Consider the following 56,197-nt stretch of genomic DNA (forward strand, 5'->3'; position numbering starts at 1 on the left):
GTGTCCTGGCGTGTTCTGCTCGAGGACGCCGGCGCGGTCCAATCGATGTCCCGCAAGGGCAACTGCTACGACAACGCGGTCATGGAGAACTTCTTCGGCCACCTCAAGGAAGAACTCTTCCACCATGCCCGGTTCCCCGGCACCGACGCCCTGGCAACGGCCCTGAACGAGTACATCCGCTGGTACAACACCGAAAGAATCTCAACAAAACTCAAAGGCCTGAGCCCGGTCCAATACCGCGCCCAGACCCTCGCAGCTTAGGCTGTAACCAACCAGTCCAACAATCGGGGACCAGTTCAGCCGCACCGTGGGACATGCTCATTCCGGGCGGCGAAGACTGGACATTGTGGCCTTATGTCCAGCCGTCGGAACCACCAGAGGGCATGTCCAGAGAGGGGCCTGGGCCACCGGAGGGTATGTCCAACCGCCGGATCCTCCACAGAGCATGTCCAGAGGCAGAGGCAGAGGCAGCGGCAGCGGAAGGGACGCGCCGGAGAGGCCAGCCGGCCGGGACGACGTGGGTCAGGCGCGCCGGAGCGAGATGTTGTTGCAGGCCTCGCAGACGTCCTCCGGGATGACTCCCCGCCGCTGCAGGAAGCCGAAGATGGCGCAGCCGAGGCAGAACCCGGCGAAGGCCTCCAGCGACGCCGCGGCGATCAGCACGGCCAGCAGGACCCAGGCCGCAGGCGCGAGGCCGGCGGCCAGCAGGACCGCGGCGGCCGTGGACATGGCGGCGCCAATGCCCTGGGCAAAGCGCTTGGGCGGGCCGGGGACAAGCCGGGTCCGCCCGAGCCACGGAGTCAGGACCTTGACGGAGAGCAGGGCCAGGGGCGAGATCCGCGGGCCGAACAGTACACGCAGCCAGAATCCCGCCGCGATGGCGGCCAGGCCCCAGCCGAAGCCGGTCAGCAGGGTCACCGCAGAGAGCGCCACCACCAGGGCGGCCGTGATGCGGGCGGAGTACTCGTTCACCGGGTTCGGGAACGCGAACACGCGGCGCCAGTCGATTCCGCGCTCCGACGCCACCGGCGTCGACGAAACCGCGGGCGTCTGTCCATCCATCAGTTTGCTCATCCGCCAAGGCTACGAGCCGGCGCGCACTGGAGGTAATGAATGTTGCGCCGTATGACTGCGGGCGTTTTCAGGCGGGCGCCGCGGAGGTGGTACGTCCGGCGGCAGCAGTCAGGCGGGGGCTGCGGCCACGTGGCCGCCGACCATCTGGAGGAATTCGCCTTCGGACAGGACTTCGATCCGCTGCCCGCGGTCGTGCAGTTCCAGGACGCGGCGGGCCTTGCCCGTGAGCCGGCCGGAGCGCAGGTCCGCGGCGACGAAGCCGTCGCCGACCACCAGGACGGTGGTGCGGGCCGTCACCCGGCTTTCGGGCCGGGCGCCGAGCTCGGCGGAGCGGATCTTCGCCTCGGGCCGGGGAATCGCCAGCTCACCGGTGAACACGACCGTCTGGCCGAACAGCGGGTGGTCGGGGCTGGCGGCAGCGTTGGGCTCCGGGTTGGCGCCTTCCTCCGGCCATCCGGCAGCGAACGGCCGCCGCAGCGGCACGCCTGCAGGTCGGCCGCCGGCGAGCGCCTCCAGCGCGGCCGCGGTGGCTTTGGACAACGGGTCGCGGCGCGGATCGAAGGCGGCCTGGCGGGACACCGGCAGGCCCAGGGCGAGATGGAGCTCAGCGATGCTCGCTGCCCCGTTCCGGGCGGCGATGTCGATCAGGATGCCGGCACAGGCACGTGCGTCCTCGGCCGCATCGTGGTGGTTGACCAACGGCACGCCGGCCTCCTCGGCGGCATATGGCAGCGAATTGGACACCAGCGAGTAGCAGCGCCGGGACAGCATCACCGTACACACGTAGTCATAGGCCGGCCCGGGCAGACCGGACACCTCCAGACCCGAGCGGATCACACCGAGATCGAACGCCGCGTTATGGGCTGCCAGCACGTCCCCGCCAATGAACGCCCCGATCTCGGGGAACAGTTCCCCAAAGCGCGGCAGCCCGGCCACCTGGTCCGGACGAATACCGTGGATCCGGACGTTGTGGGGGTCGAAGGTGTCGTGGTTTTCGGGCGGCCGCATCAGCCACGAGGCCTCCTCGACGACGACGCCGCCGCGGACCCTGCTCAGGCCAACGGCGCACGGTGACCCGCGGAAGCCGTTCGCGGTCTCAAAGTCGATCGCCGTAAAGTCCAAACCCACGGCTCAACTTTACCGCCCGGTAGCGGCCGCCGGCTGTCAAGTACCCTTAACGGGTGAACCCAATAGCAATGAGCGCCCTCGCCGTGCCCGCCTTCGGCGGCGCCGGACCCGTACAGCCGCAGCTGGCCTCCTTCCTGCCCGACTGGCTCAATCCGCAGGTTTTCCTGGCGAATCCGGCCTTCGCGCCGTGGGTGGTCCTGCTGATCTGCGGCATCATTTTTGCCGAGACCGGCCTGCTGATCGGCTTCTTCCTGCCGGGCGACTCCATGCTGTTCACGGCCGGGCTCCTCGTGGCTACCGGCACCATCCAGGTCAACATCTGGGTCCTGACGGCGCTCATCATCATCGCCGCCATCATCGGCAACCAGGTGGGCTACCTGATCGGCTCCAAGGCCGGCCCTGCCCTGTTCAACAAGCCCGATTCGAAGCTGTTCAAGCGGGAAAACGTGGAAAACGCGCACGCCTTCTTCGAAAAGCACGGCGGCAAGGCCCTCATCCTGGCCCGCTTCGTCCCGATCATCCGCACGTTCGTCCCGGTGATCGTGGGCGTCGCGCAGATGAGCAAGCGCAAATTCTTCACCTACAACGTGATCGGCGCGGTCCTGTGGGGCGGCGGCGTCACCCTCCTGGGCTACCTGCTCGGGGACAAAGTGCCGTGGGTCCGGGACAACCTGGACATCATCTTCATCGCGATCGTGCTGGTCTCCGTGATCCCGATCGCCATCGAGGTCATCCGCGGCGCGGTCGCCAAGCGGCAGTCCGAGAAGTACGGCACCGACATCGTGGACGAATTCATCGAAGAGCACGAGCCCGAAGAGGAGCGCCGGACGCCCTGACCGCCCGGGGCGGCTCACGCCCCGCCCCGCCTACGCGCCGGCCAGCGCCTCGACGATGGCCGGCAGGAGCGCCCGGAACGCGTGGCCGCGGTGGCTGATGGCGTTCTTCTCCTCGGCACTGAGTTCCGCGCAGCTGCGGTCCAGGCCGCTGGGCTGCAGGACGGGGTCGTAGCCGAAACCGCCCGCCCCGCGGGGTTCGCGCAGGAGCATCCCTTCCAGCTGGCCGTATTCCACGACTTCGCGGCCGCCGTCGGGTCCTGCCCCGGGTACTGCCAGTGCCGCGGCGCAGACGAACGCGGCCCCGCGGTACTCGTCCGGCACATCGGCCAGCTGGGCCAGCAGCAGCCGCAGGTTCGCGGCGTCGTCGCCGTGCCGGCCGGACCAGCGCGCCGAGAAGATGCCGGGCGCGCCGCCGAGCACGTCGACGGCAAGGCCGGAGTCATCGGCAATCGCCACGAGCCCGGTGGCTTCCGCCACGGCCCGCGCCTTCAGGAGCGAATTTTCGGCGAACGTCACGCCGGTCTCGGCGACGTCGGGGGCGCCGGCAGCGCCGGCATCCACCACCTGTGTGTCGACGTCGAGCCCGGGCACCTGCCCGCGCAGCAGTTCGCGCAGTTCGCGCAGCTTGCCCTTGTTGTGCGTGGCCAGGACGAGCCGGGGAGCCGGGGCACCGGCCGGGCCCGTGCCCGGGAGCCCGGTCACGGTGCCTCGGCCAGGGTGTCGCGCTGGATCGCGGCCAGCTGCCCGGTGCCCAGCAGTGCCAGGTCCAGCAGCTGGTTCAGCTCGTCACGGTCGAACGGTGCGCCCTCCGCCGTGCCCTGGACCTCGACGAACTTCCCGGAGCCGGTCACCACAACGTTCATGTCCGTCTCGGCGCGGACGTCCTCGACGTAGGGCAGGTCGAGCATCGGCACGCCGTCGATGATGCCGACCGACACCGCGGCGATGGTGTCGATGAGCGGCTCGGCGTTCTTAGCGATCATCTTCTTTTCGCGGGCAAAGCGGATGGCGTCCGCGAGCGCGACGTAGGCGCCGGTGATCGCCGCGGTGCGGGTGCCGCCGTCGGCCTGCAGGACATCGCAGTCCAGCACGATCGTGATTTCGCCGAGGGCCTTGGTGTCGATGATCGAGCGCAGCGAACGGCCAATCAGCCGGGAGATCTCGTGGGTGCGGCCGCCGATCTTCCCCTTGACCGATTCGCGGTCCGAGCGGGTGTTCGTCGCCCGCGGGAGCATGGCGTACTCGGCGGTGACCCAGCCGCGCCCCTCACCCTTGAGCCAGCGCGGCACGCCTTCCGTCAGGGAAGCGGTGCACAGGACACGGGTGTTGCCGAACTCGATCAGGGCCGAGCCTTCGGCCTGCTTGGACCAGCCGCGGGTGATGCTGATCGGCCGCAGCTGGTCGGCGGTGCGGCCGTCGGCGCGGATGACGGGGACAGAGGGAGCTTGGGAAGTCATGCCTTTAGCTTATCGACATGCGGGCCTCTCCCCCCGTCCCCCTCAGACGGTGTAGTGCACGCCCGCGACGGCGACGGCCACGTCCTTGCCGAAGACGTCCTTGGCCTCGGCCATGACCTTGGTCTGGGAGGTCCAGACGGGGATGTGGGTCAGCAGCAGCCGCCGCGCCCCGGCAGCGACGGCGGCCTCCCCCGCCCGTTTGCCGGTCAGGTGGACGTCCTTGATGTCGTCGTCGCGGCCTTCCTCGAAGGCCGCCTCGCAGAGGAACAGGTCCGCGTCGCGGGCCGCGTCTTCCAGCCCGGTGCAGGCGTCGGTGTCCCCCGAGTAGCTCAGGACGCGCGTGACGGGGGTGCCGTCCTTGTCCGGTTCGGTCACCTCGACGCGGAGGGCGTAGGCCTCTTCCACAGGGTGGTTGACCGCGTAGGGGGTCACCGTGAAGGGACCCACGCTCACGGGCTTGTGCTCGGCCCAGTTGCTGAAGTCGAATTCCTCGTGCATGCCCGGGTCCAGGTCCAGGCCGTACGCGGTGGCCATCCGGTCGGCGGTGGCGGCGGGTCCCCATACCGGAATCCGGCCCCGGCCCCAGCCGCCCGGCTTCCAGCGCACGGCGACATGCAGCCCGCACAGGTCCATGCAGTGGTCCGGGTGCAGGTGGGTCAGGAAGATCGCGTCGATGTCCTCGAGGTCCGTGTAGCGCTGGATGGCGCCGAGCGCCCCGCTGCCGAGGTCCAGGACAATCTTCCAGTTCCGTTCGCCGTCAGTGGCGGTCAGCAGATAGCACGACGCCGGCGAGCCGGGCCCGGGGAAGGACCCCGTGCAGCCCACGATGGTCAGCTTCACAGCAGTGATCCTCCGCCCGCGGGACCGCCCACAAAGTTCGAGATCCGCGGCCGGCCCGTGCCCGCCCGGGCGGCGGCGATCATCTCCGGGGTGATCCTGGCCAGGCTTCCGGTGGGGTATTGCGCGGCGACGTGGTCCACATGGCGCACGCTGAGAACCTCGGGGCCCAGGAAACGCCGGGCGAGGTGCTCAAACTGTGCGGCGTCGCCGGTGGCAATGAAATTGTGTTCGGGGGCGGCGGCGTCCGTGCGCTCCAGCCCCCGGGACGCCAGGGCACGATAGACGTCCTTGGCCGTTTCCTCGGCACTGGAAACCAGGGTGACGTCCTCGCCCATGACGTAGGAGATCACACCGGTCAGCAGCGGGTAGTGGGTGCAGCCGAGCACCACGGTGTCCACGCCCGCGGCCTTCAGCGGTGCCAGGTAGTCCCGGGCGACGGCCAGCAGTTCCGGCCCTGTGGTGATCCCGGCCTCCACATAGGGCACGAACGCCGGGCACGCCACGGACGTGATCGCCAGGTCCGGGGCGGCCGCGAAGGTGTCCTCATAGGCGCGCGAGCCCACCGTGGCCGACGTCCCGATCACGCCCACCCGGCCGGTCCGGGTGGCCGCGACGGCACGCCGGACCGCCGGCTGGATCACTTCGATCACGGGGATCCCGTACCGGGCCGTGTAGCGTTCCCGGGCGTCGCGCAGCACGGCCGCCGAGGCCGAGTTGCAGGCGATGGTCAGCAGCTTCACGCCGGAGTCCACGAGCTCGTCCATGACGCCGAGGGCGTTCGCGCGGACCTCGGCGATGGGCAGGGGGCCGTAGGGGCCGTTGGCGGTGTCACCGACGTACAGGATGGATTCGTTGGGCAGCTGGTCAATGATCGACCGGGCCACCGTGAGGCCGCCGACGCCGGAGTCGAAGACGCCGATGGGCCGTGTCCCCAGCTCTGTTGCCTCTTCGGCGCCCGCGGGGCCGGTTGCTGCGTTGTCCGCCAACTCCGCAGCAGCAGCGGCGGCCGGGTCCATACTTGATGCTGAAGTCATGATTATTCGAGGATAGGGCTTCACCACAGGTGCGGCCATCTGATTGTGTCGAGTAACTCGTGTGGGTTAGGTCACACCGGCGGGCGGATGCCGTTTCAGTCAGCGGCGCCGGTCCGGCGCCCTGTTCCGCGGTTGAGGGCCAGGTGGCCGCCCAGGAATCCGGCTGCTGCCAGGATGGCGTTGCCAGCGAGGCCAAGTTTCACTCCCAGGGCGTGGCGGCCGCGTGTCCTGGCGATCAGGGAACCCAGGAAAAGGAAGACGGCGGTGTCGGTGCCCAGTGCGTGCACCGCGCCGATCCGGCGCTCCGGCCCCGTCATGTCCGCCCAGTCGCTGGTGCCCGCGATAGCGGTCGGCACGGCCGCTGCCAGCCCGGCGCCGACCAGGATCGTGGCACTGCGGCGCGCTTGGGGTCCTCCGGCCAGATCGAGGATGCCCGCACTGGTCCAGCACCCGAGCGTCAGGTCGGTGAACATCGGATGTACCGGGTGGCCCAGGGCGCCGGTGTGGAAGGGGCTGCGCCGCGCCCAGCCGATGACCGGCCCGTAGACCCGCTCCTGGGCCACGGCCACACGTTCCGACCAGGGGCTTTCGCCGACGGCCCGGACCAGGCGCTGCGGCAGCGGCACCCCGTTCATGTCAGCGCCGGGCATCCAGCGAATGCACCATGGCCTGGACCAGCGACTCCTGCAGCCAGGTGGTGAAGTTGTACACGAGGGCCAGGTAGCTTTCCACGTCCTCGGCCTGGGACCAATCCTGCATGAGGTGGACGTTGTCGGCGTCGGCGTCGTCGCGGATGTCGAGGCGCTCGGCGAGCACCAGCCGCACGTCATTGAGGGCGGCGGCCCAGTGCCGGGCGTCGGCCGGGGTCAGGACGAGATCCTCCCGGTCCAGGCTGAGGGCGGCAGCTTTCAACGCGCCGATCTTGCTTTCGCGCAGCGACCGCTCGGTGTAGCGGCGGAACTCGAGGGAGGCGGCATCGTCGTTCTTCATCACGTTGGGCAGCAGCCGCCGCAGGGCCCGGTCCGAGGGTTCGCGGGCGTCGGCGTCCAGTCCCACCAGGGCGGCCAGGGGGTCCTCGTTGGCCCGCTCTGCCGGTTCGAGCATGGAGATGACGTCGTCGAAAAGGCTGCGCAGCAGGTCCCGTTCGGCCGGTTCCAGGAAACCGCGGATGCCCTTGAGCCCGTACTTGAATGCCTTAGCCACGTTTGCCCTTGCCTTTGCCGGATCCGCCCGCGTTGCCGCCGGTGGCTTTTTCCACGGTCGCCCAGAGGCCGTAGCCGTGCATGGCGACGGCGTGCTGCTCCACCTGCTCCTTGCTGCCGTGCGCCACGATCGAGCGGCCCTTCTTGTGGACCTCCATCATGAGCTTGTTGGCCTTGGTCTCCGAGTAGCCGAAATAGCTGCGGAACACGTAGCTGACGTAGCTCATCAGGTTCACGGGATCGTTCCAGATGACGAGGTTCCAGGGGATGTCCGGGGCGGTCAGGACGTCGATGGACGCCGCTGTGCCGGTCTGGGTGCTCTCCCGCGTGTCGGGGCCGAGCGCAACGCTGAGGGTCATCTGTCCATTCTATGGGGAGGTGGGCCCGCGCCGGCGAGGGTCCCGCGGCGAAGCGGAGCGAGACGTGGGAGCCGGTGGGTGGGCCCACGCCGGCGAGGGCCCCGCGGCGAAGCGAAGCGAGACGTGGGAGCCGGTGGGTGGGCCCCGCGGCGAAGCGAAGCGAGACGTGGGAGCCGGTGGGTGGGCCCACGCCGGCGAGGGCCCCGCGGCGAAGCGGAGCGAGACGTGGGAGCCGGTGGGGACTAGAGTGAATTTGTGAGTTCATCAGCTGGCTGGGACCGTCCCCGCACGTCCCTGTACACCGATCACTACGAGCTGACGATGCTGCAGGGTGCCCTGCAGTCCGGTGCGGCTCACCGGAAATCCGTCTTCGAGGCCTTTGCCCGGCGGCTCCCGGACGGCCGTCGCTACGGGATCGTCGCCGGCACCGGACGGCTGCTGGAAGGACTCGCGAACTTCCGTTTCGGCGAACCGGAGCTCGACTACCTGCGCCGCACGAAGGTCGTCAACGACCAGACCCTGGACTACCTGGCCGGCTACAACTTCTCCGGCGACATCTGGGGGTACCCGGAGGGTGAGGCGTACTTCCCCAACTCCCCCGTCCTGATCGTGGAGTCCACGTTCGCCGAGGCCTGCATCCTGGAGACGTACCTGCTCTCGGTGCTCAACCACGACTGCGCGATTGCCTCGGCCGCGTCCCGGATGATCTCCGCGGCCGGCAACCGCCCGTGCATCGAGATGGGCTCGCGGCGGACGCATGAGGAATCAGCGGTTGCCGCCGCCCGGGCCGCGGTCATCGCCGGGTTCGACAGCACCTCCAACCTGGAGGCCGGCCTGCGCTACGGGCTCAAGACGGTGGGCACGGCCGCGCACTCCTTCACCCTCCTCCACGACACGGAGCGGGAGGCCTTTGAGGCGCAGATCGCCGCCTTCGGGCCGGACACCTCGCTCCTGGTGGACACGTACGACGTCGAAACGGCCGTCCGCACGGCCGTCGGCCTTGCCGGGGATAAACTCGGCGCGGTCCGGCTCGACTCCGGGGACCTCGTGGCCCAGGCCCAATGGGTCCGGCAGCTGCTCGACGATCTCGGCAATGACCACACCAAGATCGTGGTGACCTCCGACCTCGACGAATTCGCCATCGCGGCGCTGCAGTCCGCCCCCGTGGACTCCTACGGCGTCGGTACCTCCCTGGTGACCGGCTCCGGCGCCCCGACGGCGAGCATGGTCTACAAGCTGGTCAGCCGCACCGACGACGCCGGCGAGTTCGTCTCGGTCGCCAAGGCCGCGAAGAACAAGGCCAGCAAGGGCGGCCGCAAGTATGCGCTGCGCAAGCTCAACGAGCGCGGGACCGCCACGGCGGAAATCGTCGGCGTCGGCCATCACCCGGAGGACGACGGCAACGACCGCCCGCTGCTGCAGCAGTTCGTCAAGAACGGCGAGCTCCTGCCCGGCTGGACCGGCCCCGAAGGGGTCCAGCGCGCCCGCCGGCGCCACGCGGAGACCATGAAGGAACTCCCCGCCGTCGTCAACCGGCTGCAGCGCGGCGAGGCCGCCATCCCCACCACGTACGAGGAGGACTGAATGTCCCGCGCCCTGATCATCGTTGATGTCCAGAACGATTTCTGCGAGGGAGGGGCCCTGCCGGTCACCGGCGGGGCGGACCTCGCCGGCGAGATCAGCGAGTATGTTGACGCGCACCACGGCCAGTTCGACCACATCGTGGCCACCCAGGACTGGCACGTCGATCCGGGGGCGCATTTCTCGGACGATCCCGACCACGTGGACAGCTGGCCGCGGCACTGCGTCGCGGGCACCCGCGGAGCCGAGCTGCACCCCGACCTCGATCCCGAGTACATCCAGGCGTACTTCCGCAAAGGCCAGTTCGCTGCCGCGTACTCCGGCTTTGAAGGCCTGCTGGCCCCGGAAGACGACGTCCCCACCGGCGCCCGGACACCCGGCGCCCTGCCCGGTACCCCCGCCCCCGGGGAGGACGCCGAGAGCGCTTTCGTCGGCGAGGACGCGATCGGTCTGGACGACTGGCTGCAAAGCCACGACGTCGAGGACATCGTGGTGGTCGGGATTGCCACGGACTACTGCGTCAAGGCGACGGCGCTGGACGCCGTGCAGGCCGGCTACTCCGTCACGGTGCTGCGGGGCTTGACGGTCGGCATCGCCGAAGACCTCGACGACGCCGTGGCCGAGATGGAGCTTGGCGGCGTCGATGTCCTCTGAGCCCGCCGCCGCCGCAGTAGACTCGAAACCAATGCCACCCAGCTGGCCATACAGCCTGACCCGTAGAACTCCGGAGTACACCATGAAGAAGACCCTGACCGTTTTGATTGCCGCCGGAGCGCTGCTCGGCGCCGCAGGCTGCTCGGCCTCGCCGCAGCTGACCAACGCGGAAACCTGCGCCCGGGTCAAGACGGTGGTCTCCGCCCAGTCCGCCACCTCAGACCAGGCCGGCATGGCCAGGGTCGCCAACCAGCTGCGGCCCATCAAGGCGGTGGCCTCGGATGACCTCAAGGGCCCGCTGCAGACCATCATTGAGTACTTCGACGAGTCTGCCAAGCCCAACCCGGACACCACCAAGCTCGAGGCCATGAAGGCCGACTACACCGCCGCCGGCCAGAGCTACGGCAAGATCTGCGGCAGCGGCCAATAGCCCCGCGCAGCACACCGCTACACAGCGCAGCGCACTAGTTCCTACGGAAAGGGACCAGGCCCCGGGCCTGGTCCCTTTCCGCATCCCGCGCTGTCCCAGCGCTGTTACGTAACTGCTATTTCCGCCCGATGAACCAGTCCTGCAGCTTCCGCAGGCGGGTCTGCAGCTGTTGCTCGTTGGCCTGGGCGACGGCGGGGCCGCCGCAGACGGTCCGGAGCTTGGTGTGGATGACGCCGTGCGGTGTGCCGGTCCGGGCGGACCACGCCGCCACGTTCTTCGCCAGCTCCGTGCGCAGGTCCATGAGCATCCGGTGGTCGGGCACCGCGGGGGCTGCCGTCTCGGGTGCGGCTCCGGACTGCGGGGCGCGCTTGTTCTTGCGGTTCAGCTGCTCGTGCTGGCGCTGGCGCAACAGCGTGCCGACCTGTTCGGCGTCCAGCAGCCCCGGGATGCCCAGGAAGTCGAGCTCGTCCTCCGAGCCCACCTCGCCGCCGGTGCCGAACTCGCCGCCGTCGAAGAGCACCCGGTCGAAGGACGCCTGCGAGTCGAGGGCCTCGAACTTGCCCTTCATCAGGGTGTCAGAGGCCTTCTCCTCGCGGTTCGCCTCGTCCATGAGCGAGTCCTCGGGGTTGAAAAGGCCGTCGGCGTCTTCCTTCTCCGGGCGGTCCAGGGCGTGGTCCCGCTCGGCTTCCATCGAGTTGGCCAGCGCCATCAGCTGCGGCACCGAGGGCAGGAACACCGACGCCGTCTCGCCGCGCTTGCGGGCACGCACGAAGCGGCCCACGGCCTGGGCGAAGAACAGCGGGGTGGAGGTGGAGGTCGCGTAGACGCCGACGGAAAGCCGCGGAACGTCCACGCCTTCGGACACCATCCGGACAGCCACCATCCAGCGTTTGTCGCCGGCCGAGAACTCCTCGATCTTGCTGGAGGCCTTGGCGTCGTCGGACAGGATCACGGTGGGAGATTCCCCGGTGATCTTCTTCAGCTGGCCGGCGTAGGCCCGTGCGTCCTCGTGGTCGGTCGCAATGACCAGGCCGCCGGCATCCGGAACGCTGCGCCGGACCTCGCTCAGGCGTTTGTCCGCCCCGGCCAGAACGGCCGGGATCCATTCGCCGGCAGGGTTCAGGGCTGTGCGCCAGGCCTGCGAGGTGATGTCCTTCGTCACGGCGGCCTCGCCCAGGGAGGCGGCCATCTCATCGCCCGCGCTCGTGCGCCAGCGCATCTGGCCGGAGTAGGCCATGAACATGACCGGGCGGACCACGTGGTCCCGCAGTGCCTTGCCGTACCCGTAGGTGTAGTCGGCCTTCGACCGCCGGATCCCGTCCCGGTCCTCGGCATACTCCACGAACGGGATCGGCGAGGTATCGGAGCGGAACGGGGTACCGGTCAGGGACAGCCGGCGGGCCGCGGGATCGAACGCCTCGCGAAGGCCGTCACCCCAGGACAGCGCCTCGCCGCCGTGGTGGATTTCATCCAGGATCACCAGGGTGCGGGCGGCCTCTGTCTTGGCCCGGTGCAGCATCGGCTTGCTGGCCACCTGCGCGTACGTCACGGCGACGCCGATGAAGCCGCGGCCGTGCTGGCCGTCGGCGTTCTTGAAATTGGGGTCGATCGCGATCCCCACCCGGGCGGCGGCGTCGGCCCACTGGCGCTTGAGGTGGTCGGTCGGCGCCACGATGGTCACGCGGTTCACCACGCCGGAATCGATGAGCATCGACGCCACCCGCAGGGCGAAGGTGGTCTTGCCGGCACCGGGGGTAGCCACGGCAAGGAAATCCTTGGGGTGGGTGCTGAAATAGTTGTCCAGCGCTTCCTGCTGCCAGGCGCGCAGTTTCGGGGCGGTGCCCCAGGCCGCCCGTTCCGGATAGGCGGGAGGAAGCGTGGGTCCGCCGAAGAGTGTCTCTGTCACTGGGTCGCCCCCCATCCGCGCATGGCTGCAGCCGACGGAGAAACCCAAGTAAGCACAAAAACACCAATCTTTTTCGGATGGGATGCCGGGCGGAACCCGGCCGGCCAGAAAATGACGGCGGCGCGCTAGAGCACCGCCGCAAACAGACACCGCCGCAAACAGACACCGCCGCAAACAGACACCGCCGCAAACAGACGCAGTCTACCGACGCCGGCTACCGGCGGAAACGGCTACGGAACCTCTGCGGGCCGCCCGTTGCCGTCACGTGCAGTTACTTGTCGCCGGAGCCCTTGCCGCCGTCGTCCCCGGGGCGCAGGCCCTCGTAGACTTCCTTGCACTCGGGGCAGACCGGGAACTTCTGCGGGTCCCGCCCGGGTGTCCAGACCTTACCGCACAGTGCGATCACGGGCTCGCCGGTCAGTGCGGATTCCATGATCTTTTCCTTGCGCACATAGTGCGCGAAGCGCTCCCGGTCGCCCGGTTCCACTTCCTGGCGCAGTTCCTCGCGCTCGATCGTGGCCGTAGACGTCCCTGCTCCGGAGAGCTCGCGCATCGGGTCGTTTTCGAGGGGATCGGTCATGCTTGTCATGTCACCCATCTTAGCCGTTGGAAGCGTGCCGCCGGACCCGCAGGGTGCCGGCGGGGGCGTTCAGAGGCCCTGCCAGGCGGGTTTGTGCTCATAGCTGTGACGGTAGTAGTCGGCCAGCCGGAGGGAGGACGCCGCCGCCTCATCGACGAGGATCGTGGCGTGCGGGTGCAACTGCAGGACCGAGGCCGCGCAGATGGCCGCGACGGGGCCTTCGGCGAGGTCCCGGACGGCCTGCGCCTTCTGCGCCCCGGTGGCGATGAGGATCACGTGCCGGGCCTCCAGGATGGTGCCCAGCCCCTGGGTCAGGACATGGCGGGGGACCTCGGAAAGGCTGCCGAAAAACCGTGCGTTGTCCCGGCGTGTCTGCTCGATCAGGGTCTTGATCCGGGTCCGGGACGCCAGGGATGAACCGGGCTCATTGAACCCGATGTGGCCGTCGGTTCCGACCCCGAGGAGCTGCAGGTCCACTCCCCCGGCGTCGCGGATGGCGTCCTCGAAGGCCCGGCAGGCCGCGGGAATGTCCGCGGCGGCGCCGTCGGGCACGTGGACGTTGGCCGGGCTGACGTTAACCCTGGCGGTGAATTCGCGGGCGATCACCTGGCGGTATGCTTCCGGATGGTCCGCCGGCAGTCCCACGTACTCGTCCAGGGCGAAGGCGCGCACCTGGCTGAAGTCCAGGCCGTCGCGCTCATGCCGCAGGGCAAGCTCGCTGTAGACGGGCAGCGGTGTGGAGCCCGTCGCCACCCCCAGGACGGCGTCCGGCTTGCGGCGGAGCAGCGCTTCCACTGCATCCGCCGCGAGCGACGCGATCTGCCTGCTGCCGGGGAGAATGACAACTTCCATGAACCCTGCCTATGCCGGGCGCCGATGCCGGCGCACTCCCAGCATGCACCTGTCAGCGGTTGACGGCCAGTTGTGCCAGCAGCTCCGGTGCCCGGCGGTCAAGCCATGCCCCGCCGGCGCGTATCCCGGCGACGAAGAGCGCGAGGCCCAGCACGGGCCCCAGCACCAGTGCGGTCCACCCCGGCACAGGGCTGCCGGTGATGAACTGCCCGGCAACGAGCGCCACTTCGGGCGCGACGAGGACCATGAGGACCGCCATGCCGCCGAGCTGCACGGCAAGGGTCTGGGCCACGTTGCCCGGCGGCTTCTTGAACGGGCTGTCGCCCGGCAGCGGGACGCTCACGGTGTAACGGGCCGAGACCACCGAGGCCAGGCCGAGGCCGCTGAACAGGACGCCGAGCGAGAGCCCGAGGACCCCGGGCAGCTTGTCCCAGGCACCCGTGACGAAGAAGGATCCGATGCTGAACAAGATCACGACGGGCAGGGCGAAGCTCAGGCACGCCAGGGCCCGGCCAAGCCGGTCGTCCGCGCCGCGCACGCCGGCGGACACGTGCAGGGCGAACGCGGTGCTGTCATAGGACACATCCGAGGAAATCGACCACGCCAGGAGGAACGCCGTGAGCGGACCGACAAACTGGAGGGGCCCGTAGAACCCGCTCTGGCTGCCCTGGAACAGGAACAGCACGGGCAGCAGCGGGACCACCACGAGTGCCCCGGCGTAACGCGGGTCGCGCAGCCAGTAGTACAGCGACCTCGCGGCGATGGCGGCCGCCGGGGTCGCCGGCAGCACCCCGAACAGCCCGGTGCCGCCGGAGCGCCGCTTGGCGCTTCCCGCGTAGGGCGGGGTCACCAGGGCACGCTGCAGCAGGACCTGCCAGGCCAGGGTGAGCCCGGCAAGCGTGGCCGTGGCGATGAGGAATTTCACGGCTCCTGGCCCGTAGTTGCCGGCGGCGAACTCGCCGCCGAGCGCGAAGGCCGCACCGGCCGGCGTCCAGGACAGCGTCCGGGCCAGGCCGGGCAGGTAACCGCCGGAGCCGGCGATCCCCTCGGCGACGGCCGCCACAATGGGCCCGGTGAGCACGAGCGGAATGAGGAACGCGACGGCGCTGATGTCCTTGAAGCGCCGTGAACTGGCAAGGCCCGCCGTCGCGGTGGTCACCACCTTGGACAGCACGATGCAGCTCAGGACGCCCAGGACGGCTCCCGCCAGGGCGCCGGCTGCGCCCGGCACGTTGCGGGACCAGGTGCCGACGGTGGCGAGTGCCACGAGGGAGGTGGCCACGCCGGGCAGCCCGATCAGCCCGCCCAGCGCCAGCCCGGCCAGCAGCTGCGGCATGGGCACCGCGAACGTGGTGAACCGGGCCGGGTCCAGGGTCATGTCCGCGGCGGAGATGGCCACGGGAATGACGGCCCAGCCCAGCAGCGCGGCCGCGCCGCCGAGGACCACGACCGTCTGGGCGAGCTCGATCTCCTGGCCGCGCAGGACCAAAAGCCCGGCGGCGAGGAGGACGACGATCCCCAGGGCGTACAGGGCGCCGATCCCGAGGCCCACCAGCTGCCAGGGACTGCGCCTGACGCTGTTGCGCAGCAGCGCCAGCTTGAGTCTCAGAAGGTGCGCAACCATTCCAGGCCTTCCGTGTGGTTCCGGCCGCCCACGAGCTGGACAAAGCGGTCCTCGAGGCTTGCCCCGGCCCGGACCTCGTCCACGGTGCCGGCCGCCAGGACCCGGCCGGCGGCGACGACGGCGACGTGGTCGCACATCCGCTGGACGAGGTCCATGACGTGGCTGGAGACGATCACCGTGCCGCCGGAGGACACGTAGCGGTCCAGGATGTCGCGGATGTTGGCCGCGGAGATGGGGTCCACCGATTCGAACGGCTCGTCCAGGACCAGGAGCCGCGGCGCGTGGATCAGGGCCGAGGCGAGGGCGATCTTTTTGGTCATGCCGGCGGAGTAGTCCACCACCAGCGTCCCGGCGTCGTTGCCCAGGTCCAGGGCCGCAAGCAGCTCCGTGACCCGGGAAGCCACCAGGTCCCGGTCCATCCCGCGCAGCAGGCCGGCGTAGGTGACAAGTTGTTCGCCGCTGAGGCGGTCGAACAACCGGACGCCGTCGGGCAGGATCCCCATCAGCTTCTTGGCCTCGAGCGGATGCTGCCAGACGTCGACGCCGTGAACCAGCGCTGTGCCGAAGTCGGGGCGCAGCAGGCCGGTCGCCATGGACAGGGTGGTGGTCTTGCCGGCGCCGTTGGGCCCGACCACGCCGTAGAAAGATCCGGCCGGGACGTCCAGGCTGATGCCATCGACGGCGATTTTCGCGCCGAAACGCTTGGCGAGGCCGCGCAGGGACAGGGCGGGAACCGGCGCCGCGGAGGGGCCCTGCGGGGCGCGGGCAACAGGAGGCTGGAAAGTCATGTCGCTAGACTAACCGCCGCCGGAGGCTAAAAGGATCGTCCGGAAGGCGGAGTTTTTGGCGTTCCCGCCGCCCCGTTTAGAACGTGTGCCGGGGGATGGCGCGCTCGTACTGCGGCGGCCACGCCAGGTCATGGCCGAGCTCGAACGCGGCGCGCAGCCACCAGTGCGGGTCCCGGAGGGCGGCCCGGGCGATGAACACCCCGTCTGCCTGGCCGGTGGCCACCGCGTGCTCGGCCTGCCCGGACGAGGTCAGGAGCCCCACGGTGCCGGTTTTGACCCCGGCCTCGCGCCGGATACGGGCGGAGAACCCGGTCTGGTAGCCGGGGCCGAGCGGGATCTGCTGGTGGGCGACAGCGCCGCCGCTGGACACATCCACCAGGTCCACCCCGTGTTCCGCGGCGGTCCGGGCCATCCGGACCGAGAGTTCCGCGTCGATCCCGCCGGGTGCCCAGTCGGAGGCTGAGATGCGCAGCAGCAGCGGCATGGAGTCGGGGATGACGGCGCGGACGGCGTCCACGACGGCGAGCGTCAGCCTGTTCCTGCCTGCCTCGTCGCCGCCCCAGCGGTCCGTCCGGTCGTTGACGAGCGGGCTCTGGAACTGGTGCAGGAGGTAGCCGTGGGCGCCGTGGATTTCGATGGTGTCGAAGCCGGCGTCGACGGCCCGCACGGCGGCGGCGGCAAAGTCGGCGATGACGCCGTCGATTTCCGCTTCGGTCATGGCCGACGGCGGGGCGTAGCCGTCGAAGGCGCCGGTGCCCGGCCCGACGGTGTCCCAGCCGCCGTCGGATGCCGGCACGCTGCCCTTCCTGCCGGAGAACGGCCAGTAGGAGGATGCTTTCCTGCCGGCGTGCGCCAGCTGGGTGCCGATCTTGGTCTCCGCGGTGCCGTGCCGGTGCACGAAGGCGGTGATGCGTGCCCAGGCCGCGGCCTGGGCGTCGTTGTAGATGCCGGCGTCCCGCGGGCTGATCCGGCCAGCCGCGTTCACGGAGTTGGCCTCGGTGAGGATCAGGGCCGCTCCCCCGGTGGCGAACGAGCCCAGGTGCATGAGGTGCCAGTCGGTGGGCACCCCTTCGCCGGTCTCGGGCTCGCAGCTGTACTGGCACATCGGCGACACCCAGCCGCGGTGCTGCAGCCGCAGGGACCTCAGCTCCAGCGGCGCGAAGAGTGCGGACCCCACTAGAAGAGCACCCGGGCCAGGCCCTGCCGGGCCTTGGCGACGCGCTCGTCGCCGGTGCCCACGACGTCGAAGAGTTCCAGCAGCCGGACACGGGCGGTTTCGCGTTCCGGGCCGAAGTTCCGGCCGATGAACGCCACGAGCCGGCCCAGGCCGTCCTCGACATGGCCGCCGGCGATGTCCAGGTCGGCGACACCGAACTGGGCGTCGAGGTTGTCGGGTTCGTCGGCTGCGAGCCGGCGGAGGGCGTCGGCGTCGGGTCCGGACACGGACTGCAGACGCATCATGAGCTCCACCTGCGCCAGCCCGGCCTTGGCGTCGGCATCGGTGGGCATCTCGGTCAGGGCCTGCCGGTACGCCGCGGCAGCGGCCTCGTAGTGCCCGGCCTCGATGGCGTCGAAGGCCGCCTGGTGCAGGGGCGGCAGGGGCGGGGCCTCGGGTTCCCCGCTGCCGGGCCCGCCGGCGCCGATCCGGCCGGTGACGCCGTTGGCCGCGGCAACTTTGAGGAGTTCATCGAATAGGTCGCGGATCTGCTGCTCGTCGGCGCCGCCTTGGAAGAGGGGGACGGGCTGGCCTTTGACGACGGCCACGGCGGTCGGCACGGCCTGGACCTGGAAGGCCTGGGCCAGTTGCGGGAAGACCTCGATGTCGGCGGCGCCGAGCACCATCCGTCCGTCGTAGTTCTCGACGATGCCCTCCAGGACGGTCACCAGCCGGCCCGACTCGGGCGAATACGAGGCCCACAGGGCGATCACCACGGGGACCTGGGCGGAGAGTTCCACCAGTTCCTGGAAATTTCCCTCGGTCACGTCCACGCGCAGCGGACGGCGGGGGTGGTCGCCGCCGTCCCCGGATCCCGGGGCGCCGGCGGCGCGGGCATCAGCCGGGGCAGGTGCGGCGGCCGGCGCGGGCCGCTGTTTCAGGGCGGAAAGATCGACGGCGCCGCGCAGGTTCAGCGGGCTGGCGGCAACTGGCGGGACCGGGCGGGAAGCTGGCGTTGTCATAGCTCCACTCTAGCCAGTCAGGCCGCGGCCGGCGCCACCCAAGAAGGGCGGCGCCGGCCGGGCGCGAAGCGGCGGCTACTTGAATGCCGCCCCGACCAGGCCGCGGGTGGCGGCCACGAGCTTCATCGGGTCCTTCGATCCCGCCGGCGGGACATAGACGGCCACCGACTCGGCGAAGTTCAGCACCATGCCCGTACTGGTCTCCTTGCCGCCGGCCAGGGCCGCGGCGTCGTCGCCGATCGTGAGCTTGTCGCCGTCGGCCTTGGGGGTGCCGTCGAAGGCGAAGTTCAGCCGGCCCAGGACCAGCGCACCGCCGTCGGCCGTGCGGAACACCACCGTGCTTTCGGGCGCCACCTTGTGGGTGAAGGCGAAGGTGCCGTTGACGCCGGAACTGACGACGTCGGCCTGGTACGCAAGCGTGTCCGCGATGTACGGGGACGACTGGCCCTCAACGAGCTTGTCTTTGAACGCGGAGTCGGACTTGGTCAGCCGGTCTCCCAGCCCTGCGAGCGCTTCCTCACCGCTGTAGAGCAGCCCGGACTTGTCCGACGGCGCCAGCGTTTCGGTGCCGGCCCGGCCGATCGCCGGGAACGTGGCGCCGGGCTGCAGCGGCGTGGTGCCGACGAGCTTGTAGTTCTCCCGCGGGGAAGCCTGCGTCAGGGTCAGCAGCTGCGGGACGACGTTCCCGTCGCCCTGCGTGACGGCCATGACGGAGCGGGGCCAGCTGCGCTTGTTGGTCACCACGGTGGTCAGCAGCTTCGTGGAGCGGACCGGCATGCGGGACTCATAGGAGCCGACCTGGGACCGGATCTTGTAGTTCTGCGTGCGCACTTCGAGCTCGGACTTCGCCACGCGGCCCTGCAGCTTGGCGGCGTCCTTGGCGGCATCGCCGGCGTCGACGGCACCGGCGACCTGTTCCAGGACGCGGCGGAACTGGGCATCCAGCAGCACCGGGGCATCGCCGGCCGGGTCTTGGGTGGCGTCGCCCGGAGCTGCGCTGGTGGAGGCCGGGGCACTTGGCGACGGCGCGGGAGTCTGGCTGGCCTGGGCCGCCACGGACGTGCCGGCGACGGCCGCCGCCGTCAGCACGGCCACCACAACACCGTTCCGGCGTGCGGTGCGGCCGTTACGGCTGGCGCGCCTGTTCTCGCTGGCGCCCCTGCCCTTCTCCGGAACGGTCGGCTGCTGCACCGTGGCCGGCGCAGCAGGTGCGGAGGCACCCCGGACGTCGGCATCCTGGCCTGCGGTTTTCTCGCCTGCGGTTTTCTCGCCTGCGGCGTCCTGGCCGCCGCGGCGCACCGCGGCCTTGGCCCGCGCACGGCGGACAAACGAGTCACCGTCGCCTCCGCCGGCCGGGGTGTCCGGCCGCTTGCCGGACTTGGGCTTGAGGACCAGCAGCGGCCCGCCGGCGATAATCAGCAGGCCGCCGAGCACCATGAGCGGAATGGCCCACGGCGTGGAGGTGTCGTTGGGGAAGGTCATCGTGATGGAGCTCGGTGCGGGCTTGGTGCCGTCCGCGGCCAGGAGCAGGGACCAGTCCCCGTCGGCCGGGGCGTTCCAGGAGTAGTTCATTTCACCGCTGGCGTTCTCAGTGCTGACCCAGAGGTCCGAACCGGCCGGCGACGGCGCGGTGGCCTCGCCGTCGGTATGTGTGACCTGCAGCGCCTTACCGTCGTCGGAGACGCCGGCAACAGTGTTGTGCGCCGTCTTGCCAACCCAGGCATCGACGTCGTCCGGACGCCCGGCGGCCAGCAGGAAACTGCCCTCCCCCTTGACGCTGATCGTCACGGTTCCGGGGTGGAGGGCCCTTAGCTTCTCGTCAAAGACGGTCAACGGCGCGGCCGTACCGGCCGGGGCCGTGGCTGTGATTGTCTCCGGAGGAGCCCAGAACGTCTTCTGGCCAATGCCGGCCAGCAGCGTCAGGAGGCCGAGCAGCACCAGGGCAACTGCAGTCTTGAAACGCAAAATACACCTATTCATCAGCGGACACGTAGCTTCAATAGTAACCATTTTGTTACCCGCGAGTCAGATCCGCGCCCCTGCCCGGCCCCGACAGCGGGTCCCGCGCGGACGCCCCGCCCTTGAGCTGACAAGCCTGCTGATAGTGTTTGCGGTGATCATCACACCCGCGCCGCCAAGGCGGTGCGGTACGAGAATTAGGGGCATTCAACGCAGTGACTGAACATACGGATTCGTCCCCCGCCGGACAGGAACACAGCCAGGAATCCGGAAGCCAGGAACGCGGCCCCCAGCAGCCGGCCACCACGCCCCGCGCCCACCGGGCCGCGGCCCTGACCGCGCTCGCGCGCCGGCTGCGGCAGCCCATCCCGGGCGCGCAGCCTCGGCTCCGTTTTGAAATGCCGCCGGAGCACGAGGACGATGTTGCCGCCGCGGAGGGCGGCCCCGACACCCGCTTCGGTGCTCCCGGCCCGCGGATGTCCTCCCAGCACCCCCTCTATGTCGGATTCATGGGCACGGTGGGCGTCGGCATCGCCCTGCTGGTCTACTGGATCGGTTCCAACACGACCCAGCTGATCCTGTGGATCGTGACCGCACTCTTCATTGCCCTCGGCCTGGAACCGGTGGTGCGCTGGCTCGAAGGCAAGAATGTCCCCCGGGCCGCCGGCATCTTCGTGTCCGTCGCCACCCTGACCGTGGGCGTGGCAAGCTTCTTCGCAACCCTGATCCCCACGATCGTCCAGCAGGTGACCCAGATCGTGCAGCAGGCGCCGCGCTGGATCCAGGAATTCATCGACTCCGACTTCTTCCGCACCGTCGACAGCCAGTTCGGCGTGCGGGACCGCATCACGCAGGAAGTCGAAAAATTCGTCAACAACCCCGAAGCCATGGGAGGCATCTTCGGCGGAGTCGTCGGCTTCGGCACCACCGTTGCCAACGGGCTCTTCGGGGCGCTGATCGTCCTGGTCCTCAGCCTCTACTTCCTCGCCGCCATGCCCTCGATGAAGAAATGGGGCTACCGGCTGGCCCCGCGCTCCCGCCGCGCCCGGGTCGCGGCCCTCTCGGAGGAAATCACCGGCTCGGTGGGCAACTACGTGATCGGCCAGGCCGTCGTCGCCCTGGTAAACGCCACCTTTGCATTCATCGTGATGACGATCGCCGGGGTTCCGTTTGCCGTGCTGCTGGCATTCGTCGTGGCGCTGCTGGCCTTCATCCCGCTGGTCGGCGGCGTGATTGCCGGACTGATCGTGACCCTGATTGCCCTGACCGCCGGATGGCAGACCGCACTGGCCTACGCCGTCTGCTACTTCGCCTACCTGCAGTTCGAGGCCTACTTCATCTCCCCGCGCATCATGCAGAAAGCCGTCGCCGTGCCCGGCGCCGTGGCCGTCATTTCGGTGATCGCCGGCGGCAGCCTGCTCGGCGTACTCGGCGCCCTGATCGCGATCCCCACCGCCGCGGCGATCATGCTGCTGGTGAAGGAAATCTTCATCGCCCGCCAGGACAAGCACTAGCAAGCATGAGGCTTTAGGTGTGGGCGGTGGCGACCGGCCCGTCCCATTCCTGCGGCAGCACGGTGCCGACGCCGGGCAGGGCGCCGGGCAGGACCTCCTCGACGATCTCGTTGAGCACCCGTCCGGCGTACTTCTCCCCCACCCAGAGGTGCTTGGCGCCGTCGACACCGATAACCTGCGCCTGCGGAACGGCCGCGAACCGCTCGGCCGCGGCGTCCGGCTGCAGGTAGTCATCATGCTCCGGGACCAGCACCTTCAGCGGCTTGCCGGCGCCGGCCCACTCAGCCAGGTGCTTGTCCGTGGCCCGGTGCAGCGGGGGTGAGAGCAGCACGGCCCCCTCGATCTCGGAGGCCACCGGTTCCGTGGCCCCGTACATGAGCGCCAGTTCGGTGCCGAAGGACCAGCCCACCAGCCAGCGGTTGGGCAGGCCGCGGTCCACGGCGAACTGCACGGCGGCCTCGACGTCGAGACGCTCGCCGATGCCTTCCTCGAACGCTCCCCCGCTGGTGCCCCGCGGCGAGGTCGTGCCCCGGGTGTTGAAGCGCAGCACGGCGATTCCCGCCAGCGCCGGCAGCCGGTAGGAGGCTTTGCGGTAAACGTGCGAGTCCATGAAGCCGCCGTGCGTCGGCAGCGGGTGCAGTGTGATGAGTGTTGCCCTGATTTCGCCGGATTCCGGCACGGCGAGTTCGCCTACCAGCCGGTGCCCGTCCGAGGTGCGGAGTTCGACGTTCTCCCGGCGGGCCGGCAGGACGGTGGAGGCTCGGATGGCGGTCGGTGCGGACGGCTGTGTGAAGACGTACGACGCGGGATCAAAAGTCATGCTGTCCACCTTAGCGAAGCCGGTCAGCGGTACCGGTACGTCCGCGAGGTCCAGCAGTTGGTGTGCCAGTGCCGGCGTTCGGCGAGGCCGGCCGCCGCCCCGTAGATGTGGTCCTCGGCCCAGACCACCAGGTGGGCGATCCCGGGCAGCACGGCGGTGGAGCAGCCCGGGCAGATGTACGTCTTTTCGGCCCGGCTCGCGGTCATGGACCGGACCATCCACTCCCCGTCCGGCGCGCTCTCCCGGCGGGCAAAACCGGACCGGGCGCGTTCCAAGTCCAGTTCAGGGGGCGGGCCGTGCTTGCCTCCGGCTCTGGCTCCGGATCCTGCCTTTCCGGAAGGCGCGCGGCGGGGTCGGTTGGAGCGGGGCATGCTTCCATTCTGCCCCAGCCCGGGCACCCGGCATTGCCTCCAGCCGGTAAAGTGGTCCGGGTGCGTTTAGTCATAGCCCGCTGCTCCGTCGATTATGTCGGCCGCCTCAAAGCCCACCTGCCACTGGCCACCCGGCTCCTGCTGGTCAAGGCCGACGGCTCAGTCCTGGTCCATTCCGACGGCGGATCCTACAAACCGCTGAACTGGATGAGTCCGCCCGCCTCGCTGCGGGTTTCCACCCCGGAGGAGGTCGACGTCGAGGTTGGCGTCATCGAGCAGTGGACGGTCCAGTCGGCCAAGACCGATGACCGGCTCATCATCAATATCCATGAGCAGCTGCACGACACCTCCCACGAACTCGGCCAGGACCCCGGGCTGATCAAGGACGGCGTCGAGGCCGACCTCCAGCGCCTGCTGGCCGCCCAGATTGACCTGCTCGGTGCCGGATTCTCGCTGATCCGCCGTGAATACTTCACGGCGATCGGCCCCGTGGACATCCTCGCCCGGGACGCGGACGGCGCCACCGTGGCCATCGAGCTGAAGCGGCGCGGCGATATCGACGGCGTCGAGCAGCTCACGCGGTACCTGGAGCTGCTCAACCGGGACCCGCTCCTGGCTCCGGTCCGGGGCATCTTCGCGGCCCAGCAGATCAAGCCGCAGGCCCGGGTACTCGCCAAGGACCGCGGAATTGACTGTGTGACCCTTGACTACGACGCCATGCGCGGTGTGGACGACAGCGAATCCCGGCTCTTCTGAAGCTCTTCTGAAGCTCCTCTGATGCTCTTTCAAGTACGCGTCCGGGGACACGCCATTGCCTGCGCCTATGGCCCTTCACCTGCGGCGATTCGTGTTAAGCGGTTCTTTGCACAAAATTTATACAATTCCCCCGTGCGCCCGTTGACCTGACGCAAGTGTCATGAAATTCTTATACGAGTCTTTGTGTAGGTGTTTTTCATGCTCGCAAGACATGTTGCGAGCGTGAAGCTCCTGCCGCCACGATCCGGGATCCGGATCTGTTGCCAAGGTTCTTCTCGCAGAGTGACCAAGTCCGGTGTGAAGTGCGCCGGCCTTAACCAAGATCCACAATGAGGAGAAAAAATGGCACAGGGAACCGTGAAGTGGTTCAACGCTGAAAAGGGCTTCGGCTTCATCACCCCGGATGACTCCGAGGGCGATGTCTTCGTTCACTACTCCGAGATCCAGACCGGCGGCTTCAAGACCCTCGACGAGAACCAGCGCGTTCAGTTCGAGATCGGTCAGGGCGCCAAGGGTCCCCAGGCTACCGGCGTTACGGTCGTCTAGTTTTCCGCAGGGAACTGCCCGGCGCATTCCCCGCAATAAATGGTCCCCGGCATTTGTGCCGGGGATCATTTTTTATTGCCGGAGCACGGTTTTGGTAGGCGCCCTATTCCGACGGCAATTGCCGCCGGGTTTCAATGCGACCCGGCGTAGATGTGTTTTCCGCGGCCCCGTATGCCCGCGCTAGCGCACCAGCGTGCGCAACAGGCGAGCACTCTGCCGTACTGAAAGCCCGGGAAGGTAGGCCCGGCTCAGGGCCCGGCCCATTGCCGGCAGCTGCAGCGGGTCCTGGTAGTACAGGTATAGCGTGCGGTACTCCGGCTTGAAGCGCGATTTGAAGGTTGCCAGCGAGCGGAAGCCGTAGACGGGTTCGAGGGCGCGGCCCACCACGTCGAGGATTCCGGACAAGCCTTCCAGTCCCGCCTCGCCGCCGTCCTGGGCCAGCGGCGAACCGGACAGCGAGATGACCTCCACGCTCTTCTTGAGCTCCTGCACCGCGGAGGCGATCAGGAATTCCATGACGCCGGGGAAGGCGTCGCCGCGCCGGCGCATGAAATCAAGGGTCCAGCTCACCAGCCGCCCGTCCTCATACACCGGCAGCCAGCTCGTGACGCCCTGTACCCGCGCCTCGGCGTCCACGGCCAGGCAGCACAGGACCGCGTCGTCGTCGAGCTCGTCCAGGCTGCCGAGCGTGAACCCCATCTCAGGGACAGGCTTGCGGGCCGCCCACTCTTCGGAGACCTCGCTGAGCTGGGCCCGCAGCGGCGCCGGGAAGCTGCTGTAGCGGCCCCACACGGCGCGCACGCCGGTCTTGGCGGCCCGGTTGAGCGCCGTGCGCACGTTCTGCCATTCCTTGCCCTTGAATTCCAGTTCGCGCACGGCAAGCCTGGTTTCCTGGGCCACGGCCACCCGCCGGAAACCCCGGGCCCGGAGCATCGGCCACAGCTCATCGGTGCACGAGTAGAAGCACGGGATCAGGGCGTGCTCCGCGCAGTACCGCATGAAAGCTGCCGCCGTTTCCTCATGGAGCGCGGCGGGTCCGAACGGGCCGGCCAGCGTCAGGGCAACGTTGCCGTGCTGCTGGTAGGCGACGCCGCCGCGCCGGTCCGGCGTGAACCAGTATTTGTTGGGTTCCCAAAGAGCCATCCAGGACAGCGAGTCTCCGCCTTGGCGGATCAGGTCCCGGGCCGTGTCCCGGTCCCAGGAGCCGACGTCGGTACTGTTGCCGGCGCTGCGCAGCCCGGTATTGTGCAGCCGGCGCCGCAGGACCACCCAGACCGCGGCCAGCGCCACACCCCAGAAGATAATCCCGGCATACGTGAACAGGAAGGCCTCGACGGCGTTACGGTACTGGAAGAGCCGGCTGTACAGGCCCGGAATGGGCAGCGGCAGGAACTGCCTTGCCAGTTCCGCGGCCAGGCCCTCCGGGCCTCCGTCGCGATTCAGGCCGCCGGCGGCAAGCCAAGCCACCGTGTAGGTACCGGCGAGCACCAGCCACGTGCCGCCGACCACAATGCCCAGGTTTCTCCGGGCCCACGGGGCCGTCTCCACCCGGAACTGGCGGCGGTTGAGCCAGAGCAGCACGGCCAGCAGCAGCGGCACGGCGACGAGCGGCAGGATGTGGACGAACCCTGACCCCATCACCGCGGTGCGCGGCCGGCTGGGATAGTGCGGAATCCGGGCGAACAGGGCGAGGTAGACGGCGGCGAGGGCCGTCACCCCAAGCTGGACGATGATGGCGATCCGCAGGGCCAGCCGGCGCCCGTGCCGCATGCCGTCCGCGCAGATCAGCAGGAGGATCACCGGGACCACGGCCAGGGCCAGGCCGAGCGGCCCGGCGAGGCCGGGCCTGCCCGCCTCCAGGCAGCTGACGTCGACGGTGCCTCCGCAGTTCTGCTCCAACTGGCCGAGCGTGGGCAGCGGATTCAGCACGATGTCGCGCAACAGGGCCAGCGGCCCGGTGGGGCTGCTGACAACGGCCGTGAGGATCGGCCCCACCGCGAAGATGGCGATGGTGAGCGCCAGGAGGTTGCGTGTCTCCCGTCCCGTCGAGCGGTGCCGGCGCGGTGTCCCCAGGTCGTCCTGGATCCACCATCCGGCGGCCAGGCCGGCCAGGGCGCCGGTGAGCCCCACCACGGTCTCCGCATGGCCCACGTAAAGGACCAGCAGCAGGGCTGCGGACACGACGGCGGTCCGGAGCCGCCGCTGCCACAGGGGGGACAGGAGCCCGCTCGCGGCCAGGGCGACGGCGAGGATGGCGGCGTAGGGCCCGATCAGCCGGGCGCTGACCATAAGGCCCAGCCAGCCGTCGCCGAGGTACCGTGCCAGCTGGGTGACCAGCAAGAACAAGGTCACGGCAGCGAACTGGCCCGCGAAGAAGAACACGGCGGTGCGCAGCGTACCCAGCCGCCGCTCGGCCAGGCCCAGCAGAAGAAGGATCATCAGCGATGCGGCGAGGTAGGCCAGCAGGTTTGTTGCGAAGAACAGCGAAGTGAACAGCGACCACCAGTTCCCGGCCTTGAGCCCCGGGGCGCTGACGGACGCGACCGGAAGCAGCGCTTTCGGCGGCCCGGACAGGAAGCTGCCGGTGACGGCCCCGACCGCCAGGAAGACGGTGAGCACCGAGAGGGTGAAAGGCACGGACCGGAAGTGTGCCCGCGCCTGCCGCCGGCCCTGCCGCCAGACACTCATGGCGTTATCCCCCAGCGCCGGGCCAGAAAGTCCAAGCCGCCGGGCAGTCCGGTGGCGGCGGTGGCCCAGGAATGCCCGGTGTCTGCAATCCGGCGGGTCTCCACCGCGAATCCGGCGTTGCGGGCCGCCGCGGCGATTTCATCCATGTAGCCGGCGAACTCGGCGTCGTCCTCCCCGACGGCGAGGTACACTCCGTGGCCGTCGAAGCGGCGTTCCGCCATGTGGTGCAGCGGCGGCTGCCTGTCGAAGGCGCCGGTGTCTCCGCCGAAGGCGGCCTCGACGGTCTTTTCTCGCTCCTTCGCGAGGGCCGGCTCCCGCTCGCTCGAAAAGGACAGCGCGGCGCTGTAGAGGTCGGGATGCCGGGTGACCATCTGCATGGCGCAGGTGCCGCCGAAGGAGAAGCCTCCCGCGGCCCACTGCCGGTGATCCGGGTCGACGGCGAGGGTGGTCTTGATCCAGTCGGGCACGTCGCGGGCCAGGAAGGTGTCCGCCTGGGCAATCCGACTGTCCATGCACAGCGTGTTGGCCGACTGTGAGCCGTTGGGATCGACCACCACCACCACGGGCGCAACCCCGGCATGCCCGGCGGCGAACCGGTCCAGTCGGTTCCGCAGAGCCCCGCCCGTCAGCCAGTCGGCTGGACCGCCGGGCTGTCCGGAAAAGAGCACGAGTACCGGCAGCGCGGGCCGCGGGGAACTCTGGTAGGCCGGGGGCAGGTAGACATAGGCCTCCCGGCTGCTGAATCCGGAGACAGTGCCGGGGATGGAAGCCTTGCGGACGACGCCGGAAGCCAGGTGCGTGGGAGCCCGCCACCGGGCAAGGTCAATGGCGGCCGGGCCGCCGGCGGCGCGCGTCAGGGCCGCCTCGAGCGGCTGGATCCTTGCCACGGCCGTCCCGGTGAGGTCGCTGACAGTGTGATTCAAGCCGAAGTAGCTGTTGATCTGGATGGCCGAGAGCGTGAGAACGGCCAGGAAAGCGGCCGTGGCGGCGGCCGAACGCCGCAGCCGGCGCCGGATCCGGCCGCTGCCGTGCAGGCCCGCGAGGCACAGTAGCCACAGCAGGAGCGCGGCGACGGCGGGAAAGGACCAGGCAAGCGGTTCCCACGGGAGCTCATCGGCGAAAACGGCGACGGCGTAGATCAGGAACCAGTGCACCGCCGCGACGAGCGCGGCGGCGAGCACGGCCACGGCTGCCACGACGGCGGCGGAGCGGGCGGCGCTGTGCCGGCTGACGCTGTGCCTTATGACACCGTGCCATAGGAGGTAGGCCAGGCCTGCGGCCGCGGCAGCCCACGAGAACCAGACCACCGGGCCGTCGACCAGCCTGAGGTCTTCAAGGGATCCCACCGGCGCTAGCGCCAGGTGCCGACGCCGATGACCGGTCCGGCCTCAAGCCAGGACGACAATCCCGTGTAGGCGTCAAAGCGCATCGCGAGCAGCACTTCCTGCCCCTCGTACCGCAGCTCCACGATCACGGCGTCGGGCTGGACCTTCAGGAGTTCGGATTCGGTGGGCTTGCGCCGGCCCAGAAGCTCCAGTGAGCTGCGCCGGAAGGTGTGTTTGGGACGGACGCTCAGCGAGACCAGCCGGAACCACTCGAGGTCGTTGTCCTGATAACGACAAACCCCCATCTGCCAGCTTTTTCCAGCCATGCAGATGGAGGCGTCCACCGTGCCGAGGGCGCGCCGCAGGTTGAAGCGGCGCACCCCCGAAAGACACAGTGCAAAGACCAGCAACGCAAACGCAGTCGCCAGGACGATGAACGGCAAACCAATATCGTTCATCAAGGTCGTGCTAGCGGATCCCCGCAGTAGCCGCTTCGCCCAGCTGGGCGTTGTCAGCAACAATGACCACCCGGTTGTTATCGACGGAGAAGAACCCGCCGTCGACAACTACCAAGATGCGGTCACCGGACACCGGCTCGATTGCCAGCTCACCTTCGGCCAGAATCGCCAGCAGGGGCGAGTGGCCGGGCAGGATTCCGATTTCACCATCGCTGGTGCGGGCCTTGACCATCTTGGCCGCTCCGGACCACACGAAGTGGTCCGCTGCGACAATCTCAACCTCAAGCTCAGCCATATTACTTGGTCTGTTCCTGGATCTTGGCCCACTGGCGCTCGACGTCGTCCAGGCCGCCGACGTTGAAGAACGCCTGCTCTGCAACGTGGTCAAGGTCGCCGTCGCAGATCGCGGTGAAGCCTTCAACGGTGTCCTTGATGGACACGGTGGATCCCTCGACGCCGGTGAACTGCTTGGCGGTGTAGGTGTTCTGCGAGAGGAACTGCTGGATGCGGCGTGCGCGGGACACGACGATCTTGTCTTCTTCAGAGAGTTCGTCGACACCGAGGATGGCGATGATGTCCTGAAGTTCCTTGTTCTTCTGCAGGATCTGCTTGACCCGGACGGCCGTGTTGTAGTGGTCGTGGCCGATGTACTGCGGATCCAGGATGCGGGAGGTCGACGTCAGCGGGTCAACGGCCGGGTACAGACCACGGGAAGCGATTTCACGGGACAGTTCCGTGGTCGCGTCGAGGTGTGCGAAGGTCGTGGCCGGGGCCGGGTCGGTGTAGTCATCTGCGGGAACGTAGATGGCCTGCATCGAGGTGATGGAGTGGCCCTTGGTGGACGTGATGCGCTCCTGGAGGAGGCCCATCTCGTCAGCCAGGTTGGGCTGGTAGCCCACGGCCGAAGGCATGCGGCCGAGGAGGGTGGAAACCTCGGAACCGGCCTGGGTGAAGCGGAAGATGTTGTCGATGAAGAGCAGCACGTCCTGGTTCTGCACATCGCGGAAGTACTCCGCCATGGTCAGGGCGGACAGTGCCACGCGCAGACGCGTTCCCGGCGGCTCGTCCATCTGGCCGAAGACAAGGGCGGTGTCCTTCAGGACGCCTGCCTCTTCCATTTCGACCCAGAGGTCGTTGCCCTCACGGGTACGCTCGCCGACACCGGCGAACACCGAGGTGCCGCCGAAGTTGCGGGCAACACGGGTGATCATTTCCTGGATCAGCACGGTCTTGCCGACGCCGGCGCCGCCGAACAGGCCGATCTTGCCACCCTTGATGTACGGGGTGAGGAGGTCGATCACCTTGATGCCGGTCTCCAGCATCTCGGTGGAGCCTTCCAGGGTCGCGAAGGCGGGAGCCTTGCGGTGGATCGGCCAACGTTCGCTGATCTGGAGTTCGGACTCGGCAACGTCGAGGGGCTGGCCCAGGACGTTGAAGATGTGGCCCTTGACGCCGTCGCCCACGGGCACGGAGATCGGGGCACCGGTGTCCACCACGTTGGTACCGCGGACAAGTCCGTCGGTGGCCTGGAGGGAGATGGCACGGATCAGGTTGTCGCCCAGGTGCAGGGCGGTCTCGAACGTGATGGTCTTCGTCTCACCGTTGAGAGTGATCTCGGTGGTGAGTGCGTTGTAAATCGAGGGGATTGCGTCAGCCGGGAATTCGACGTCGACAACCGGGCCAATAACACGTGCAATACGGCCGGTAGCACCGGACGTTGCGGCTACGTGTTCGGTAGCAGTGGCAGTCATCTCTCTCACTTCACTCAGTAGATGGCGTGGGGTTAAGTTTATCTGGTGGTGCAGGTACAGCTGGGTCCGGACTCGGGCTGGCTAGGACGCGGACAACGCGTCGGCACCGGCCACGATTTCGGAAAGCTCCTGCGTAATCTCAGCCTGGCGGGCAGTGTTGCGCAGACGCGTGTACTTCTTGATGAGCTCCGTCGCGTTGTCGCCGGCGGACTTCATCGCCCGCTGGCGGGCGGCGAGCTCGGAGGCTGCTGCCTGCAACATGGCGGCGAAGATACGTGATTCGATGTAGCGCGGCAGCAGGGCGTCGAGGACCTGCTCCGTTTCCGGCTCGAACTCGTAGAGGGGCAGCAGGTCCGATTCGGACTCGGCCTTCTCTTCGACGACCTCGAGCGGCAGCAGCCTGACGACCGTCGGCTCCTGGGTCACCATCGACTTGAAGCGGGTGTACACGACGTGGATTTCATCGACGCCGCCCTCTTCATAGGCGGTGGCGAAGTCGGCCAGCAGTGCTTCGCTGACCTCGCGGGCCGTTGCAAACTGCGGAGCGTCCGTGTTGCCGGTCCATACCTGGTGGTACGGACGGTTCCGGAAGTCGAAGTACGCCTGCGCCTTGCGGCCGATCAGGAACGTCTTGACTTCCTTGCCTTCCTCGTGGAGCAGCTCGTTGAGGCCTTCGGCCTGCTTGAGGACGCTCGCGGAGTACGACCCTGCAAGGCCGCGGTCCGAGGTGATGACCAGGACGGCGGCCCGGCGGATCTGCGCCGGCTCGGTGACCAGCGGGTGGTCGATTTCACTCTGGCTTGCGACAGCAGAAACGGCACGCGTGATCGCGTTTGCGTAAGGCAGTGAAGCTGCTACGCGTGCGCGGGCCTTGCCGATGCGCGAGGTAGCGATCAGTTCCATCGCCTTGAAGATCTTGCGCATCGACGTCGTCGAGCTGATCTTCTGGCGGTAGACCCGGATCTGGGCTCCCATACTTATCCTTTCCTAAGATCCCGTTGGCCGGGACTGCCGGAACCCGTGCGGGCCCCGGCAGTCCCTGCCAGCGAAACTAGCGCTTCTGCTTGACGATTTTTTCCTGGTCGACCTGGTCCTCGCCGATGGCGTCGTGCTCCTCATGCCCGGCACCAACCAGAAGGCTGTCTCCCTCGCCGAAGAAGCCCTTCTTGAAGTCCACGATCGCGGTCTTCAGTGCTTCAGCGGTGTCATCGTCCATGACGTTGGTCTGGGCCAGCGTCGTCAGGATGGAGGACTTGTGCTTGAGGTGCTCCAGGAACTCGGTCTCGAAGCGGTTGATGTCTTCAACCGGAACGTCGTCGAGGTAGCCGTTGGTACCGGCCCAGATGGACACGACCTGGTTCTCGACCGGGAACGGCGAGTACTGGCCCTGCTTGAGCAGTTCCATCAGGCGTGCACCGCGGGTCAGCTGCTGGCGCGATGCCGCGTCGAGGTCCGAGGCGAACATGGCGAAGGCCTGCATGTCGCGGTACTGGGCCAGTTCCAGCTTCAAGGTACCGGAGACCTTCTTCATGGACTTGACCTGGGCGGCGCCACCAACGCGGGAGACGGACACGCCGACGTCGACGGCGGGACGCTGGTTGGCGTTGAAGAGATCCGACTGCAGGAAGATCTGGCCATCGGTGATGGAGATCACGTTGGTCGGGATGTAGGCCGAAACGTCGTTCGCCTTGGTCTCGATCAGCGGCAGGCCGGTCATCGAGCCTGCACCGAGCTCGTCGGAGAGTTTGGCGCAACGCTCCAGCAGGCGGGAGTGCAAGTAGAAGACGTCGCCCGGGTAGGCTTCGCGTCCCGGCGGGCGGCGGAGCAGCAGCGACACTGCACGGTAAGCCTCGGCCTGCTTCGACAGGTCATCGAACACGATGAGGACGTGCTTGCCGCCGTACATCCAGTGCTGGCCGATGGCCGAGCCGGCGTACGGTGCCAGGTACTTGAAGCCTGCGGGGTCGGACGCGGGGGAAGCCACAATCGTGGTGTATTCCAGGGCGCCGTTGTCCTCGAGGGTCTGGCGGACGGCGGCGATCGTGGAGGCCTTCTGGCCGATCGCGACGTAGATGCAGCGGACCTGCTTGTTGACATCGCCGGAGGCCCAGTTGGCCTTCTGGTTGATGATCGTGTCGATCGCGATGGCCGACTTGCCGGTCTGGCGGTCGCCAATGATCAGCTGGCGCTGGCCGCGGCCGATCGGGATCATCGCGTCGATGGCCTTCAGGCCGGTCTGCATCGGCTCGTGGACCGACTTGCGCTGGGTCACGCCGGGCGCCTGGAGTTCCAGGGCGCGGGTGGTCTCGGCCTTGATCTCGCCGAGGTCGTCGATGGGCTGGCCCAGCGGGTCAACCACGCGGCCGAGGAAGGCGTCACCGACCGGAACGGACAGAACCTGTCCGGTGCGGTGGACTTCCTGGCCTTCTTCGATGCCGTTGAAGTCACCGAGGATGATGACACCGATCTCGCGGACGTCCAGGTTCTGGGCCAGGCCCAGGGTGCCGTCTTCAAAGCGAAGCAGCTCGTTCGCCATGACCGAGGGAAGGCCCTCAACACGGGCGATGCCGTCACCTGCGGTTGTTACACGGCCAACCTCTACGCGCTCTGCGTTTCCGGGTTCGTAGGACGCCGCGAACTCGTTCAACGCATTACGGACGTCGTCGGCGTTGATGGTCAATTCGGCCATCTGCAGTCCCTGCTCTCCTGTATTCGTGATCATCGTTGCTCACGATGACCGGGGTTTCTTGTCGTTAGGTTGTGCTTGTCCGGCTAGCCGGCAAGCTGACGGTGGAGTTCACCGAGGCGGGCGAGGACGGAAGCGTCAACCACTTCGTCGCCAACCTGGATCCGGATTCCACCGATCAGCGCCGGGTCAACGTTCATGTTGATCTTGAGCTCGCGCCCGTAAAGGGAGTTGAGCCCGGCCTGCAGGCGGCTGGTCTGGGTCTCCGTCAGCGGACGGGTGACGCTGACCGTGGCAATCCAGCGCTGCTGGCGCTTGGCGGCAAGCTCGGCGAACCGGCCAACGAGCCCGGTGACCTTAAGGCCACGCGGAGCCGAGACGGCCTGTCCGATCAGGACTTTCGCTTCCTCGCTCGCACCGGGTACGAGCTTCTCGGCGAGGGATACCTTGGCAGCCGGGCTGGCCTGCGGCTCGGACAGAGCACGCTGGACCTCGTGGCTGGACCCAACGGCCTGGTTGAAGGAGAACAGGTCGTTCTCCAGGGCTTCCAGTCCGCTGAGTCCGGAGGCAGAGACGGCCGACTTGTTCTCGGCAACAGCGATGACCACCGAAGCGGCAAGAGTCTCGAGTGCATCGCCGATGTCCCGTGCCGATGCCCAGCGGGAGCTGGCCAGTCCGGCCGCGATCTCGACAGCGTCAGCGGACGTTTTCCCGCTGAACAGCTGCTTGACCAGCGCTGACTTTTCCTCACCGCTGCGGGACGGGTCAGTCAAGGCGCGGCGCAAGCCGGCCGAGCTGTCCACGGTACCCAGGATTCCGAAGAGGTCCTTTGCCAACTGCAGCGACGCAAAGGGAAGCTTGGCTTCCAGTGCCGCCAGCGCAGCGGCCAGCGATTCGCTCGATACACCTGCCATTACTTAGCTACACCTGCGTTCTGGTTCTCCAGATCTGCCAGGAAACGGTCCACCACGCGGGCCGACCGTGCGTCGTCGCTCAGAGCCTCGCCGACGATGCGGCTCGCCAGCGTCGTGGCCAGCGTGCCGACCTCGGCGCGCAGCGACACGACGGCCGCCTGGCGCTCGGATTCGATCTGCGCGTGGGCCTGTGCGGTGATGCGGGCAGACTCGGCGGCGGCCTTTTCCTTCAGTTCTGCAAGGATCTGGGCACCCTCGGCGCGCGCTTCCTCACGGATGCGGTTGGCTTCCGTGCGGGCGTCCGTGAGCTGCTGCTTGTACTCTTCGAGTGCTGCGGAGGCCTCGGCCTGGGCCTTTTCGGCCTTGGCGATGCCGCCCTCGATGGCCTCGGCCCGCTCCGCGAAGGTCTTCTCGAACATCGGGACAACGTACTTGACCACGATGTACATGAGGACTGCGAAGCCGGCGAAGACGATCAGCATTTCCCAGGGATTGGGAACGAGGGGGTTAGTCCCGCCTTCGCTGGCGGCTGAGATGATCGCTTGATTCATATTTCACCCGTCCTTATCTACTCGGTTCTGGATGTTCGGTTTGTTCTGTTTACTTGAGAACGAACGCGAAGACGAGACCAAGGATGGCGAGGGCTTCAGTCAGCGCGAGGCCGAGGAATGCGATCGGCTGCAGGACGCGCTGGGCTTCCGGCTGACGTGCCACGCCGTTGATGTAGGCGGCGAACACGAGACCCACGCCGATACCACCGCCGATGGCGGAGAGGCCGTAGCCGACGAGGTTGAGGGAGCCGTTGATGGAGCCTTCCATTTTTCTTCCTTTCAAGATGCCACCCATGTGGCAGGTTGTTTGGGTTGCTTCATCCCCGCAAGGGGAAGTTTGTGGGTGCCTTAGTGGCTGTCGGCGTGCAGGGCGCCTTCGATGTAGATCGCGGTCAGCAGCGTGAACACGTACGCCTGCAGCACCATGATCAGTGCTTCGAGCATGTACATGGCGACGGCGCCGACGAGGACGAGTGCGGATGCGCCCTTGAGCAGGACGTTCTCCTGCATGACGAGGAACTCGACACCGGCACCGGCGATCATCACGATCAGGTGGCCGGCCAGCATGGTGGCGAACAGACGGAGGCTGTGCGTGACCGGGCGGACCAGGAAGTTGGAGATGATTTCGATCGGGATAACGATCGGGAGGATGTACCACGGGACGCCGGACGGAACGGTGGCCAGCTTGAAGTAGCGCAGGCCGTTCTTCTTGACGCCGATCGCGATCCAGGTGATGTACACGATCCCTGCGAGCACGTAGGCGCCGCCGACGTGCGAGAAGGTGGGAAGCTGGATCAGCGGGATGGCACCGTAGATGTTGTTCACGAGGATGAAGAAGAAGAGGCTGAACAACAGCGGGACATACTTGATGAAGTCACGGCCGCCGATGATGTCCTTGGCGATGCCGTTGCGGACGAAGCTGTAGGCGGACTCGCCTGCGAACTGCAGCTTGCCGGGAACGAGCTGCTGCTTCCGCGCAGCGAGCACAAAGAATGTCGCGACAATGACAACCGACAGGATGACCAGCAGCATCTGCTTGGAAAAACCGTCGGCAGCACCCCAGGGGATGATAGCCGGCAGGTGAAGTTCTTCAATTCCAGGAGGCGTAAAAGTTCCTGAATCTTGGGCCGGGAGCGCAAGCGCGATCAACGCGTTTCCTCTCTGCAGTGTCCATCATTGGGCGTTGGGCGGGGACCGGCGACATTGGTGCCCGCCTCTCCCCCTGTGAAATTATTTGGCATTACTGTTTTTCGTCCTGGGACGGGCCACGTGCAGCTTTGCCGTCATCAGCTGACATTTTGTTACTGGTGAGGCCGTGCATATGGGAAAGATAGAACCCTCCCGCAGCTCCAAGCAGAGCGCCTGCGAGCACAATCCAGCGGGTTCCCCACAGATTATCCAGTCCCCACCCTATCAAACTCCAGACGATGATTCCGCCAACAATGTAGCTGAAGACGGCGATCCCGGCGTTGTATCCGCCGTCGCTGCCGTCCCCGGAAACACCGGGGGCACCGGCTGTTGATTCGGGTGTTTTTGCGGCCTTGTTCTGGGGGCCGTCAACCGGTCCCCGGCCACCTTTGCGGCTAAACATCAGTGCCGCCTTTTCGGGGTTCGGGGTCGTTGTAAATCTGCAGCCGCGCCTTGCTGAAACCGTAAATCTCGGCCGCCTGCCAGACCACCACGGTGACAACGGCACCGATCAGGAACCAGCGGCCGTGCAGCCAGGCCGGAGCGCCGATGACGAAGAGCACCACGGCAAAGCCCACGACCTTGACGAAGTACGTCGCGACGAACAGTCCGATCGCGCCGGAAGGGTTGTTGCGGCCCACGAAGTGGCCCACAGCGAGGCTGATGGCAAAGAACACCATCACCAAAGCTCCGCCGAACAAGGCGGACCACAGTCCGGCCGCGCCGTTGACGATGAAGGCGACGACGCCGGTCAGCACCAGGGCGGCCGCAGAAGCGGCTGAGCTCATGGCCAGCAGCCTCAGCCACAGGGATTTTGTGGGGCCGGAGACACCAACGGGTCCGTTGCCGGAAGCGGGTTCCGGTCCGGCGTTGGAGGTCATGAGATCCCAATCGTCGTGTGCGTGGTGCTGGTCAAGGCAGGCGGCGAAGTGCCGCCCCTGAATTCTACATTAGATAGAAATTATTCTGAAAATTTCCTGTGAGTGACGCGTCACAGCTATTCGGCCTGTCGGGCAGGTTTTTCCGTCGTTCCGGCCATGTGCCGCGGCCCGCGCTGCCGCAGGTACGGCCAGGCGGTCACCAAGGCCATGATGGCCGCGGCGGCGAGATCGACGGCGAGGACAATGTGCCACGGGAAGATCGCGAACGCCAGGCCGCCGAAGGCGAGGATGCAGGTCCACAGGTACATCAGCACCACGGCGCCGCGGTGCGAATACCCAATGTCCAGCAGTTTGTGGTGCAGGTGTCCCCGGTCCGCGGACCACGGCGACCGGCCCAGCGCGGTCCGCCGCACCACGGCCAGGCAGAGGTCCAGCAGCGGCAGGAACAGCACCGCGAACGGCAGCAGGATCGGGATGACGGTGGGAATGCCGTTGGCGCGGTCGTAGAGCCCGGAGCTGATCTGACCGGTGGAGACGACGCCGGCCGATGCCATCAGCAGGCCGATCAGCATAGCCCCGGAGTCCCCCATGAAGATTTTCGAAGGGAACCAGTTGTGCGGCAGGAAGCCGACGCAGCTGCCCACCACGACGGCGGTCAGGAGCGTGGCGAGGTCCGAGCGGTCCAGCAGCACCGCCGTCCGGTGGACCCAGTAGGCAGTCAGGAAGAACGCCGCGCCCCCGATGATCGCCACCCCCGCCGCGAGCCCGTCCAGTCCGTCGATGAAGTTGAAGGCGTTCATGGTGGTCACGATCAGTCCGGCCGTCAGAAGGATGCTCACGGCCTCGTTCTGGATCACGAGCGGTTCCGGGATGAACGGGATGACCGTCATCCGGACGCCCCAGATGGCCACGACCAGTGCCGCCGCACTCTGGCCGATCAGCTTGATCCACCAGCGCAGGTCCAACAGGTCGTCCGCGACGCCGACGATCACGATCAGCGCGGCCCCGGCGAGGATTCCCCACGGTGCGGTGTTGTTGCGGAAGATGTCCTTGACGAAGAACGAATTGCCGGCCAGGACCAGGGCCACCAGGACTCCTGCGAAGATGCCGAGTCCGCCGAGCCGGGAGATCGGGGTCGAATGCATGTCGCGGCTGCGGATGGGGGAATACAGCTCCAGCTTGTTGCCCGCCAGCCGGGCACCCCAGGTGGCCGTGTAGCTCACGATGGCTGCCGTCAGCATCATGAGCAGGTACATGATCACGGGAAGACCACCGGCCCGGGGCTGGCGGTGTTATTCAGTTGCCGTGGGACTGTCTTTCGAAAAATGAAACTTCTCCGTCGCCGTGCGCAGGGCAGGCAGTGCGTAGTGCCTGACAGGGCTGTATTACAGTGGACTCTAGTCAAGATACTAATGCCAACGGCCACCTGTCTTCGCGTCACACGGCCCTCCGCCGGCGGGAAAACCACTGACGGTCGTGCTGAAAGGACCCCGCGATGACCCCCTCGGTTGCAGTCGCCGCCGTGACGTTTGACCGCCCCAGGGAACTGGCGGTCCTGCTGGATGCCATCAACGGCCAGAGCACCCCGGTCCACTCAATTTGCCTCGTTGACAGCGGCACGGTGCCCGCAAAAGACGTCGCCGCCGGGCACGCGAATGTGGACTACGTCCGGTCCGAGGCGAACCTCGGCGGAGCCGGCGGCTTTTCCCTGGCGGTCCTCAAGGCGGTGGCGAGCGGGGCGGACTGGATCTGGATGATGGATGACGACGCCGAGCCGGCCGACCCGGAATGCCTCGCCACGCTGCTCCGCGAGGCGCAAGCGCGGGACCTGGAAGCTGTGGTCCCGCTGGTGGTCGCCCCCGGCCACCCGGACCGGCTGTCCTTCTTCTTCCGGCTGGGCGGCAAGGTCACCCACGAGCGCGCCGAGGTCGAGAAGCTCGGCTTCCTGCCCGGCGACGGGCACTTCTTCAACGGCGCCCTGATCCGGTCCGACGTCTTTTTCAAGGTGGGGCTGCCGGACATGCGCCTGTTCATCCGCGGCGACGAAGTGGACTTCACGCTGCGGCTCCGGAAGGCCGGAATCCGCTTCGGCACCGTCACCACGGCCGCCATCACCCACCCGCACGCGTTCTCCGAGACCAAGCACGTTTTCGGCGCACGGTGGCACGTGATCGTTCCGGACTCCGCGTTCAAACGCTACTTCTACTACCGGAACCGCGGCTACATGATCCGCCGGCACTTCCGGGTCAAGTCCTTTGTCGCGGATGTCGGCGGCTACCTCGGCTACTTCCTGCGCAGCGGCGACTTCCGCGGCCTGGCCGGCTGGTTCCGCGCCTTTTCCGCCGGGCTCCGCGGCAAGGGCTTCGGCCCGCTGGAGGACCAGAAGTTCTAGCTGTCACCAACCGCCGCGCGTTGGCGTGTGTCCTTTGCGGGCGTCGCCGGGCATGGTCATTTCGGCCCGCAGGCCCAGGAGCCGGATCGGGCGGCCCGCTTCGATCCCGGCAGCGAGGTCCAGGGCGCGGGCGAGGATCTCGTCGCGGTCGACGGTCTCGGGGATCTTCCTCGCGTGTGTCGTGGTGAAAAACGGCGCGTACCGGACTTTGAGGGTCAGCCCGACCACGGGCCGACCTTCGGCGGCAACATCCTCCAGGACACGCGCTGTCAGTTCCCTCACGGCGTCGTCCACCTGGGCCGGATCGGTGAGGTCGCGCTGGAACGTGGTCTCCCTGCTGTGCCCGCGGGCGACCCAGGGGGTGTCGTCCACCACGCTCGCGCCGTCCCCGCGGCCGAGCTCCGCGTACCAGGGGCCCATCCCGGGGCCGAACTCCGGGACCAGGTCCCGGGGGTCGGACGCGGCGAGCCCGGCGACGGTTGTGATGCCGAGCTTGGCCAGCCGGGCCGACACTTTGGTCCCGACGCCCCACAGGTCCCTTGTCGGCCGGGGTCCCATGACGTCGAGCCAGTTCGCGGACGTGAGGCGAAAGACGCCCGCCGGCTTTCCGAAACCTGTGGCCACCTTGGCCCGGACCAGGGTGTCGCCGATCCCCACGCTGCAATGCAGCTGTGTCCGTTCCAGGACAGCTGCCTGCACCCGCCGCGCGTAGGCCTCCGGGTCCTCCGTCTCAATCCCCATGAAGGCTTCATCCCATCCCAGCACCTGCACAGTGGCGCCGGGCTGCGCGCGGAGGGTGGCCATCACCGTGTCGGACGCCGCGAGGTAAGCCTCCTGGTCGACGGGCAGGATCACGGCGTCGGGCACTTTCCGGGCGGCCACGCGCAAGGGCATGCCGGAACCGACCCCGAACGCCCTGGCTTCGTAGGATGCTGTCGACACCACGGCCCGTTCCGTGGGGTCGCCCCGGCCGCCGACAATGACCGGCCTGCCCGCAAGCTCGGGCCGCCGGAGCACTTCGACGGCCGCGATGAACTGGTCGAGATCGACATGCAACACCCACGGGATTCCGCTCACGCCCCCAGTCTGCCCCAAAACACCCCGGGCAGGCAGGGGTTCCCCACTGCCTAGGACCCGGCGGGCTGGCGGCGCAGACGCCGGCGCAGCAGCAGGCCCAGGAGCACCCACGGCTCGCCGAACACCCGGTAGGCCACCCGCTGCGGGTGCAGCAGGAGCCGCCAGGCCCACTCGAGCCCGAGCCGGCCGATCCAGCGCGGTGCCAGTTTCTGGACGCCGGCAATCTGTTCGATGGCGCCGCCGACGGCGCAGTAGACGGCCGGAGGCAGAGTGCCGAGCCGGCGGGCGAGGACCTGTTCCTGCAACGGCATGCCAAGGCCCAGGAGCACGAGCTGCGGGCGCAGCCGGGTCAGCCACTCAACGGCGGTCTCTTCGACGTCCTTGTTCCAGCCTTCGCCGGCCATGCCGTCGATGCGCGCCCCCGGGACGATCTCCCTCAGTTTGGCCACGGCGCCCGCGTTGGCCACGGCACCGGCGCCGATCACGGCAATCCGTTCCAGCCCCTCGACGTTGCCCAGCGCCGGGATCCAGTCCGTCGACCCCAGCCGGTAGTCCATGACCGGGCCGCGGCCGTCGCCTTCTTCAGCCGTTTTGGCCCAGAGCCACAGGACCGGGGCGCCGTCGAGCAGCACCACGTCGCTGTGCTCGTAGAAGGACCGGAAGGCCGGGTCCGAGTGCAGCAGCGTCACGCTGTGCAGGTTGTGCCCCACCACGATCCGGGTCCGGCCCTCGGCCACGAAGGTGCTGAGCACCGCGGTCAGCTCGGACACCGTCAGTGGGGTCGCGTCGACGTCGAGGAACGGGACGGACTGGCGCTCCAGCGTCATGCGGAGCCGGACTCCGGGCCCGGTGCGGTCTCAGCTTCAGGCTCGGGGGCGTTGCCGTCGATGTCCACCAGGCCGGGAACCACAGCGCGCAGCCGTTCGAGGCTGATAGCACCCTGGCGGACCACACGCAGCGGCAGTGCAGTCGCGTCGATGATGGTCGAGGCCAAGGCCTCGGCACCGTCGGCAGGCCTGGGCCCGCCCTCGAGGTAGACCTCCACGGACTCAGCCAGCTGGGCCTCGGCGTCGGCTGCGGTCTGCGCGGCCGCGTGCCCGGTACGGTTCGCGGACGAGACAGCCAGCGGCCCGGTGAGGGTCAGCAGGTCCTGGGCGATCTCGTCGGCCGGGATCCGCAGCGCCACGGTCCCCTTGGTCTCGCCGAGGTCCCAGTCCAGTGACGGCTGCGCGTGCAGGATCAGGGTGAGGCCGCCCGGCCAGAACGTTTCGGCCAGCCGGCGTGCCTCGGCCGGGACGTCCGTGGCCAGGCCGTCAAGCGCGTTGAGCCTGGGGATCAGCACGGGCGGGGGCATCTTCCGGCTGCGGCCCTTGGACGCCAGGAGCAGCGTCACGCCGAGGGGAGAAAAAGCGTCGGCGGCAATGCCGTAGACGGTGTCCGTGGGGAAGACCACGCACTTGTTCTCGCGGATGGCCCGCTGGGCGTGTTCGAGTCCTGCGGCGCGCTGCTCAGCCGCCGTGCAATCGTAGCTAGTCGTCACTGGCCTATTCTTTCATCACTTGTCACACGTTTAGTTCGGCGGCGTCAGCACGGCGCTGGTGGCACGGTCCCTGCCGTTGAGGTCCCGGTGGGTGGTGACATCGGACCACAGCCCGGTGCGGGTCATCATGGCGGCGATCCAGTCCGACTGCACTTCGGCGTGTTCCATCACGAAGTAGCCGCCGGGCCGCAGCAGCCGGGCCGCCGAGGCAGCCGCCGCCGTCGGTAGTTCCATGCCGTCCGCTCCCCCTCCGTAAAGCGCCTCGGGCGGGTCGTGCAGCGCCACTTCCGGTTCGTTCGGGATCGCCTCGGCCGGAATGTACGGCGGGTTGGAGACCACGACGTCGAAGGTGCCGTTGTGTTCGGGCAGCGCATCGCGCAGATCGCCACGGACAAGGTGGACCCCCAGCGGAGCCAGGTTTTTCGCCGCCCAGGCATGCGCGAATTCGCTGTATTCCACTGCGTACACCTCGGCGCCGGGAACCTCATGCGCGATCGACCCCGCGATCGCGCCGGACCCGGTACCCAGGTCCGCGACCTTGGGGTGCGCCGTGCCGCCGGGCAGCGCAGCATCGTTGAGCCGGTCGATTACCAGCTGGACCACGGATTCGGTCTCCGGCCGCGGAACGAAAACGCCGGGGCCGACCGCCAGTTCGAGGTGGCGGAAATGCGCCACACCCGTGATGTGCTGCAGCGGGATCCGCTGCGCCCGTTCAGCGACGAGGTCGCCGTAGCCTTCCGGTGCCGGCACGTCGCCGAGCATCATGGCCCGCAGCCGGCCGGGCCCGACGCCCAGCAGGTGCGCGGCCAGGAGCTCGGCGTCGACGCGGGGGCTCGGGACCCCGGCCTCGGCCAGGACGGCGGCCGCCTCGCGGACGGCCTGCGCCAGGCCCGGGCCGTTGCCTGCTGTCATCACGACTGGCCCGCGCTTACTCGCCGAGGGCGTCGAGCCGGGACTGTTCGTCCAGTTCGATGGCCGACTGGATCACCGGTTCGAGATCGCCGTTCATGACCTGGTCCAGGTTGTAGGCCTTGTACCCGGTGCGGTGGTCCGCGATCCGGTTTTCCGGGTAGTTGTAGGTGCGGATGCGCTCGGAGCGGTCCATGGTGCGGATCTGCGACTTTCGCTGGGCCGAGTTCTCGGCGTCGATCAGTTCCTGCTGGTGGGCCAGGATGCGGGCGCGGAGCACGCGCATGCCGGCTTCACGGTTCTGCAGCTGCGATTTCTCGTTCTGCATGGCCACGACGATGCCGGTGGGAAGGTGGGTGATGCGGACCGCCGAGTCGGTGGTGTTGACGGACTGGCCGCCGGGGCCCGAGGATCGGTAGACGTCGATCTTGAGGTCATTCTGGTTGATCTCGAGTTCCTCGGGCTCGTCCACCTCGGGCAGCACCAGCACGCCGGCGGCCGAGGTGTGGATGCGGCCCTGGGATTCAGTGACCGGCACGCGCTGCACGCGGTGGACCCCGCCTTCGAACTTGAGCCGGGCGTACACGCCCTCGGCGGGGTCGTTCGAGCTGCCCTTGACGGCCATCTGGACGTCTTTGTAGCCGCCCAGGTCCGATTCGGTCGCCGAGATGATCTCGGTCTTCCAGCCACGGGATTCCGCGTAGCGGCTGTACATCCGCAGGAGGTCCGCGGCGAACAGCGCAGCCTCGTCGCCGCCTTCGCCGCCCTTGACCTCAAGGATCACGTTGCGGGCGTCGTCCGGGTCCCGCGGGATGAGCAGCCGGCGCAGCTTGGCCGCGGCCGCCTCCAGCGAAGCCTCCAGTTCAGGTACTTCCGCGGCGAATTCGGGGTCCTCGTCCGCCATTTCCTTGGCCGCGGCCAGGTCATCGCGAAGGCCTTCCCAACGGTGGTACGCCTCGACGATGCCGTTCAACTGCGCAGACCGCCGCCCCAGCTTCCGCGCCAGCTTCTGGTCAGCATAGACAGCAGGATCGCCCAGCTGGGCCTGGATGGAATCATGCTCATCCAACAGTCCCTGTACGGACTCAAACATTTTCAAAACCTTTCGTTCTGCACCTATTTTATTCAGGCGCAAAATCGGGCGCCACGGTGAGCGAGCCCCGTAAGTGCCGCGCGGATGTTCCGCCCCGGGAGTGGCATCGGGCCTGTCGAAGCGTTGCAGCCGACGTACGCAGTACGTCAGCTGCAACGCGAAGGGGCGGGGGCGGAACATCCGCGCGGCACCCACCGCACGAACGCACCGGCGCCCGCCCCTAGCTCAGCTACTTGTCGTTATCGGACTTCGCACCAAGCGTCGTCTTCTGCACCTGCATGAGGAACTCGACGTTGCTCTGGGTCTCCCGGATCTTGTTGGTCAGCAGCTCCAGGCTCTGCTGCGTTTCGAGCCCGGACAGGACACGGCGCAGCTTCCACATGATCTTGACTTCCTCGGCGGAGAGCAGGTTTTCCTCACGGCGTGTACCGGACGCGTTGACGTCCACGGCCGGGAAGATGCGCTTGTCAGCCAGCTGGCGGGACAGGCGCAGTTCCATGTTGCCGGTGCCCTTGAACTCTTCGAAGATGACCTCGTCCATCTTGGAGCCGGTCTCGACGAGCGCGGTGGCCAGGATGGTCAGTGAGCCGCCGTTTTCGATGTTGCGGGCCGCACCGAAGAAGCGCTTCGGCGGGTACAGCGCCGCGGAGTCCACACCGCCGGAGAGGATGCGTCCGGAGGCCGGGGCCGCCAGGTTGTATGCACGGCCCAGGCGGGTCATGGAATCCAGGAGCACCACGACGTCCATGCCCATCTCGACAAGGCGCTTGGCGCGCTCGATCGAGAGTTCGGCCACGGTGGTGTGGTCGTCGGCCGGACGGTCGAAGGTGGAGGCGATGACCTCACCCTTGACGGTGCGCTGCATGTCCGTGACTTCTTCGGGACGTTCGTCAACGAGCACCATCATGAGGTGGACCTCAGGGTTGTTGGTGGTGATGGCGTTAGCGATGGACTGCAGGATGAGCGTCTTGCCGGCCTTCGGCGGCGAAACGATCAGGCCGCGCTGGCCCTTGCCGATCGGGGCGACGAGGTCGATGACGCGCGGGCCGATCTTCTTGGGGTCGGTCTCGAGGCGCAGGCGCTCGGACGGGTACAGCGGGACGAGCTTCGCGAATTCGACGCGGTCCTTGAGTTCCTCGGGGGTCTTGCCGTTGACCGAGGTGACGCGGACCAGGGCGTTGAACTTCTGGCGGGCGGACTGCTGGCTGCGGTCCTCGCCTTCGCGCGGGGCACGGATGGCACCAACGACGGCGTCGCCCTTGCGCAGGTTGTACTTCTTCACCTGGGCGAGCGAGACGTAGACGTCGTTCGGGCCCGGCAGGTAGCCCGACGTGCGGATGAACGCGTAGTTCTCGAGGACGTCGAGGATACCGGCGACCGGCAGGAGGACGTCGTCCTCGGTGACCTCAACGTCGTCGACGTCCGGTCCCTGCGCACGTCCGCGCCGGCGGTCGTTGCGGTCGCGGAAGCGGTCGTTGCGGGAGGAGTTGTCGCGGTTGTCCTGCTGGCCGCGGTCGTTGCGGTCGCGGCGGTTGCGGCGGTTCCGGCGGCTTCCGCCGTCAGAATCGTCACTGTCGCGGGTGGTGTCGCGGGTGTTCTCCCGGGTGCGCGTGGTGTCGCGGCGCTGGCCGTCCTCGCTGCCCTGCTCGCGCTGTTCAGTGCGCTGTTCGCGCTGTTCCCGCTGTTCAGTGCGCTGTTCAGCTGCGGGCTGTTCGGTCTGGGCCTCCCCGGCATTCTGGCCGGCCTCGGCGGCCTGCGCTGCGGCCTCGCCGCGGCGGCGGTTGCGGGTGCGCGGCTGCCGCGTGCGGTCACTGCCTTCGGTCGCGGAAGCGCCGGTGCCGGCTTCGGCAGGGCGGCTTTCAGCGGCGGTTTCGGCGGAGACCGCCGGGGCCTCGGCCGGAGCGGCGGCGGGTGCCTCTGCGGCGGCCGTCGTGACGACGCCGTCGCTGCCTGCGCGGCGGCTGCGTCCGCGGCGGGCCCGGGGGCTTTCCGGAGCCGCGGCTTCCTGGGGCGCGCTTTCCTGGGCTTCGGCGGGCGCGGCGGCGGGGGCGGCTGCCCGGGAAACGGTCCCGTTGTCGGTCGCCTTGTCGGCAGCGCGGGCCGGAGCCTTGCTGACCGGAGTGCCAGCACGGTGGGCGGAAATGGCCGTAACCAGATCACCCTTGCGCATGCGCGAACCGCCCGAGATCCCCAGCTGGCTGGCGAGGGCCTGGAGCTGGGCGAGCTTGAGGCCTGCAAGGCCGCTGCTCTTGGCGGGTGCTGCCGTTGATTCGGCAGCAGAAGATGTGTCCACAGCCGGAGACAGCTCAGTGGTTTCGGTCACGAAGGATCCTTCCCCCTCGACGGCGTCCAGGCTAAGAGCTGGACGCGGTGATTTGATCTGGGCTGCAGTTCAGATCTGCAGCCGGGATTTCGGCCTTGCCGGATGGATTTCGGCCAGCAGGGCCGGATACTGCTTCACCATGCACGATCCGGGAAATAAGGAACGGCGGGCTGACGTATCAGGGGGCAGCACAATTCTGCTGATTCCTGCGTCAGACCGAAAGCAGGTGGCACCGGAAAGTATTGCGCAGTGAAAGATGAGGGAGGCTACATGGCCAACATCGCGGTCGTACAACGGTGAAAGACTTACCGACTAGATGTACCGCCTGCGTATTTACCGCCGGTGCACTTCCACTTTAGCACCTTCGACGTCCACGGCCAGCTTCAGCACACGCCAGCCCACTTCCGGCGTGTTGGCCGCCGTGTAGGTGCCGATGAAGTCCACAATCCCGGCGGCTTCCGCTTCCCCGTTGGCCAGGACCAGCACGGTGGGGCCGGCTCCGGAAACGACGGCGGCGTGCCCGGCCCGCCGCAGCGCGGCGATCAGCCCGGCGCTGGGCCGCATGGCCTCGGCACGGTAGCTCTGGTGCAGGTAGTCCTCGGTGCCGGCCAGAAGGAACTCGGGGTTGGCGGTCAGCGCGTGGATCAGCAGGGCGGCGCGGCCGGAGTTCATGGCCGCGGCATGGTGCCCCACCGACGCCGGCAGCAGCGCCCGGGCCGCTTCCGTGGAGAGCTCGTAGTCCGGAACGGCGACCACCGGGATCACTGAGGGGGCCACGGTCGCGCACGTGCTGCTGTACTGGTCACTGTCCTGCCACGACAGCGCCAGACCGCCGAAAATCGCGGGAGCGACGTTGTCCGGGTGGCCTTCCATTTCGCTCGTCAGCTGCAGGATCCACTCCCGTCCGCGCCGGGATTCCGCCGGGACCAGCGCGTTCGCGGCGCTGACGGCTGCCACGACGGCCGAGGCCGAGGACCCCAGGCCGCGTCCGTGCGGGTTGACGTTGTCCGCCGTGATCCGCAGGCCTTCGTGCCGGTAGCCGAGGCGGTGCAGCGCCTCGGTGAGGGCCTTGACCACCAGGTGCGTCGCGTCGCGGGGCAGCGACTCCGCCCCCTCGCCGCTGAGCTCGAATTCAAGTTCGCCGCTGGTCAGGGTTTCCACGGTGAGCGTGTCGTGGAGAGTGAGCGCGAGGCCGAGGCTGTCATACCCGGGGCCCAGGTTGGCGCTCGTAGCCGGGACGCGCACGGTGACCACCTGGCCCGCCGGAACGGCCGGCGAGCCGGCAGCTGATTCGGCCGGGACGGTGAGCGTGGTTTCCAAGGCTATTTTTCTTCCAGTCCCAGGGCCGCGGCGACGGTGACGACGTCGTTGGAGACCTTGACCGGCTGCACGTCGCTGCCGTCCTCGGTGCGCAGGGCCCACTGCGGGTCCTTGAGGCCGTGACCGGTCACGGTGATCACGATCGTCTTGCCGGCGGGCACCTGCCCGGCCGCGTGCTTCTTGATCAGGCCCGCGACGCCGGCGGCGGAGCCCGGCTCCACGAAGACGCCTTCCCGGGAGGAAAGCCAGCGGTGCGCGGAGAGGATTTCCTCGTCCGTGACGGCCTCGATCACGCCGCCGGATTCGTCCCGGGCCGCCACGGCGGTATCCCAGGAGGCGGGGTTGCCGATCCGGATGGCGGTGGCGATGGTGTCCGGCTCGGTGATGGGGTGGCCGGCCACGAACGGGGCGGCGCCGGCGGCCTGGAAGCCCCACATGACGGGCGTCTTCGTGGCCACGGCGGGCAGCGTGCCTGCGGCGGGCGACTCATACGCCGAGGCGTATTCCTTGTAGCCCTTCCAGTAGGCGCTGATGTTGCCGGCGTTGCCGACCGGCAGCACGTGGAAGTCGGGGGCGTCGCCGAGGAAGTCGACCACCTCGAACGCGCCGGTCTTCTGGCCCTCGATGCGGGCGGGGTTGACCGAGTTGACCAGGAACACCGGGTAGGACTCCCCGAGCTTGCGGGCGATGTCGAGGCAGTCGTCGAAGTTGCCATCGACCTGCAGCAAGGTGGCGCCGTGGGCGATCGCCTGGCTGAGTTTGCCCATCGAGATCTTGCCCTCCGGGACCAGCACGGCGCACTGCAGCCCGGCCGCCGTGGCGTAGGCGGCCGCCGAGGCGGAGGTGTTGCCGGTGGACGCGCAGACCACGGCTTTGGCGCCGGCGGCCACCGCTGCCGTCATGGCCATGGTCATGCCGCGGTCCTTGAACGAGCCGGTCGGGTTCATGCCCTCGACCTTGAGGTAGACGGTGCTGCCGGTCAGCTCGGAGAGGTGGCGGGCGTGCACGAGCGGGGTGCCGCCCTCGCCCAGGGTAATGACCTTAGTGGCTTCCGTGACAGGAAGACGATCAGCGTATTCGCGGATGACACCGCGCCATTGGTGAGCCACTTAGACCCCTTCTACCCGCAGTACGGATGTGACGGAATTGATGACGTCCAGGCCCTTCACGGCCTCGACGGTTGCTGCAAGTGCGGCTTCGCGTGCACGGTGTGTCACGATCCGCAGCTCGGCCGACTCCACGTTGGACTCGGCGTCGCGGTGGATGGTCTGCCGCATGATCTCGATGGACACGCCGTGCTCGGCGAAGAGCTGGGCGATCCTGGCCAGGACGCCGGGCTGGTCCGCGACGTCGAGGCCGATGTAGTAGCTCGTGATGGATGCGTCGATGGGCAGCGCGGGCACGTGCCCCGTGGTGGTCTCGGTCCGGCCGGGGCCGCCCAGGACAACGCGCCGGGCTGCGGAAACGAGGTCGCCCAGCACGGCGGACGCGGTCGGGGTGCCGCCGGCGCCCTGGCCGTAGAACATAAGCTCCCCGGCGTTCTCGGCCTCGATGAAGACGGCGTTGAACGCACCGCGGACGGCGGCGAGGGGGTGTTCGCGGGGCAGGAGCGTGGGATGCACGCGGACAGAGACGCCGGTTTTTCCGTCCTCATCCGTCAGCTTCTCCGCGATGGCCAGAAGCTTGATGACGAAGCCGGCCTCCTTCGCCGCGGCGATATCCGCGGCGCTGACGGCCGTGATGCCTTCGCACGAGACGTCTTCCAGGGCGAACCGGGTGTGGAAGGACAGGGAGGCCAGGATCGCGGCCTTGGCGGCGGCGTCGTACCCTTCGATATCGGCCGTGGGATCGGCTTCCGCGTAGCCCAGGCGCTGGGCCTCGGCCAGGGCGTCGGCGAACTGCGCGCCGGTGGAGTCCATCTGGTCGAGGATGTAGTTGGTGGTGCCGTTGACGATTCCGAGCACGCGGGTGATGCGGTCGCCGGACAGGCTGTCGCGGATGGGCCGCAGGATCGGGATGGCACCGGCGACGGCGGCCTCGTAGGACAGCTGCACGCCGGCCTTGTCGGCTTCCTCATACAGTGTGGGACCGTCCTGGGCCAGGAGTGCCTTGTTGCCGCTGACAACGCAGGCGCCGTTGCGCATGGCCGTGAGGATCAGGGTGCGGGCCGGTTCGATCCCGCCCATGAGCTCGATCACGACGTCGGCGTCTTTGACGAGGGTGTCGGCGTCGGTGGTAAACAGCTCGCGCGGCAGCTCGACATCGCGTTCGGCGTCAACGTTGCGCACCGCGATGCCGCTCAGTTCGAGGCGGGCACCCGTGCGTGCGGCGAGGGCGCCGGCGTCGTCAATGAGAATCCGCGCAACCTGGGCCCCAACGTTGCCACAGCCCAGCAGGGCCACTTTCAGGGTTCGCAATTCGGTCATTCAGACTCCCATGTCGCGGTTGAGCAGATCTTCTTCGGTTTCCCCGCGGACAATGAGCCGGGCAGATCCGTCGCTGACAGCGACAACGCCCGGCCGGGCCAGATAGTTGTAGTTGCTTGACAGGGCCCAGCAGTAGGCGCCGGTCCCCGGTACAGCAAGCAGATCACCGGCTGCCACGTCCTCGGGCAGATATACATCTCTAACAACTATGTCGCCGCTCTCGCAATGTTTGCCCACTACTCGGGACAGCTGCGGCGCCGCGTCGGAGCTCCGGGAGGCGAGAATTGCCGAATAATCCGCGTCATAAAGCACCGGGCGGGGGTTATCGCTCATCCCGCCATCCACCGACACATACCGGCGGGGGTACGTAACGTCGCCGCCGGGGTTCCCGCCTTCCGCGGCGGCCGGGGCGTCCACCCGGACGGTCTTGAGCGTGCCGACCTCGTACAGCGTGAAGGTGGTGCTGCCGACGATCGCGCGGCCGGGCTCAATCGAGATCCGCGGGGCGGAAATTCCCAGCGCCTCGCACTTGGAACGGACGACGGCGGCCATCGCCTGCGCGATTTCGGCGGCCGGGCGGGGGGTGTCAACGGGCGTGTAGGCGATCCCGTAGCCGCCTCCGAGGTCCAGTTCGGGCAGCACGATGGAATACTTGGACTGCATCGCGGCCAGGAAATCCAGGAGCTTCTCGGCGGCGAGGGCGAAGCCGTCGGGTTCGAAGATCTGCGAGCCGATGTGGCAGTGCAGGCCCAGCAGTTCGATGCTCGCGTGCCCGGTGGCGGCGGCCACGGCCTCCTCGGCGGCGGAGAGCCCGGCCTGTTCGGTGGAGTCCGCGGCCATGGAGAGGCCGAACTTCTGGTCCTCGTGGGCCGTGGCGATGAATTCGTGGGTGTGGGCATGCACGCCCGGGGTCAGCCGGAGCATCACCTTGGCGGTGTCGCCCCGGTTGGCGGCGATTGCGGCGACGCGCTCGAGCTCATCGAGGCTGTCCACGACGATCCGGCCCAGCTGCATGTCCAGCGCCCGGTGGATTTCGCCGTCGGACTTGTTGTTGCCGTGCAGCGCGACGTCGGCGCCGGGGATGCCGGCCCGGGCGGCGACGGCGAGTTCGCCGCCGGATGCGGTGTCCAGGCGCAGCCCCTCTTCTTCGACCCAGCGGACCACGGAAGTGCACAGGAAGGACTTGCCGGCGTAGTAGACGTCCACTCCCCCGCAGATGTCCGCGAAGGCGTCGTTGAAGGCGTCGCTGAACGCCCGGGCCCTGGCCCGGAAGTCGGTCTCGCTCAGCACGAACAGCGGTGTGCCGTACTGTCGCTGCAGTTCACTGACGGTGATGCCCTCAATGGTGAGCTCGCCGGCGTCGTTCCTTTCGACACCGCCGGCCCACAGCGGTTCGTGGAGGGCGTTGAGGTCTTCGGGGACCTCGAGCCAGGCCGGCGCGAGCGGGGACTGTGCTGACTTAGCGTTCATGGCGGTTACATCCGTTCCGGCGCCGAGACGCCCAGCAGTTCCAGTCCGTTGGCCAGTACCTGGCTGGTGGCGTCGTTGAGCCACAGCCGGGTCCGGTTGGTGTCGGTGACGGGTTCCTCGCCCTGGGGCGCAACCCGGCAGGCGTCGTACCAGCGGTGGTAGGCGCCGGCAATGACTTCCAGGTGGCGGGCCACGCGGTGCGGCTCGCGCAGTTCGGCGGCTTTGGCCACCACGGAGGGGTAGCTGCCCAGGTGTGAAAGCAGCTCGTTTTCGGTGGCGTGGTCCAGCAGTGCCGCCTCGAAGCGGTCCTCACCGTCCACGCGGCGCTCGACGCCGGCGGCCACGGCGTTGCGGGCGGCGCCGCGGGAGCGGGCGTGCGCGTACTGGACGTAGAACACCGGGTTTTCGTTGCTGTGCTTCTTCAGCAGCTCGGGGTCCAGGGTCAGCGGCGAGTCGGCGGGGAACCGGGCGAGCGAGTAGCGCACAGCGTCCTTGCCGAGCCAGTCGATGAGGTCCTTGAGCTCGATGATGTTGCCGGCGCGCTTGGACAACTTGGCGCCGTTGACCGAGACCAGCTGGCCGATCAGGACCTCGATGTTGACCTCGGGATCGTCGCCGGCGGCCGCGGCAATGGCCTTGAGCCGGTTGATGTAGCCGTGGTGGTCGGCGCCGAGGAGGTAGATCTTCTCGGTGAAGCCGCGGTCCTTCTTGGACAGGTAGTAGGCGGCGTCGGCCGCGAAGTAGGTCGGTTCGCCGTTGGCGCGGACCATCACGCGGTCCTTGTCGTCACCGAAGTCGGTGGTGCGCAGCCACACGGCGCCGCCGTCGTCAAAGACGTGGCCCTGCTCGCGGAGGCGGGCGACGGCATCCTCGATAGCGCCGGCGTCGTGAAGCTCCTGCTCGGAGAAGAAGACATCGAAGTCGACGCCGAACGCGGCCAGCGTCTGCTTGATGTCGTGCATCTGCGCCTTGTACGCGGCTCCCCGGATCACCGGCAGGGCCGCGACCTCGGTGAGTTCACGGATCCCGGGGTGCTCGCTGAGCACCTCGTGGCCGAGGTCGGCGATGTACTGGCCCGGGTAGCCGCCCTCGGGCACGTCCCGGCCGTGCAGCCGCGCGTACACGGAGTTGGCGAAGACGTTCATCTGGGAGCCGGCGTCGTTGATGTAGTACTCAGCGGTGACGTCGGCGCCGGAGGCCCTCAGGACGCGGGCGATCGCGTCGCCAAGGGCGGCCCAGCGGGTGTGGCCGATGTGCAACGGGCCGGTGGGGTTGGCCGAGACGAACTCCATGTTCACGACATGGCCGGCGAGCGCGGTGTTGGTGCCGTAGTCCGCTCCCGCCTCGACGATGACCTTGGCCAGGGCGCCGGCGGCAGCGGCGTCCACCGTAATGTTCAGGAAGCCCGGGCCGGCGATGTCCACGGCAGACACACCGTCGATCATTTTCAGCCGGTCGCTGAGGACGGACGCGAACTGCCGCGGGTTGGTCCCGGCGGTCTTGGCCAGCTGGAGGGCGACGTTGGTGGCCCAGTCTCCGTGGTCCCTGTTCTTGGGGCGCTCGACGCGCACCTCTTCCGGGAGGTCGGCAGCGGAAAGGGCGATGTCACCAGCCGCGACGGCGTCCTTCAGGCAGGCGGAAATGGCGAGGGAGAGTTCTTCTGGGGTCACGCTTCTAGCCTACCGGTGGGCCCGAGGTGTGGCGGAATCTGGCGCCCGGCATGACGGGCGGCCCCTGACCGTCAAGCACCCGGGGCGGTCTATCCTGCAACCCCGGTTAACCCGGATTTTCCTTTGGGGGCCACCTTCCTGCTAAGCTCTAGGACGTCCCGCCGGTAAGGCAGGATCCCTGACTGCCCTCGTAGCTCAGGGGATAGAGCGTCTGCCTCCGGAGCAGAAGGTCGTAGGTTCGAATCCTATCGAGGGCACAGAAAAGACCCCGCCACTTCAAGGAAGTGGCGGGGTCTTCTGCATTGGATCTGCCTATTGTCTGTGCCCGCTCGTAGGCTGTCTTCATCGGTGGCGGGCGACCCTGCACGCCCCGGAACGTGAAGGGGTCTCACATGCACCGTTCCGTTGATCACTTTTCAGGTGTTCACTGCTCCATCGTTCCGCCCTACCTCCTGCGCCGCATAGCCGCCCAGCAGGACCCCGGGTTCTCCGGTGCGGCGGAGGCTGCCCGCAAGGCGCTGCTGCACACCAAGGGCTTCCAGGCGGCCCGCGCCGAGCCCGTCCCGCTCGCAGCCCCGGGCATGCGGAGCCTCAAGCCCGGGACGCCGGACCGTACCATTTATGACGCCCGCTCCCTGGAACAGCTGCCGGGGAGCCTGGTCCGCAAAGAGGGCACCCCGCCCACCGGCGATCCGGCGGCGGACGAGGCATATGACGGGTTGGGCGACACCCACCGGCTCTACGCGGACGCCTTTGGCCGCGACTCCATCGACGGGCAGGGCCTGCCCCTCGAGGCCACGGTCCACTACGGGAAACGCTATGACAACGCGTTTTGGGATGGCCGGCAGATGGTGTTCGGCGACGGCGACGGTGAGGTCTTCGGCCGGTTCACGAAGTCCCTGAGCGTGATCGGGCACGAGCTCGCCCACGGCGTCACGCAGTATTCCGGGGGCCTGAACTACCGCAACCAGGCCGGCGCCCTCAACGAATCGTTGTCCGACGTCTTCGGTGCCCTCGTGGAACAGTACGCGAAAGAGCAGTCCACCGCGGAGGCAAGCTGGCTGATCGGCGAAGGCCTCTTCACCGAGCAGGTCCAGGGAACGGCGCTGCGGTCGATGAAGGCACCGGGCACCGCGTACGACGACGACGTCCTCGGCAAGGATCCGCAGCCGGACTCGATGGACGGCTACGTGCACACGAGCGCGGACAACGGCGGGGTGCACATCAATTCCGGCATCCCCAACCGTGCCTTCTGCCTCGTCGCCACGGCCCTCGGCGGCAATGCGTGGGATGCCCCCGCACAGATCTGGTACGACACCCTGACCGGCGGCACCCTCAAACCAAACGCCACGTTCGGTGCCTTCGCCAGGGCCACCGCGGCCTCCGCCACAGAGCTCTTCGGCGCCGGGTCCCCGGCGCATGACGCCGTCCGGGCTGCGTGGGACACTGTGAAAGTGAAGCTGTAACCCAACGCCGTGAGGTTGGCACGCTCATGAAAATCGCACGCCTGTGAAAATAACTGTCCAGCGCAGCGGCGGCGTGGCCGGAATGAAACGGACCTGGACCGTTCAGCCGGAGCCGCCGGAGGACACCGAGCGGTGGCAACCGCTCATTGAAGCGTGCCCGTGGGACGACGTCGCCGGGACCGGCCGGGGCGGCCAGCCTGACAGGTTCATGTACAGCATCCGGGCCGGTCAGCGCCGGGCGGTACTGCCGGAGCGTGAAGTGACAGGACCGTGGCGCGACCTCATCGACTGTGCCAGGGCCGCGGCGGAGCAGGAACTGCCGCCCGACACGTTGTCGCCGGGGTAGCCGGGTTCCTAGGCCGTGGCCAGGTGGCCACGGAACGTGCGCCGGTAGGACTGCGGGCTGGTGTCGAGGGCTTTGACAAAGTGGTGCCGCAACAGAACCGAATGCCCGAAGCCGGATTCGCGTGCGACTTCGTCAATGTTCAGCTCTGTCGTCTCCAGCAGTTCCTGGGCGCGCAGCACCCGCTGGGAGTTCAGCCACGCTGCCGGCGTGGCCCCCGTTTCCGAGCGGAAGCGCCGGGCAAACGTCCGCGGCGACATGTGCACCCGGGCCGCCAGTTCGTTGACCGGGTGTTCCTCATCCAGATGCCGGACCATCCACTGCAGCAGCTGTTCCATGGGCTCCGATCCGCACCGCGGAATGGGCCGGTCGATGTACTGGGCCTGGCCGCCGTCGCGGTGCGGCGGGACCACCATGTCCCGGGCAATACCGGCGGCCACCTTGGCGCCGAACTCAACCCGGATCAGGTGCAGGCAGGCATCGATCCCCGCTGCGGTCCCGGCGCTCGTGATGATCCGGTCGTCCTCCACATAAAGGACGTTTTCGTCCACCTGGACGGCGGGGTAACGGCTGGCGAGTTCCTGGGAGTAGTGCCAGTGCGTGGTGCAGCGGCGTCCGTCGAGCAGCCCCGCCCGGGCCAGGGCGAAGGCGCCGGAACAGATCGACATCACCCAGGCGCCGCGGGCATGCGCGGCCCGCAACGCGTCCAGGACGGATTCCGGAACGTCCTCGTCCCGGCCGTACGGCGCCATCACCACCAGGTCCGCGTCCGCAGCCGCGTCCAGCCCGAATTCCACGTGCATGGACAGGCCGGATTTGAGCGGGACGTCGCCCGGCTCCGGGGTGCAGACCCGGAAATCAAACGAAGGCACGCCGCTTCCGCGCTCCGAACGGTCAATGCCGAAGACCTCGAAGGCTGTGGCGAACTCGAAGATCGAGAAGTTGGGGACGACGATCATGGCCACTGATTTGATCATGATTACAGTGTGGCAGAAATTTTACCTTTTTGGGCATTTCTGCCACTTCTTTTCAATGTTGGCCGGGAGAACCATGGAGGTATGGAACTCCTCGGAATCGCCCTCATCATCCTGGTCATCGGCATTATCACCGCCACGATCTCCGCCCTCCGCAAGGACGGCCTCGGCCACAACCCGCCCGTCCGCTCGGACGAATACTGGATGGCCCGGGACCTGCCCAGCGTCAACTACACCCTGCGGATCTTCTAGGCCGCACCTGC

At 68.0% G+C, this 56,197-nt stretch carries 57 protein-coding genes and 1 tRNA gene; 13 read left to right on the plus strand and 45 right to left on the minus strand.

The window, feature by feature from the left end; translation table 11 throughout:
* The coding region (locus CFN17_RS18330; protein WP_208747745.1) for an IS3 family transposase at positions 1-261 on the plus strand (261 nt) is incomplete at its 5' end.
* 261 nt (positions 262-522) lie between these two features.
* Here CFN17_RS18330 and CFN17_RS18335 read toward each other — a convergent pair.
* Positions 523-1,074: a DUF4395 domain-containing protein gene (locus tag CFN17_RS18335; protein WP_395925594.1), complete on the minus strand. Its 552-nt coding sequence runs from the start codon at positions 1,072-1,074 to the stop codon at positions 523-525.
* Between the two features lie 108 nt (positions 1,075-1,182).
* Positions 1,183-2,202 carry an exonuclease domain-containing protein gene (locus CFN17_RS18340; protein ID WP_208749115.1) on the minus strand — a complete coding sequence of 340 codons (1,020 nt, stop codon included), beginning with the start codon at positions 2,200-2,202 and terminating at the stop codon, positions 1,183-1,185.
* Positions 2,203-2,270: 68 nt separating this feature from the next.
* On the opposite strand from CFN17_RS18340, the gene CFN17_RS18345 reads away from it, so the two are divergent.
* The gene (locus tag CFN17_RS18345) at positions 2,271-3,038 is read left to right on the plus strand and encodes a VTT domain-containing protein (protein WP_208751580.1); all 768 of its coding nucleotides are present in this window, start codon (positions 2,271-2,273) and stop codon (positions 3,036-3,038) included.
* Positions 3,039-3,068: 30 nt separating this feature from the next.
* Here CFN17_RS18345 and rdgB read toward each other — a convergent pair whose 3' ends face one another.
* From rdgB to clpS, 7 genes are all read right to left on the minus strand, one after another.
* Positions 3,069-3,740, minus strand: a complete 672-nt coding sequence (gene rdgB / locus CFN17_RS18350; protein WP_208749116.1) for an RdgB/HAM1 family non-canonical purine NTP pyrophosphatase — start codon at positions 3,738-3,740, stop codon at positions 3,069-3,071.
* Entirely contained in the window at positions 3,737-4,495 is a 759-nt protein-coding gene (gene rph, locus CFN17_RS18355) for a ribonuclease PH (RefSeq protein ID WP_315968639.1), read from the minus strand. Before rph ends, rdgB begins: the two co-directional genes overlap by 4 nt.
* A 42-nt stretch (positions 4,496-4,537) precedes the next feature.
* Complete coding sequence (locus CFN17_RS18360) at positions 4,538-5,335, minus strand: MBL fold metallo-hydrolase (RefSeq protein WP_208749117.1); 798 nt, start codon at positions 5,333-5,335, stop codon at positions 4,538-4,540.
* Positions 5,332-6,351, minus strand: a complete 1,020-nt coding sequence (gene murI, locus CFN17_RS18365) for a glutamate racemase (RefSeq protein WP_395926938.1) — start codon at positions 6,349-6,351, stop codon at positions 5,332-5,334. Before murI ends, CFN17_RS18360 begins: the two co-directional genes overlap by 4 nt.
* Before the next feature lie 113 nt (positions 6,352-6,464).
* Positions 6,465-7,019: a DUF2231 domain-containing protein gene (locus tag CFN17_RS18370; protein ID WP_208749119.1), complete on the minus strand. Its 555-nt coding sequence runs from the start codon at positions 7,017-7,019 to the stop codon at positions 6,465-6,467.
* Complete coding sequence (locus CFN17_RS18375; protein WP_208749120.1) at positions 7,006-7,572, minus strand: DUF2017 domain-containing protein; 567 nt, start codon at positions 7,570-7,572, stop codon at positions 7,006-7,008. Before CFN17_RS18375 ends, CFN17_RS18370 begins: the two co-directional genes overlap by 14 nt.
* Positions 7,565-7,930 carry an ATP-dependent Clp protease adapter ClpS gene (gene clpS, locus CFN17_RS18380; protein ID WP_208749121.1) on the minus strand — a complete coding sequence of 122 codons (366 nt, stop codon included), beginning with the start codon at positions 7,928-7,930 and terminating at the stop codon, positions 7,565-7,567. The genes CFN17_RS18375 and clpS overlap by 8 nt, the downstream gene beginning before the upstream one ends.
* A gap of 255 nt (positions 7,931-8,185) precedes the next feature.
* Between clpS and CFN17_RS18385 the strand changes: the two genes are divergently transcribed.
* The 3 genes from CFN17_RS18385 (at position 8,186) to CFN17_RS18395 (ending at position 10,595) form a co-directional block, all read left to right on the plus strand.
* Positions 8,186-9,514: a nicotinate phosphoribosyltransferase gene (locus tag CFN17_RS18385; RefSeq protein WP_261792266.1), complete on the plus strand. Its 1,329-nt coding sequence runs from the start codon at positions 8,186-8,188 to the stop codon at positions 9,512-9,514.
* Entirely contained in the window at positions 9,515-10,165 is a 651-nt protein-coding gene (locus CFN17_RS18390; RefSeq protein WP_208749122.1) for an isochorismatase family protein, read from the plus strand. It begins immediately after the preceding gene.
* An 82-nt stretch (positions 10,166-10,247) separates the two neighbouring features.
* Entirely contained in the window at positions 10,248-10,595 is a 348-nt protein-coding gene (locus CFN17_RS18395; RefSeq protein WP_208749123.1) for a hypothetical protein, read from the plus strand.
* A 115-nt stretch (positions 10,596-10,710) separates the two neighbouring features.
* On the opposite strand, the gene CFN17_RS18400 is transcribed toward CFN17_RS18395, so the two are convergent.
* The 8 genes from CFN17_RS18400 to CFN17_RS18435 all read right to left on the minus strand — a co-directional run bounded on the left by CFN17_RS18400 (position 10,711) and on the right by CFN17_RS18435 (position 20,488).
* Complete coding sequence (locus tag CFN17_RS18400; RefSeq protein WP_208749124.1) at positions 10,711-12,501, minus strand: DEAD/DEAH box helicase; 1,791 nt, start codon at positions 12,499-12,501, stop codon at positions 10,711-10,713.
* 271 nt (positions 12,502-12,772) lie between these two features.
* The gene (locus CFN17_RS18405; RefSeq protein ID WP_208749125.1) at positions 12,773-13,099 is read right to left on the minus strand and encodes a DUF3039 domain-containing protein; all 327 of its coding nucleotides are present in this window, start codon (positions 13,097-13,099) and stop codon (positions 12,773-12,775) included.
* Between the two features lie 51 nt (positions 13,100-13,150).
* Positions 13,151-13,933, minus strand: coding sequence for a glucosamine-6-phosphate deaminase (gene nagB / locus CFN17_RS18410; protein WP_208749126.1), 783 nt, complete (start codon positions 13,931-13,933; stop codon positions 13,151-13,153).
* 52 nt (positions 13,934-13,985) lie between these two features.
* On the minus strand, positions 13,986-15,557 hold the full coding sequence (locus CFN17_RS18415) for a transporter (RefSeq protein ID WP_208749127.1): 1,572 nt from the start codon (positions 15,555-15,557) through the stop codon (positions 13,986-13,988).
* Positions 15,539-16,345 carry an ABC transporter ATP-binding protein gene (locus tag CFN17_RS18420; protein ID WP_208749128.1) on the minus strand — a complete coding sequence of 269 codons (807 nt, stop codon included), beginning with the start codon at positions 16,343-16,345 and terminating at the stop codon, positions 15,539-15,541. The genes CFN17_RS18415 and CFN17_RS18420 overlap by 19 nt, the downstream gene beginning before the upstream one ends.
* A gap of 76 nt (positions 16,346-16,421) precedes the next feature.
* Positions 16,422-17,522 carry an NADH:flavin oxidoreductase/NADH oxidase gene (locus CFN17_RS18425; RefSeq protein WP_208749129.1) on the minus strand — a complete coding sequence of 367 codons (1,101 nt, stop codon included), beginning with the start codon at positions 17,520-17,522 and terminating at the stop codon, positions 16,422-16,424.
* Positions 17,522-18,523, minus strand: coding sequence for a tetratricopeptide repeat protein (locus CFN17_RS18430; protein WP_208749130.1), 1,002 nt, complete (start codon positions 18,521-18,523; stop codon positions 17,522-17,524). Before CFN17_RS18430 ends, CFN17_RS18425 begins: the two co-directional genes overlap by 1 nt.
* A gap of 75 nt (positions 18,524-18,598) precedes the next feature.
* The gene (locus tag CFN17_RS18435) at positions 18,599-20,488 is read right to left on the minus strand and encodes a hypothetical protein (protein WP_261792267.1); all 1,890 of its coding nucleotides are present in this window, start codon (positions 20,486-20,488) and stop codon (positions 18,599-18,601) included.
* A 326-nt stretch (positions 20,489-20,814) separates the two neighbouring features.
* Between CFN17_RS18435 and CFN17_RS18440 the strand changes: the two genes are divergently transcribed.
* Positions 20,815-21,996, plus strand: a complete 1,182-nt coding sequence (locus tag CFN17_RS18440; protein WP_261792490.1) for an AI-2E family transporter — start codon at positions 20,815-20,817, stop codon at positions 21,994-21,996.
* Positions 21,997-22,009: 13 nt separating this feature from the next.
* On the opposite strand, the gene CFN17_RS18445 is transcribed toward CFN17_RS18440, so the two are convergent.
* Positions 22,010-22,816 carry an alpha/beta hydrolase gene (locus tag CFN17_RS18445; RefSeq protein WP_208749133.1) on the minus strand — a complete coding sequence of 269 codons (807 nt, stop codon included), beginning with the start codon at positions 22,814-22,816 and terminating at the stop codon, positions 22,010-22,012.
* 23 nt (positions 22,817-22,839) lie between these two features.
* Complete coding sequence (locus CFN17_RS18450) at positions 22,840-23,187, minus strand: ATP/GTP-binding protein (RefSeq protein WP_208749134.1); 348 nt, start codon at positions 23,185-23,187, stop codon at positions 22,840-22,842.
* Positions 23,188-23,247: 60 nt separating this feature from the next.
* Between CFN17_RS18450 and nucS the strand changes: the two genes are divergently transcribed.
* Complete coding sequence (gene nucS / locus CFN17_RS18455; RefSeq protein ID WP_208749135.1) at positions 23,248-23,943, plus strand: endonuclease NucS; 696 nt, start codon at positions 23,248-23,250, stop codon at positions 23,941-23,943.
* Positions 23,944-24,285: 342 nt separating this feature from the next.
* The gene (locus tag CFN17_RS18460; protein WP_056738186.1) at positions 24,286-24,489 is read left to right on the plus strand and encodes a cold-shock protein; all 204 of its coding nucleotides are present in this window, start codon (positions 24,286-24,288) and stop codon (positions 24,487-24,489) included.
* Between the two features lie 180 nt (positions 24,490-24,669).
* On the opposite strand, the gene CFN17_RS18465 is transcribed toward CFN17_RS18460, so the two are convergent.
* The 14 genes from CFN17_RS18465 to CFN17_RS18530 all read right to left on the minus strand — a co-directional run bounded on the left by CFN17_RS18465 (position 24,670) and on the right by CFN17_RS18530 (position 38,193).
* Positions 24,670-27,177, minus strand: coding sequence for a bifunctional lysylphosphatidylglycerol flippase/synthetase MprF (locus CFN17_RS18465; protein WP_208749136.1), 2,508 nt, complete (start codon positions 27,175-27,177; stop codon positions 24,670-24,672).
* A complete protein-coding gene (locus tag CFN17_RS18470; protein ID WP_208749137.1) occupies positions 27,174-28,523 on the minus strand; it encodes an esterase family protein in 1,350 nt (449 codons plus the stop codon). The genes CFN17_RS18465 and CFN17_RS18470 overlap by 4 nt, the downstream gene beginning before the upstream one ends.
* A gap of 5 nt (positions 28,524-28,528) precedes the next feature.
* Complete coding sequence (locus tag CFN17_RS18475; RefSeq protein ID WP_208749138.1) at positions 28,529-28,960, minus strand: DUF2550 domain-containing protein; 432 nt, start codon at positions 28,958-28,960, stop codon at positions 28,529-28,531.
* A gap of 10 nt (positions 28,961-28,970) precedes the next feature.
* Positions 28,971-29,255, minus strand: a complete 285-nt coding sequence (locus CFN17_RS18480) for a F0F1 ATP synthase subunit epsilon (protein ID WP_208749139.1) — start codon at positions 29,253-29,255, stop codon at positions 28,971-28,973.
* 1 nt (position 29,256) lies between these two features.
* Positions 29,257-30,711: a F0F1 ATP synthase subunit beta gene (gene atpD / locus CFN17_RS18485; protein ID WP_208749140.1), complete on the minus strand. Its 1,455-nt coding sequence runs from the start codon at positions 30,709-30,711 to the stop codon at positions 29,257-29,259.
* Between the two features lie 81 nt (positions 30,712-30,792).
* Complete coding sequence (locus tag CFN17_RS18490; protein WP_208749141.1) at positions 30,793-31,686, minus strand: F0F1 ATP synthase subunit gamma; 894 nt, start codon at positions 31,684-31,686, stop codon at positions 30,793-30,795.
* A gap of 76 nt (positions 31,687-31,762) precedes the next feature.
* Positions 31,763-33,400, minus strand: a complete 1,638-nt coding sequence (gene atpA, locus CFN17_RS18495) for a F0F1 ATP synthase subunit alpha (protein ID WP_208751583.1) — start codon at positions 33,398-33,400, stop codon at positions 31,763-31,765.
* Between the two features lie 83 nt (positions 33,401-33,483).
* Entirely contained in the window at positions 33,484-34,311 is an 828-nt protein-coding gene (locus CFN17_RS18500) for a F0F1 ATP synthase subunit delta (protein ID WP_208749142.1), read from the minus strand.
* Entirely contained in the window at positions 34,311-34,862 is a 552-nt protein-coding gene (locus CFN17_RS18505) for a F0F1 ATP synthase subunit B (RefSeq protein WP_208749143.1), read from the minus strand. The genes CFN17_RS18500 and CFN17_RS18505 overlap by 1 nt, the downstream gene beginning before the upstream one ends.
* A 49-nt stretch (positions 34,863-34,911) precedes the next feature.
* Complete coding sequence (gene atpE / locus CFN17_RS18510) at positions 34,912-35,130, minus strand: ATP synthase F0 subunit C (RefSeq protein WP_028276067.1); 219 nt, start codon at positions 35,128-35,130, stop codon at positions 34,912-34,914.
* Positions 35,131-35,210: 80 nt separating this feature from the next.
* Entirely contained in the window at positions 35,211-36,011 is an 801-nt protein-coding gene (atpB, locus tag CFN17_RS18515) for a F0F1 ATP synthase subunit A (RefSeq protein WP_208749144.1), read from the minus strand.
* 91 nt (positions 36,012-36,102) lie between these two features.
* The gene (locus tag CFN17_RS18520) at positions 36,103-36,453 is read right to left on the minus strand and encodes a hypothetical protein (RefSeq protein WP_261792268.1); all 351 of its coding nucleotides are present in this window, start codon (positions 36,451-36,453) and stop codon (positions 36,103-36,105) included.
* A complete protein-coding gene (locus CFN17_RS18525) occupies positions 36,446-36,931 on the minus strand; it encodes a hypothetical protein (protein ID WP_208749145.1) in 486 nt (161 codons plus the stop codon). Before CFN17_RS18525 ends, CFN17_RS18520 begins: the two co-directional genes overlap by 8 nt.
* A 116-nt stretch (positions 36,932-37,047) precedes the next feature.
* On the minus strand, positions 37,048-38,193 hold the full coding sequence (locus CFN17_RS18530) for an MraY family glycosyltransferase (RefSeq protein ID WP_208749146.1): 1,146 nt from the start codon (positions 38,191-38,193) through the stop codon (positions 37,048-37,050).
* Positions 38,194-38,426: 233 nt separating this feature from the next.
* Between CFN17_RS18530 and CFN17_RS18535 the strand changes: the two genes are divergently transcribed.
* Positions 38,427-39,323: a glycosyltransferase gene (locus CFN17_RS18535; RefSeq protein ID WP_208749147.1), complete on the plus strand. Its 897-nt coding sequence runs from the start codon at positions 38,427-38,429 to the stop codon at positions 39,321-39,323.
* A gap of 3 nt (positions 39,324-39,326) precedes the next feature.
* Here the strand turns inward: CFN17_RS18535 and CFN17_RS18540 are convergent, their stop codons facing one another.
* The 11 genes from CFN17_RS18540 to argS all read right to left on the minus strand — a co-directional run bounded on the left by CFN17_RS18540 (position 39,327) and on the right by argS (position 53,151).
* Positions 39,327-40,382: a DNA polymerase IV gene (locus tag CFN17_RS18540; protein WP_208751584.1), complete on the minus strand. Its 1,056-nt coding sequence runs from the start codon at positions 40,380-40,382 to the stop codon at positions 39,327-39,329.
* 68 nt (positions 40,383-40,450) lie between these two features.
* Complete coding sequence (locus CFN17_RS18545) at positions 40,451-41,227, minus strand: WecB/TagA/CpsF family glycosyltransferase (protein WP_208749148.1); 777 nt, start codon at positions 41,225-41,227, stop codon at positions 40,451-40,453.
* A complete protein-coding gene (locus CFN17_RS18550) occupies positions 41,224-41,940 on the minus strand; it encodes an L-threonylcarbamoyladenylate synthase (RefSeq protein WP_208749149.1) in 717 nt (238 codons plus the stop codon). Before CFN17_RS18550 ends, CFN17_RS18545 begins: the two co-directional genes overlap by 4 nt.
* Before the next feature lie 30 nt (positions 41,941-41,970).
* A complete protein-coding gene (gene prmC, locus CFN17_RS18555) occupies positions 41,971-42,852 on the minus strand; it encodes a peptide chain release factor N(5)-glutamine methyltransferase (protein WP_208749150.1) in 882 nt (293 codons plus the stop codon).
* A 16-nt stretch (positions 42,853-42,868) separates the two neighbouring features.
* Positions 42,869-43,942, minus strand: coding sequence for a peptide chain release factor 1 (gene prfA, locus CFN17_RS18560; RefSeq protein ID WP_208749151.1), 1,074 nt, complete (start codon positions 43,940-43,942; stop codon positions 42,869-42,871).
* A 229-nt stretch (positions 43,943-44,171) separates the two neighbouring features.
* Positions 44,172-46,265: a transcription termination factor Rho gene (gene rho, locus CFN17_RS18565; RefSeq protein ID WP_208749152.1), complete on the minus strand. Its 2,094-nt coding sequence runs from the start codon at positions 46,263-46,265 to the stop codon at positions 44,172-44,174.
* Between the two features lie 333 nt (positions 46,266-46,598).
* Positions 46,599-47,585 carry a homoserine kinase gene (thrB, locus tag CFN17_RS18570; protein WP_208749153.1) on the minus strand — a complete coding sequence of 329 codons (987 nt, stop codon included), beginning with the start codon at positions 47,583-47,585 and terminating at the stop codon, positions 46,599-46,601.
* A gap of 2 nt (positions 47,586-47,587) precedes the next feature.
* Positions 47,588-48,694: a threonine synthase gene (thrC, locus tag CFN17_RS18575; RefSeq protein WP_208749154.1), complete on the minus strand. Its 1,107-nt coding sequence runs from the start codon at positions 48,692-48,694 to the stop codon at positions 47,588-47,590.
* Positions 48,695-50,011, minus strand: coding sequence for a homoserine dehydrogenase (locus CFN17_RS18580; protein ID WP_208749155.1), 1,317 nt, complete (start codon positions 50,009-50,011; stop codon positions 48,695-48,697). It lies immediately after the preceding gene.
* Positions 50,012-51,481 carry a diaminopimelate decarboxylase gene (gene lysA / locus CFN17_RS18585; protein WP_208749156.1) on the minus strand — a complete coding sequence of 490 codons (1,470 nt, stop codon included), beginning with the start codon at positions 51,479-51,481 and terminating at the stop codon, positions 50,012-50,014.
* A 5-nt stretch (positions 51,482-51,486) separates the two neighbouring features.
* A complete protein-coding gene (gene argS, locus CFN17_RS18590; RefSeq protein WP_208749157.1) occupies positions 51,487-53,151 on the minus strand; it encodes an arginine--tRNA ligase in 1,665 nt (554 codons plus the stop codon).
* A gap of 184 nt (positions 53,152-53,335) precedes the next feature.
* Here argS and CFN17_RS18595 point away from each other — a divergent pair.
* The 3 genes from CFN17_RS18595 (at position 53,336) to CFN17_RS18605 (ending at position 54,963) form a co-directional block, all read left to right on the plus strand.
* A tRNA-Arg gene (locus CFN17_RS18595) sits at positions 53,336-53,408 on the plus strand.
* A 135-nt stretch (positions 53,409-53,543) separates the two neighbouring features.
* Entirely contained in the window at positions 53,544-54,617 is a 1,074-nt protein-coding gene (locus tag CFN17_RS18600; RefSeq protein ID WP_208749158.1) for a M4 family metallopeptidase, read from the plus strand.
* 43 nt (positions 54,618-54,660) lie between these two features.
* Entirely contained in the window at positions 54,661-54,963 is a 303-nt protein-coding gene (locus CFN17_RS18605; RefSeq protein WP_208749159.1) for a protealysin inhibitor emfourin, read from the plus strand.
* Between the two features lie 8 nt (positions 54,964-54,971).
* On the opposite strand, the gene CFN17_RS18610 is transcribed toward CFN17_RS18605, so the two are convergent.
* Complete coding sequence (locus CFN17_RS18610) at positions 54,972-55,937, minus strand: GlxA family transcriptional regulator (protein WP_208749160.1); 966 nt, start codon at positions 55,935-55,937, stop codon at positions 54,972-54,974.
* Positions 55,938-56,018: 81 nt separating this feature from the next.
* Between CFN17_RS18610 and CFN17_RS18615 the strand changes: the two genes are divergently transcribed.
* Entirely contained in the window at positions 56,019-56,186 is a 168-nt protein-coding gene (locus CFN17_RS18615; RefSeq protein ID WP_208749161.1) for a hypothetical protein, read from the plus strand.
* Positions 56,187-56,197: the final 11 nt, after the last annotated feature.

It is taken from the genome of Arthrobacter sp. PM3 (assembly GCF_003352915.1).
Taxonomy (GTDB): Bacteria; Actinomycetota; Actinomycetes; order Actinomycetales; family Micrococcaceae; genus Arthrobacter.

Coding starts and splice junctions, on each gene's coding strand:
- CFN17_RS18335 (WP_395925594.1), bottom strand. CDS start 1,074: ATGAGCAAACTGATGGATGGACAGACGCCCGCGGTTTCGTCGACGCCG.
- CFN17_RS18345 (WP_208751580.1), top strand. CDS start 2,271: ATGAGCGCCCTCGCCGTGCCCGCCTTCGGCGGCGCCGGACCCGTACAG.
- rph (WP_315968639.1), bottom strand. CDS start 4,495: ATGACTTCCCAAGCTCCCTCTGTCCCCGTCATCCGCGCCGACGGCCGC.
- murI (WP_395926938.1), bottom strand. CDS start 6,351: ATGGACCCGGCCGCCGCTGCTGCTGCGGAGTTGGCGGACAACGCAGCA.
- CFN17_RS18370 (WP_208749119.1), bottom strand. CDS start 7,019: ATGCCCGGCGCTGACATGAACGGGGTGCCGCTGCCGCAGCGCCTGGTC.
- clpS (WP_208749121.1), bottom strand. CDS start 7,930: ATGACCCTCAGCGTTGCGCTCGGCCCCGACACGCGGGAGAGCACCCAG.
- CFN17_RS18390 (WP_208749122.1), top strand. CDS start 9,515: ATGTCCCGCGCCCTGATCATCGTTGATGTCCAGAACGATTTCTGCGAG.
- CFN17_RS18395 (WP_208749123.1), top strand. CDS start 10,248: ATGAAGAAGACCCTGACCGTTTTGATTGCCGCCGGAGCGCTGCTCGGC.
- CFN17_RS18405 (WP_208749125.1), bottom strand. CDS start 13,099: ATGGGTGACATGACAAGCATGACCGATCCCCTCGAAAACGACCCGATG.
- nagB (WP_208749126.1), bottom strand. CDS start 13,933: ATGGAAGTTGTCATTCTCCCCGGCAGCAGGCAGATCGCGTCGCTCGCG.
- CFN17_RS18415 (WP_208749127.1), bottom strand. CDS start 15,557: ATGGTTGCGCACCTTCTGAGACTCAAGCTGGCGCTGCTGCGCAACAGC.
- CFN17_RS18420 (WP_208749128.1), bottom strand. CDS start 16,345: ATGACTTTCCAGCCTCCTGTTGCCCGCGCCCCGCAGGGCCCCTCCGCG.
- CFN17_RS18430 (WP_208749130.1), bottom strand. CDS start 18,523: ATGACAACGCCAGCTTCCCGCCCGGTCCCGCCAGTTGCCGCCAGCCCG.
- CFN17_RS18445 (WP_208749133.1), bottom strand. CDS start 22,816: ATGACTTTTGATCCCGCGTCGTACGTCTTCACACAGCCGTCCGCACCG.
- CFN17_RS18450 (WP_208749134.1), bottom strand. CDS start 23,187: ATGCCCCGCTCCAACCGACCCCGCCGCGCGCCTTCCGGAAAGGCAGGA.
- CFN17_RS18460 (WP_056738186.1), top strand. CDS start 24,286: ATGGCACAGGGAACCGTGAAGTGGTTCAACGCTGAAAAGGGCTTCGGC.
- CFN17_RS18465 (WP_208749136.1), bottom strand. CDS start 27,177: ATGAGTGTCTGGCGGCAGGGCCGGCGGCAGGCGCGGGCACACTTCCGG.
- CFN17_RS18475 (WP_208749138.1), bottom strand. CDS start 28,960: ATGAACGATATTGGTTTGCCGTTCATCGTCCTGGCGACTGCGTTTGCG.
- CFN17_RS18480 (WP_208749139.1), bottom strand. CDS start 29,255: ATGGCTGAGCTTGAGGTTGAGATTGTCGCAGCGGACCACTTCGTGTGG.
- atpD (WP_208749140.1), bottom strand. CDS start 30,711: ATGACTGCCACTGCTACCGAACACGTAGCCGCAACGTCCGGTGCTACC.
- CFN17_RS18490 (WP_208749141.1), bottom strand. CDS start 31,686: ATGGGAGCCCAGATCCGGGTCTACCGCCAGAAGATCAGCTCGACGACG.
- atpA (WP_208751583.1), bottom strand. CDS start 33,400: ATGGCCGAATTGACCATCAACGCCGACGACGTCCGTAATGCGTTGAAC.
- CFN17_RS18500 (WP_208749142.1), bottom strand. CDS start 34,311: ATGGCAGGTGTATCGAGCGAATCGCTGGCCGCTGCGCTGGCGGCACTG.
- CFN17_RS18505 (WP_208749143.1), bottom strand. CDS start 34,862: ATGAATCAAGCGATCATCTCAGCCGCCAGCGAAGGCGGGACTAACCCC.
- atpE (WP_028276067.1), bottom strand. CDS start 35,130: ATGGAAGGCTCCATCAACGGCTCCCTCAACCTCGTCGGCTACGGCCTC.
- CFN17_RS18520 (WP_261792268.1), bottom strand. CDS start 36,453: ATGTTTAGCCGCAAAGGTGGCCGGGGACCGGTTGACGGCCCCCAGAAC.
- CFN17_RS18525 (WP_208749145.1), bottom strand. CDS start 36,931: ATGACCTCCAACGCCGGACCGGAACCCGCTTCCGGCAACGGACCCGTT.
- CFN17_RS18535 (WP_208749147.1), top strand. CDS start 38,427: ATGACCCCCTCGGTTGCAGTCGCCGCCGTGACGTTTGACCGCCCCAGG.
- CFN17_RS18545 (WP_208749148.1), bottom strand. CDS start 41,227: ATGACGCTGGAGCGCCAGTCCGTCCCGTTCCTCGACGTCGACGCGACC.
- prmC (WP_208749150.1), bottom strand. CDS start 42,852: ATGACAGCAGGCAACGGCCCGGGCCTGGCGCAGGCCGTCCGCGAGGCG.
- prfA (WP_208749151.1), bottom strand. CDS start 43,942: ATGTTTGAGTCCGTACAGGGACTGTTGGATGAGCATGATTCCATCCAG.
- CFN17_RS18580 (WP_208749155.1), bottom strand. CDS start 50,011: ATGACCGAATTGCGAACCCTGAAAGTGGCCCTGCTGGGCTGTGGCAAC.
- lysA (WP_208749156.1), bottom strand. CDS start 51,481: ATGAACGCTAAGTCAGCACAGTCCCCGCTCGCGCCGGCCTGGCTCGAG.
- CFN17_RS18600 (WP_208749158.1), top strand. CDS start 53,544: ATGCACCGTTCCGTTGATCACTTTTCAGGTGTTCACTGCTCCATCGTT.
- CFN17_RS18610 (WP_208749160.1), bottom strand. CDS start 55,937: ATGATCAAATCAGTGGCCATGATCGTCGTCCCCAACTTCTCGATCTTC.
- CFN17_RS18615 (WP_208749161.1), top strand. CDS start 56,019: ATGGAACTCCTCGGAATCGCCCTCATCATCCTGGTCATCGGCATTATC.